Genomic DNA, 56,773 nt, shown 5'->3' with positions numbered 1-56,773 from the left:
CCACGCAAACAACATTAATAGTATTAGCGGTTGTTGTTTTTATGTCTCTCGTGCTATGGGGGGTGGATTCGTTCCTTGGTTGGATCGTTTCCTCGGTAATTAGTTAGGAGTTGCTCGTGACCAAACGATGGTATGTAGTACAGGCGTACTCAGGGTACGAAAAGCACGTAATGCGTTCGCTTCTTGAGCGAGTGCAGGTTATGGGGCAGGAAGAAAATTTTGGTGACATCTTGGTGCCGACTGAAGAAGTAGTCGAAATCCGAGATGGCAAAAAGCGCAAGAGTGAAAGAAAGTTCTATCCAGGTTATGTATTGGTTCAAATGGATATGAATGACGCCTCTTGGCACTTGGTTAAAGGCACCTCTCGTGTATTGGGTTTCATCGGTGGTACGGCTGATAAGCCTTCTCCGATCACGAGTCGTGAAGCAGATGCTATTTTGCAACGCGTTAGTGATGGGGTTGATAAGCCGCGTCCTAAGACTTTGTTTGAAGTGGGTGAGGTGGTTCGTGTTAACGAAGGGCCGTTTGCTGACTTCAATGGTGTTGTGGAAGAAGTGGATTACGATAAAAGTCGAATCAAAGTGGCGGTGCTTATTTTTGGGCGCTCGACACCTGTTGATTTGGAGTTTAGTCAGGTTGAGAAGGCCTGATTTTGTTGAACGGGTAGCCTTCGGGCAGTGACCCATCTGGAGTTGAAAAATGGCTAAGAAAGTCCAAGCTTATATCAAGCTACAAGTTAAAGCGGGTCAAGCGAACCCAAGTCCACCAGTTGGTCCAGCACTTGGTCAACACGGTGTGAATATCATGGAATTCTGTAAAGCGTTTAATGCGAAAACTCAAGGCGTAGAGCCTGGTCTTCCAACGCCAGTAATCATCACTGTATACAGTGATCGTAGCTTTACATTTGAAACTAAATCTACTCCTGCCTCTGTTTTACTTAAAAAAGCAGCTGGTTTGAAGAGTGGTTCTCCACGTCCAAACACTCAGAAAGTTGGTACGGTTACACGTGCACAGCTAGAAGAGATTGTTGTTGCGAAGCAAGCTGATTTGACTGCTTCTGACATGGATGCAGCAGTTCGTACGATTGCTGGTAGCGCACGCGCTATGGGTCTAGAAGTTGAGGGTGTAAACTAATGGCTAAATTAACTAAACGCGCTCGCTTGATCGCTGAAAAAGTAGAAGCAACTAAGTTTTACTCTGTAGAAGAGGCTGTTGCTCTATTGTCTGAGCTTTCTACTGTTAAGTTCAAAGAATCTGTCGATGTATCTGTTAACCTAGGCGTTGATCCACGTAAATCTGATCAGGTTGTTCGTGGCTCTACTGTATTGCCTCATGGTGCTGGTAAAGATGTTCGTGTTGCTGTATTCGCGCAAGGTGCAAATGCTGAAGCTGCGAAAGAAGCTGGTGCAGATGTTGTTGGTTTCGAAGATTTGGCTGAGCAAGTTAAAGCTGGTAACCTAGATTTTGACGTTGTTATCGCATCTCCTGATGCAATGCGTATCGTCGGTCAGCTAGGTCAGGTTCTAGGTCCACGCGGTCTAATGCCTAACCCTAAAGTTGGCACAGTAACACCTGATGTTGCAACTGCAGTTAAAAATGCAAAAGCTGGTCAAGCTCGTTACCGTACAGATAAAAATGGTATCATCCATGCGGCTGTAGGCTCTATTGAGTTCGCTGCTGATGCTATCAGAGGAAACGTGGAAGCACTTTTGGCTGACTTGCGTCGTGCTAAGCCTGCTTCATCTAAAGGCGTTTACCTGAAAAAAGTGACTTTGTCCTCTACAATGGGACCTGGTCTACAAATTGATCTAAGCGCGCTTAACTCTACTAAGTAAGCATGTTTAGATCATGAGCTTTGGGGTCTGCCTTCATTTATTTGTTGAGCAGGCCGTCAAAGACCGCAGGAACCCTAAGGGTTTAATAACAACGTTGTAAAATGTTTGTCCTGCGCAGATGGTGTGGCCCGATTCAGATATACTGGATCTAACTCACCAGCAAGTACTTCGAGTAATCGAAGAGTTGGTAAAAATAAGAGAGTATACGCTCTCTGCTAATCCAGGAGAAAACCAGTGGCATTAGGTCTAGAAGACAAAAAAGCCATTGTCGCCGAAGTTAGCGAAGTTGCTAAAACTGCATTGTCTGCAGTAGTTGCTGATTCTCGCGGTGTTACCGTGAGCAATATGACAGCACTACGTAAAGAAGCGCGTGAAGCAGGTGTTTATGTACGTGTAGTACGTAACACTTTGGCTCGCCGTGCAGTTGAAGGCACTGACTTCGAATGCCTAGCTGAGAGCTTTGTTGGTCCTACGTTAATTGCTTTTTCTAACGAACACCCGGGTGCGGCTGCTCGTTTGTTGAAAGCTTTTGCTAAAACGAACAACAAGTTTGAAGTGAAGGCGTTGGCGTTCAACGGTGAGTTGATCCCAGCTGGCGACATTGATCGTTTGGCAACACTGCCTACATACGACGAAGCAATTGCGAAACTGATGAGTGTTATTCAGGGCGCAACAAGCAAGTTTGTACGTACTCTTGCAGCGGTTCGCGATCAAAAAGAGCAAGAAGCGGCGTAATACGGTTTACCGTATCCCTTCTTGATAAATATTTTGTTTTATTGCCTTCGGGTAATTATAAAGAATGCTAGGAATCTGAGTCATGGCTCTAACTAAAGAAGATATCATCAATGCAGTAGCAGAAATGTCTGTGATGGACGTTGTTGAACTAATTTCAGCAATGGAAGAAAAATTCGGCGTATCTGCAGCTGCTGCTGTAGCTGCAGGTCCTGCTGCTGAAGCTGGCGCTGCTGCTGAAGAACAAACTGAATTTGACGTTGTTCTTACTGCTGCTGGCGACAAGAAAGTAAACGTAATCAAAGCTGTTCGTGCAGCGACTGGTCTAGGCTTGAAAGAAGCTAAAGCTATCGTTGACGGCGCTCCAATGACTGTTAAAGAAGGCGCTTCTAAAGATGACGCTGCCGCTCTTAAAGCAGCTCTTGAAGAAGCTGGTGCATCTGTCGAAATCAAGTAATGATGCTTGCATTTCCAGATTTCGACCAATAGTCGAAATGGCTGGTGACATTATTGTCACCGGCCTTTTTGGGTTTCTAAAACTCAAATAAAACCTTAGAAGAATTTTCAAGTGGGAGATAATGCTCCCATATATGGTAAGGCCTGATTTGGGCCTTTTGCGTCAATGTGCACAAGCTGGGGAATGCTGATGGCTTACTCATATACTGAGAAAAAACGTATCCGTAAGGATTTCGGTAAACTGCCGCCCGTTTTGGATGTGCCATACTTGCTGGCAATTCAGCTTGAATCCTACCGTAATTTTCTGCAAGAAGGTAAAAGCCTTGCAGAGCGTGGGGAATTAGGTCTGCATGGGGCCTTTAAATCTGTCTTTCCAATGGTCAGCTTTTCCGGCAATGCGGCGCTAGAATACGTCGATTACCGTTTAGGCAAACCAGTTTTTGATGTTAAAGAGTGTCAGTTGCGTGGTGTTACTTACGCGGCACCTTTACGTGTTCGTGTGCGACTTATCATTTATGATAAAGAATCGTCGAACAAAGCAATCAAAGACATACGCGAGCAAGAAGTCTACATGGGTGAAATTCCGCTCATGACAGATAATGGTACCTTTGTAATTAACGGGACTGAGCGTGTTATCGTCTCTCAATTACACCGTTCTCCTGGTGTGTTTTTTGATCACGATCGTGGCAAAACTCACTCTTCAGGTAAATTACTGCATTCTGCTCGAATTATTCCTTACCGCGGTTCTTGGTTGGACTTCGAGTTTGATCCAAAGGATTGCGTATTTGTTCGTATCGACCGTCGTCGTAAGTTACCAGCAACGATTTTGCTGCGTGCTTTGGGTTATGGTACGGAACAAATTCTAGATGCTTTCTTTGAATCTACGCGTTTCTATTTGAAGCGTGATGGTTTTGAGATGGATCTAGTTGCTAATCGCCTACGTGGTGATACAGCGCTATTTAATATTGCTGATGCGAATGGCGAACTTATCGTAGAAGAAGGTCGTCGTATTACCGCTAAGCATATTCGTGTAATGGAAAAAGCGGGTCTTGAGCGCTTATCTGTGCCGCTTGAATACATGCTTGGTAAAGTAACTGCTAAAAATTTGGTTCACCCTTCAACGGGCGAATTGATTGCTGAAGCAAACACAGAGCTTTCTGTTGATCTGCTAGAGGCATTAGTGGCTTCAGGTATCACTGAAGTGGATACGCTTTACACGAATGACTTGGATAATGGTCCATTTATTTCTGATACGCTTCGTATTGATCCGACCAGCAACCAGTTGGAAGCTTTGGTTGAGATCTACCGCATGATGCGTCCTGGCGAGCCGCCAACCAAGGAGTCGGCTGAAGGCTTGTTCCAAGGTTTGTTCTTCTCTGAAGATCGTTATGATTTGTCTGGCGTTGGACGAATGAAGTTCAACCGCCGCTTGGGTCGTGAAGAAGATACTGGTGCTGGCGTTCTTGATAACGACGACATTGTTGCTGTTCTTAAAACCTTGCTTGATATCCGTAACGGTAACGGCATGGTTGATGATATCGATCACTTGGGTAACCGTCGAGTTCGTTCTGTTGGCGAAATGGCCGAGAACCAATTCCGTGTTGGTCTTGTTCGTGTTGAGCGTGCAGTGAAAGAGCGTTTGTCAATGGCGGAAGCTGATGGCCTTATGCCACAAGATCTTTTGAATGCGAAGCCAGTTGCTGCTGCTATTAAAGAGTTCTTCGGTTCAAGCCAGTTGTCTCAGTTTATGGACCAAAACAACCCGCTATCTGAAGTAACGCATAAGCGTCGTGTTTCAGCGTTAGGGCCTGGTGGTCTTACGCGTGAACGCGCAGGCTTTGAAGTGCGTGACGTACACGCTACTCACTATGGCCGTGTTTGTCCTATCGAAACACCAGAAGGTCCAAACATTGGTTTGATCAACTCGCTATCTACTTATGCGCGTACTAACAGCTACGGCTTCTTAGAAACGCCATACCGTAAGATTATTGATGGCAAGATGACTGATGAAACAGTGTATATCTCTGCGATCGATGAAGCGAAATACGTAATTGCCCAAGCGTCTGCGAATGTTGATGCGGAAGGCCGTTTGGTTGATGAGTTGGTTCAGGTGCGTCATATGCACGAAACGACTTTGATTCCAAAAGAAAAAGTAAACCTAATGGACGTGTCACCTCGTCAGGTTGTTTCTGTTGCGGCATCTTTGATCCCGTTCCTAGAGCACGATGATGCTAACCGTGCATTGATGGGATCGAACATGCAGCGTCAAGCCGTACCGACACTTAAGGCCGATAAGCCTGTAGTTGGTACTGGTATGGAAAAAAATGTAGCAAAAGACTCTGGTGTTTGTATCGTCGCGAATCGCGGTGGTGTGATTGAGTCTGTTGATGCGAGCCGTATCGTTGTACGTGTGAACTCAGAAGAAACAATTGCTGGTGAAGCGGGTGTAGATATCTACAACCTGACTAAATACGTACGTTCTAACCAGAACACATGTATTAATCAGCGTACTTTGGTAATGAAGGGTGAGAAGGTTGCTTCTGGCGACATTATGGCCGATGGTCCTTCTGTTGATATGGGTGATTTGGCGCTTGGTCAAAACATGCGTATTGCTTTCATGCCTTGGAATGGTTTCAACTTCGAAGACTCGATCCTAGTATCTGAGCGTGTTGTAGAAGAAGATCGATTCACTTCTATCCACATTCAAGAGTTAACGTGTGTTGCACGTGATACTAAGCTTGGGCCTGAAGAAATCACTGCCGATATCCCTAACGTGGGTGAAGGTGCGCTTTCTAAGTTGGATCAATCCGGTATCGTATACATCGGTGCAGAAGTTGAGCCAGGCGATATTCTAGTTGGTAAAGTGACGCCTAAGGGTGAAACACAGCTAACGCCTGAAGAGAAACTTTTGCGTGCTATTTTCGGTGAAAAAGCGTCTGACGTAAAAGATACGTCTCAGCGCGTTAAGACGGGCACACGCGGTACTGTTATCGATGTGCAAGTGTTTACTCGCGATGGTATCGAAAAAGATGACCGAGCTAAGTTTATCGAAAAATCGCAGCTTGATCAGGTTCGTAAAGACTTGAACGAAGAGTTCCGTATTGTCGAGAAAGCAACGTTTGAGCGTCTAGCTGAGGCCCTAATCGGTCAGCAAGCAGAAGGCGGTCCTAGCTTGGCTCGCAATGCGATTATTACGGAAGAGTACTTGGCGAATTTAGATCACCCTGAGTGGTTTAAAATTCGTGTTGCTAATGAAGAAGCGAGTGAGCAGCTTGAAAAAGCGCAAGCCGCTTTGATTGAGCGCCGTAAAGAGCTTGATGCGAAATTTGAAGATAAGAAACGCAAATTACAAACAGGTGATGATCTAGCGCCTGGCGTTCTTAAAATCGTTAAAGTTTATGTTGCCATCAAACGTCGTATCCAGCCAGGTGATAAAATGGCCGGTCGTCATGGTAACAAGGGTGTAATTTCTAAAATTATGCCAGTTGAAGATATGCCGTATGATGAAAACGGTGATCCAGTTGATATCGTATTGAACCCGTTAGGTGTTCCTTCGCGTATGAACGTTGGTCAGGTTTTGGAGACTCACTTAGGTGCGGCATCTAAAGGCTTGGGTCGTAAGATCAACGAAATGCTTGTTGTGGAGCGTGAGAAAGCAGAGGCGGTTGCAGAACTGCGTAGCTTCCTCGATGAAATCTACAATGGCTACGAAGGCGACTTGCGTTGTGCTCGTACGGAAGATCTAGACAGCTTTACAGACGAAGAAATTTTAACCTTGGCCTCTAACCTAACGGGCGGTGTTCCAATGGCGTCTGGCGCCTTTGATGGTGCAAAAGAAGCTGAGATCAAGCGTATGTTGCGCTTAGCTGGAATCAACGAAAGTGGTCAGGTTAAATTATTTAACGGCCGTACTGGTGATGCTTTTGAACGTCCTGTAACGGTTGGTTACATGTATATGCTTAAGTTGAATCACTTGGTTGACGACAAAATGCACGCACGTTCTACCGGTTCTTACAGCTTGGTTACTCAGCAGCCGCTGGGTGGTAAAGCTCAGTTCGGTGGTCAGCGTTTCGGGGAGATGGAAGTATGGGCACTAGAAGCATATGGTGCTGCTTACACGCTTCAAGAGATGTTGACTGTTAAGTCCGATGACGTAAATGGCCGTACTAAGATGTATAAAAACATCGTAGACGGTGACCACCGTATGGAACCTGGCATGCCTGAGTCCTTCAACGTGTTGGTGAAAGAGATTCGTTCTCTTGGTATCGATATCGAGCTAGAAAACGAATAAGCACGAATCACATTTGACCTGCTGGGGAGCAAGACTCCCCGGCCTTACGAGTGGGGCGAATATCCATGAAAGACTTATTAGGTCTTCTAAAATCACAGGGACAATCTGACGAGTTTGATGCGATCCGCATTGGCTTGGCGTCACCAGATATGATTCGTTCATGGTCTTACGGTGAAGTTAAGAAGCCAGAGACCATCAACTACCGTACGTTCAAACCAGAACGTGACGGTTTGTTCTGTGCAAAAATCTTTGGTCCTATTAAGGACTACGAATGCTTGTGTGGTAAATATAAGCGTTTGAAACACCGCGGTGTTATCTGTGAGAAGTGTGGCGTTGAAGTGGCTCTGTCTAAAGTGCGTCGTGAACGCATGGGGCACATTGAGCTTGCATCGCCTGTTGCTCATATTTGGTTCTTGAAATCTCTACCGTCACGTATCGGTCTTATCATGGATATGACGTTGCGTGATATTGAGCGTGTTTTGTATTTTGAATCTTTCATCGTGATTGATCCAGGTATGACGACGCTTGAAAAAGGCCAGTTGCTAAATGACGAACAGTATTTTGAAGCGCTAGAAGAATTCGGTGACGAATTTGATGCCCGTATGGGTGCGGAAGCGGTTCAAATGTTGCTTCGCGATTTGGATATGCCTGTAGAAATTAACAGCATGCGTGAAGAGCTAAACAGCACGAATTCTGAAACTCGCATTAAGAAGCTTTCTAAGCGTCTTAAGCTAGTTGAAGCATTCTATCATTCTGGTAACAACCCAGAGTGGATGGTACTAGATGTATTGCCTGTTCTTCCGCCAGATCTTCGTCCATTGGTACCACTTGAAGGTGGTCGTTTTGCGACGTCTGATTTGAACGACCTTTATCGTCGTGTGATTAACCGTAACAATCGTCTAAAACGATTACTAGAGCTATCTGCTCCAGATATCATCGTGCGTAACGAAAAACGTATGTTGCAAGAATCTGTTGATGCTTTGCTTGATAATGGTCGTCGTGGTCGCGCTATTACTGGTTCTAACAAGCGTCCTCTGAAATCTTTGGCTGATATGATCAAAGGTAAGCAAGGTCGTTTCCGTCAGAACTTGCTAGGTAAGCGTGTTGACTATTCTGGTCGTTCTGTAATTACAGTAGGTCCATCACTGCGTCTACATCAGTGTGGTCTGCCTAAGAAAATGGCACTTGAGCTATTCAAGCCATTCATTTTTTCTAAGCTTGAACTTCGTGGCATGGCGACGACAATTAAAGCGGCGAAGAAAATGGTTGAGCGTGAAACGCCTGAAGTGTGGGATATCCTTGATGAGGTTATCCGTGAACATCCAGTGATGTTGAACCGTGCGCCAACACTTCACCGTTTGGGTATCCAAGCGTTTGAACCAATGTTGATCGAAGGCAAGGCGATTCAGTTGCACCCATTAGTGTGTGCGGCATACAACGCCGATTTCGATGGTGACCAAATGGCGGTTCACGTTCCGTTGACTATAGAAGCGCAGCTAGAAGCTCGTGCTTTGATGATGTCTACGAACAACATCCTATCACCAGCAAACGGCGAGCCGATCATTGTTCCTTCCCAGGACGTTGTATTGGGTCTGTACTACATGACTCGTGAGAAAATCAATGCCAAGGGTGAAGGCATGGCGTTTTCTGACATCAAAGAAGTACACCGTGCATATGGTGCGAAACAGGTTGAATTGCATGCCAAAGTAAAAGTACGTATCAGCCAAGTTGATACGACGCTTGAAGGCGACAAAGTGCCGTCTACTTTTATTGCTGATACAACGGTTGGTCGTGCTTTGTTGTTTGATATCGTTCCTGATGGCCTACCGTTCTCCGTGGTTAACCAAACCATGAAGAAGAAGGCGATCTCTAACTTGATCAACGAATGTTACCGTAAAGTGGGCTTGAAAGAGAGCTGTATCTTTGCAGACCAATTGATGTACACAGGTTTTGCTTACGCAACAGCGTCTGGCTCTTCTGTTGGTGTTGATGACTTTGTTATCCCACCAGAAAAGGCAGAGATCATTGCTAAAGCAGAGGCAGAAGTTAAAGAAATTGAATACCAATATGCAGATGGTCTTGTAACGCAAGGCGAGAAGTACAACAAAGTAATCGATTTATGGTCTCGTACTAACGAAACTGTCACTGAAGCCATGATGAAAAACTTGGCAAAAGAGATGACTGTCAATAAAGCAGGTGAAACGGTTGAACAACAATCTTTCAACTCTGTATATATGATGGCCGACTCTGGTGCCCGTGGTAGTGTTGCACAGATGCGTCAGCTAGGTGGTATGCGTGGTTTGATGGCGAAACCAGATGGTTCCATCATCGAAACTCCAATCACTGCGAACTTCCGTGAAGGTCTATCAGTACTTCAGTACTTTACCTCTACACACGGTGCTCGTAAGGGTCTAGCCGATACAGCATTGAAAACGGCTAACTCTGGTTACTTGACTCGTCGTCTAGTAGACGTAGCGCAGGATTTGGTTATCACTGAAGTAGATTGTGGTTCTACAAACGGTATTTCCGTTGCGGCCATGATTGAAGGTGGTGACGTCGTTGTGCCGCTAGGTCATCGTGTATTGGGCCGTGTTGTTGCCCAAGACGTTATGGATACGAAAGGTGACTTGGTGTTGGCAGCTGGTACGCTGATCGATGAACATGATGTTCGTACAATTGAAGCGGCTGGTGTAGATGAGATGCTCATTCGCTCTGTTATTACCTGTGATACGCGTCATGGCGTATGTGCTAAATGTTACGGGCGCGATTTGGCTCGTGGTCATCAGGTTAATATCGGTGAGGCGATTGGTGTTGTTGCTGCACAGTCTATCGGTGAACCAGGTACACAGTTAACGATGCGTACGTTCCACATTGGTGGTGCAGCATCTCGAGCATCTGCAGTAGATAGTGTTCAGGTGAAGAGTGCCGGTACAGTGCGCTTCAATAAAATGAAGAGTATCGAGCGCCACACAGGTCATCTAGTGGTTGCATCTCGTTCTTCTGAGTTGGCAATTGCCGATGAAGCGGGTCGTGAGAAAGAGCGTTATAAGCTTCCTTACGGTGCGGTATTGAGTGTGCGTGAAGGTGATCAAGTTACTGCGGGTCAAATTGTTGCTAACTGGGATCCACATACACACCCAATTGTATCTGAGATGGAAGGTCGTCTTGAATTCAGTGGTATGGAAGAGAACGTTACTATTCGTCGTCAGTCTGACGAAATGACGGGCTTGACTACGATTGAAGTGATGGAAATGCGCGACCGTCCTGCGGCTGGTAAAGACATACGTCCGATGATTGCCGTTGTTGATGCAGAGGGTAATCCTGTATTGATTCCAGGTACTGAATCACCAGTACAGTACATGCTTCCTGAAAAAGCATTGTTGAGCCTAGATCATGGCGCGACAGTGAAATCAGGTGAGGTTCTTGCGCGTATTCCTCAAGAATCTATTGGTAACAAAGATATTACCGGTGGTTTGCCGCGAGTGGCAGATCTATTTGAGGCGCGTCGCCCGAAAGATCCAGCTGTTATGGCGGAAACGAGCGGTGTGGTTAGCTTCGGTAAAGAAACAAAAGGTAAGATTCGTTTGGTTATCACTCCTCAAAACGGTGATGATCCAGTCGAGACTTTGATTCCTAAATGGCGTCAAATCAACATCTTTGATGGTGAAGAAGTGGCTAAGGGTGAGATTATTGCCGACGGTCCTTTGAGTCCTCATGACATTTTGCGTCTTCAAGGTGTAGAAGCTTTAGCTGATTACATCACGAATGAAGTGCAGGAAGTTTACCGCTTACAAGGCGTAGTAATTAACGATAAGCACATTGAAGTTATTGTTAACCAAATGTTGCGTAAAGTAGAAGTTGGTGAGTCTGGCGATACAGATCTTATCCAAGGTGATCAGGTTGAGTTTACTCAACTTCTAGATGCCAACGAGAAAGCCGAAGCAGAAGGTAAATTCTCTGCTAAGTTTGAGCGTGTGCTACTAGGTATCACGAAAGCTTCTTTGGCTACAGAGTCCTTTATATCAGCAGCATCATTCCAAGAGACAACTCGAGTTCTTACGGAAGGTGCGGTAACTGGTAAAAAAGATCACTTGCGTGGCTTAAAAGAAAACGTTGTTGTAGGTCGCTTGATACCAGCTGGTACAGGTTTGGCATACCACAATGAACGTAAGCGTAAGAAAGAGCTTGCGTTAGCAGCAAAAGAAGGAAGTTCTTCAGTAAGTGCCTCAGATGTTGAAGAAGCATTGAGTGCAGCGCTGAAAGACTAGTTATTTGCTGTAAAATCGCGAGGGAGGTGATTTTTTAGTCGCCTCCCTATTGACTGTTTTATAGGCGCAAATTAAACTTGCGCCTCCTTAATTTTGGCGATTTCCGTCATAAGAATTGGATTTGTGGAGCTTGTCTAATGGCAACCGTTAACCAGTTGGTTCGTAAACCACGTAAACGTAAAGTGGCAAAGAGTGACGTTCCTGCGTTACAAGCTTGTCCGCAACGCCGCGGTGTCTGCACTCGCGTATATACTACTACACCTAAAAAGCCTAACTCGGCTTTGCGTAAAGTATGTCGTGTTCGCTTGACTAACGGCTTCGAAGTTACTTCCTACATCGGTGGTGAAGGTCACAACCTGCAAGAACACAGCGTAGTGCTGATTCGCGGCGGTCGTGTAAAAGACCTTCCAGGTGTTCGTTACCACACAGTACGTGGTAGCTTGGATACTTCAGGCGTACAAAATCGTAAGCAAGGCCGTTCTAAATACGGTACTAAACGTCCTAAGTAAGCTAACGTTACTTAATTCATCGTTTAGACATAATTTTTTAATACAGTAAGGCCGAGCGATAATTGCATTGTCTCGGACGAACCTGAAGAGGATATAGATATGCCTAGAAGACGCGTCGTCGCTAAGCGTGAGATCCTTCCGGATCCTAAACACGGAAGCCAGCTTCTCGCTAAATTCATTAACCATGTAATGGTTAGTGGCAAAAAATCTGTAGCAGAAAGCATCGTATATAATGCGCTAAACACTGTTGCAACGCGTGCTAAAACAGAAGAGCCAATGGCTATCTTTGAAAAAGCACTAGAATCAATCCAGCCAATGGTCGAGGTTAAGTCTCGTCGTGTTGGTGGTGCGACTTACCAAGTACCTGTTGAGGTTCGCCCAGCTCGTCGCGCAGCATTATCTATGCGTTGGTTGGTTGATGCATCTCGCAAACGTGGTGAAAAATCCATGGCTTTGCGTCTTGCTGGTGAAATTCTAGATGCTGCTGAAAATAAAGGTTCTGCTGTTAAGAAACGTGAAGACGTTCATCGCATGGCAGAAGCTAACAAAGCATTCTCTCACTACCGTTTCTAATCATCCGGAGAAGGATACACAGTGGCACGTAAAACCCCTATCAACCGCTACCGAAACATCGGTATTTGTGCGCATGTTGATGCAGGTAAAACGACGACGACTGAGCGCGTTCTTTTCTATACTGGTCTGTCTCATAAAATAGGAGAAGTGCACGATGGTGCTGCTACTATGGATTGGATGGAGCAAGAGCAAGAACGTGGTATTACCATAACTTCAGCGGCAACAACATGCTTCTGGAGTGGGATGAATAAACAGTTTGAAGAGCATCGTGTCAATATTATTGATACGCCTGGGCACGTAGATTTTACTATCGAAGTAGAGCGTTCTTTGCGTGTTCTGGATGGTGCTGTTGTTGTGCTTTGTGGTTCTTCGGGTGTGCAGCCTCAGACTGAGACTGTTTGGCGTCAAGCGAATAAATATGAAGTTCCTCGAATGGTGTTCGTCAATAAGATGGATCGTACGGGAGCTGATTTCTTTTCGGTTGTGCGTCAGTTGAAAACGCGTCTCGGTGCTAATGCTGTCCCGATTCAAATCAATGTCGGCGCTGAAGAAGATTTCAGAGGCGTAGTGGATTTGGTTTTGATGAAGGTCATAATGTGGAATGAAGAGGATCAGGGGATGACTTTCTCTTTGGAGGAAATTCCTGCTGATTTGCTTGATGAAGCGTTAGAATGGCGAGAGCTAATGGTTGAGGCTGCTGCTGAAGCAAATGAGGAGTTGATGGATAAATACCTTGAAGAAGGTGGGTTATCTGTTGAAGACATAAAGATCGGTCTGCGAGCTCGCACTTTGTCAAACGAAATTGTTTTGGTTACGTGTGGCTCTGCCTTTAAAAATAAAGGTGTGCAGGCGGTTCTGGATGCTGTTGTTGAATATTTACCTTCACCGCTTGAAGTTAAAGCGATAGAGGGTACGCTTGAAGATGGTGAGACGGTCGTTACTCGAACTGCAGATGATGAGGCTAAGTTCTCTGCATTAGCGTTTAAGATAGCGACGGATCCATTTGTTGGTACACTGACATTTATTCGTGTGTATTCAGGTATGTTGCGTTCTGGTGATGCGGTTTATAATTCTGTTAAGCAGAAGCGTGAACGTGTTGGTCGAATGGTTCAGATGCACGCTAACAATCGCGAAGAGATTAAAGAAGTGTTGGCGGGAGATATTGCTGCCATCGTGGGTATGAAGTATGTAACCACGGGTGATACGCTTTGTGATATGAATGATGTCGTTGTGCTAGAGCGTATGGAGTTTCCAGAGCCTGTGATATCTGTTGCTGTCGAGCCTCGCTCTCAGGCTGATCAAGATAAAATGGGCGTTGCGCTGGGTAAATTGGCGCAAGAAGATCCTTCTTTTCGTGTGGAGACGCATGAAGAGACTGGTCAAACAATTATTTCCGGTATGGGTGAGCTGCACCTTGATATTCTTGTCGATCGTATGCGTCGCGAGTTTAAGGTGGAGGCGAACATTGGTAAGCCTCAGGTTTCCTATCGGGAGAAAATTCGCAAAGAAGTGGTGGTTAATCACAAATTTGTGCGTCAATCCGGTGGTCGTGGTCAATACGGTCACGTCGTAATGAAGTTAATCCCAACTGATAAAGATGGGCTTGAGTTTGTTAACGAGATTGTTGGTGGTGCTATTCCTAAAGAATACATCCCTGCGGTAGAAAAGGGCATTTCAGAGCAAATGAAGAATGGTGTGATCGGTGGTTTTCCTTTATTGGGGCTAAAGGTTGTGTTGTTCGATGGTTCTTACCATGATGTTGACTCTAATGAAATGGCCTTTAAAATTGCAGCTTCTCAGGGATTAAGAAAAGGAGCAGTTGATGCTGATCCTTGTGTTCTTGAACCTGTAATGAAAGTGGAAGTTGTGACTCCTGAGGAGTACATGGGTGACGTGATGGGAGACCTGAATCGTCGTCGTGGGCTTGTTCAGGGGATGGACGATTCCCCGTCAGGTAAAATTATTCGAGCAGAAGTTCCCCTTGGGGAAATGTTTGGGTATGCGACTGACGTGCGTAGCTTGTCGCAAGGGCGTGCAAGTTATGCGATGGAGTTTGAGAAATACGCTGAAGCACCGGCTAGTGTGGCAGACGCGATCATCAAAAATGAAGATTAATCATCATACTTACTAATTCTTAAGGTGTATGTATCATGGCAAAGAGTAAATTCGAACGTAATAAACCACACGTTAACGTTGGTACTATCGGTCACGTTGACCACGGTAAAACAACTCTAACGGCAGCATTGACTCGTGTATGTGCAGAAGTATTCGGCGGAACAGCTGTTGCTTTTGATGGTATCGATAATGCTCCAGAAGAGCGTGAGCGTGGTATCACTATCTCTACTTCTCACGTAGAGTATGATTCTCCAATTCGTCACTACGCACACGTAGACTGTCCTGGGCACGCCGATTATGTTAAAAACATGATCACTGGTGCTGCTCAAATGGATGGCGCGATTCTAGTATGTGGTGCGACTGACGGCCCTATGCCTCAGACTCGTGAGCACATCCTTCTTTCTCGTCAAGTGGGTGTACCTTACATCGTAGTATTCCTTAACAAAGCAGATCTTCTAGCTGAAGATTGTGGCGGTGCAGATTCTGAAGAATATGCAGAGATGCTAGAGCTTGTTGAAATGGAGCTTCGCGATCTTCTTTCTGAATACGACTTCCCAGGTGATGATACTCCAATCATCCCAGGTTCAGCTCTAATGGCGTTGAACGGTGAAGATGATAACGAAATGGGTACAACAGCTGTTAAAACACTTGTTGAAACTCTAGATTCTTACATTCCTGAGCCAGAGCGTGCAATCGACGGTGCATTCATCATGCCTATCGAGGATGTGTTCTCTATTCAAGGCCGTGGTACAGTTGTTACAGGTCGTGTTGAGCGTGGTATCATCCGCATCCAAGAAGAGGTTGAAATTGTTGGTATCGTTGATACTACTAAGACAACTTGTACTGGTGTAGAAATGTTCCGTAAGCTTCTAGACGAAGGTCGTGCTGGTGAGAACTGTGGTATTCTTCTGCGTGGTACTAAGCGTGAAGATGTTCAGCGTGGTCAAGTGTTGGCTAAGCCTGGTTCAATCACACCTCACACTGAGTTTGAAGCAGAAGTGTATGTGTTGGGTAAAGATGAAGGTGGTCGTCACACTCCATTCTTCAAAGGCTACCGTCCTCAGTTCTACTTCCGTACAACTGACGTAACTGGTGCTTGTTCTCTTCCTGAAGGCGTAGAAATGGTTATGCCTGGTGACAACATTCAAATGACTGTTGAACTAATTCACCCAATCGCGATGGACGAAGGTCTACGTTTCGCGATCCGTGAAGGTGGTCGTACAGTTGGTGCTGGTGTTGTAGCTAAAATCCTTAAGTAATTAGATAGTAATATCTGCTTACTTTGATTTAGAAAAAGGCCACTCGCATATCGGGTGGCCTTTTTATTTTATGGTTTATTTTGTTTGTTCAGAAATTGGTTACTTGACAACCAGTTTTTGAATGGCTAATATTCGCCGTCCTTAAAAAAGGATTGTGGCCTAATAAATGTACAGTTAGGTCATTAAAACATTGTATTTGGAGTTGGAAATGCAAAGCCAAAAAATCCGTATTCGTCTGAAAGCATTTGATCATCGTCTGATCGATGCTTCAACACAAGAAATTGTGGACACAGCGAAACGTACAGGTGCGCAAGTGCGTGGACCGATTCCACTTCCTACTCGCAAAGAGCGTTATACAGTATTGATTTCTCCACACGTAAACAAAGATGCGCGTGATCAGTATGAAATCCGTACACATAAACGTGTTCTAGATATCGTTGAGCCAACTGAAAAAACAGTTGATGCTCTAATGAAGCTAGATCTTGCGGCAGGCGTGGAAGTACAAATTTCTTTGGGTTAATAGCTCAAAGTTTGGGGTGCGACAACCGGCTGGTTATCAGTCGGCTATATGCACATTAGTGGAATGATCTGGAATGATCAGCCGTAGCGGGTGATAGCCCCATACACAACTGGCAAATGAGGTAAAAAATGACTATTCAATTAGTCGGACGCAAAGCCGGAATGACACGTATCTTCACTGAAGATGGTGTATCCGTGCCAGTAACCGTCATCGAGGTTGAACCGAACCGCGTTACTCAGGTGAAAACAGCAGAAACTGACGGCTACCAAGCTGTTCAAGTAACTGTAGGTTCTCGCCGTTCGAGCCGCGTTAACAAAGCTGCTGCGGGTCATTATGCAAAAGCGAATGTTGAAGCAGGTCGTGGTTTGTGGGAGTTCCGCCTGGCAGGTGACGAAAAAGAAATCAATGTTGGTGATGAGCTAACTGTTGCTGATTTCGAATCTATCCAAATGGTTGATGTAACTGGTCAATCAAAGGGTAAAGGGTTTCAAGGTGCCATCAAGCGTCATAATTTTAGTATGCAAGACGCTACGCATGGTAACTCGTTGTCTCACCGTGCACCTGGTTCTATCGGCCAATGTCAAACACCTGGTCGTGTTTGGAAAGGCAAGAAGATGGCTGGCCATATGGGTGCTGCACAAGTAACTACTCAATCACTAGAAGTGGTTCGTGTAGACACAGAACGTAACCTTATCCTTGTGAAAGGTGCCGTACCTGGTGCAGTAAATGGTGATGTTATTCTTCAATCAGCTGTTAAAGCTCGCTAAGAGGGGTAGACAATGAACTTGAATCTAACAGGCGCGGAAGGAACTGTAGAAGTTTCTGATGTAGCCTTTGCTCGTGAATACAACGAAGCGTTGGTTCACCAAGTAGTTACATCTTACTTGGCTGGCGCTCGTCAAGGCTCACGTGCACAGAAGACACGCTCTGAAGTAGCAGGTGGTGGACGCAAACCTTGGAAACAAAAAGGTTCTGGTCGTGCACGCGCAGGTACTATCCGTAGCCCTCTATGGCGCTCTGGTGGTGTTACTTTCGCTGCTAAGCCACAAGATCACTCTCAGAAAGTGAACAAGAAGATGTACCGTGCAGCAATGCGCACCATCTGGTCTGAGCTTGTACGTCAAGACCGTCTTGTTGTTGTAGAAGATCTTAAATTGGAAGCTCCAAAAACTAAGCTCTTCATAGCAAAAATGGCAGAATTGAATATTGAGAACGCTTTGATTGTTTCCGATCAATTGGATGACAATTTATTCTTAGCGGCTCGCAACATTCCTAACGTAGATGTACGTGATGCAGCGTCTATCGACCCTGTTAGCTTGATTGCTTACGACAAAGTGTTGGTGACAGTTGGTGCTCTGAAACAAGTTGAGGAGGCACTAGCATGATCGGCGAACGTATTTATAAAGTTCTGTTGGGTCCACACATTTCCGAAAAAGCAACGATCGTAGCCGAAGGTAATGGTCAGTATGTTTTTCGTGTAACTGGTGATGCAACGAAACCTGAAATCAAACAAGCTATCGAAGCGCTTTTTGAAGTCAAAGTTGAGTCTGTTCGCACGTTGAACCATAAAGGTAAAACTAAGCGTACAGTTCGTGGTCTAGGTAAACGTAAAGACGTGAAAAAAGCGTATGTACGTTTGGCTGAAGGCCAAGACATTGATTTCATGGTCGCTGAATAAGGGGAGATAGGTCAATGGCTGTTGTTAAAAGTAAGCCAACGTCTGCAGGCCGTCGTCACGTTGTTAAAGTTACCAACAACGATTTGCACAAAGGCGCACCATATGCACCTTTGCTAGACACAAAAAGCAAATCTGGTGGACGTAACAATAACGGACGCATCACTACGCGTCACGTAGGTGGTGGTCATAAGCAGCATTACCGTATGGTTGATTTCCGTCGTAATAAAGATGGAATTTCTGCGGTAGTTGAGCGTTTGGAGTATGATCCAAACCGTTCTGCAAATATTGCATTAATTAGATATGCTGATGGTGAGCGTCGTTACATTATCGCTTCTAAAGGTATGGTCGCTGGCAATATCGTTTTTAGTGGTGCAGATGCGCCTATCAAAGCTGGTAATACTTTGCCTCTGCAAAATATCCCAGTTGGTAGTACCGTACACTGTGTCGAGCTTAAGCCAGGTAAAGGTGCACAAGTTGCACGTTCCGCTGGTGCTTCTGCTCAGCTAGTTGCTCGTGAAGGTCGCTACGTTACCCTTCGCCTACGTTCAGGCGAAATGCGTAAAGTACTGACAGAATGTCGCGCTACTTTAGGTGAAGTATCAAACTCTGAGCATAGCTTGCGAGTTCTTGGTAAAGCTGGTGCTACGCGTTGGCGTGGTGTTCGTCCTACCGTTCGCGGTTCGGCGATGAACCCAGTTGATCACCCACATGGTGGTGGTGAAGGTCGTAGCAAAGGTGGTCGTCACCCAGTTACGCCATGGGGTGTGCCTACTAAAGGTTACAAAACGCGCAGCAACAAGCGTACTGACAAACTTATTGTACGTCGCCGTACTAAGTAATAAGAGGAAACGACTGTGCCACGTTCACTAAAAAAAGGTCCTTTTATCGACCTTCATTTGTTGAAAAAGGTAGAGGCTGCGGTAGAGAAAAAAGATCGTCGTCCAATTAAAACTTGGTCACGCCGTTCTACTATCTTCCCTGATTTTGTAGGGTTGACTATCGCTGTCCATAATGGTCGCCAGCATGTTCCAGTTCTAGTAACTGAAGATATGGTCGGTCATAAATTGGGTGAGTTCGCTCCGACCCGTACATATCGTGGTCATGTCGCGGACAAGAAAGCCAAACGGTAATAAGGGGTATTAACATGAGTGAAGTAAAAGCTTCATTGAAGGGTGCTCGCCTCTCAGCGCAGAAGGCCCGTTTGGTTGTAGATCAAATCCGCGGCAAATCTGTTAGCGAAGCACTGAACATTTTAACGTTCAGTCCTAAAAAGGCGGCAGTAATTGTCAAGAAAGTACTAGAGTCTGCTATAGCTAACGCTGAGCATAACGAAGGTGCTGATGTAGATGACTTGCGTGTGTCTACGGCTTACGTTGATGAGGCTATGACTCTGAAACGTATTATGCCACGTGCCAAAGGCCGTGCTGACCGTATTCTAAAACGCGGTTGCCATATTACAGTTAAAGTCGCTGACTAATTAGGAGAAACCCAATGGGTCAGAAGGTTCATCCAACTGGTATACGCCTAGGGATAGTTAAAGATCATACTTCTACTTGGTATGCTAATAATCAAAACTACTCTAAGCTGTTATTAAACGATCTTCAGGTTCGTGCGTTCCTGGAGAAAAAATTGGTCCAGGCTTCTGTTTCTCGTATTGAGATTCAGCGTCCTGCTCAGACAGCTCGCATTACAATTCACACTGCCCGTCCGGGTATCGTGATTGGTAAGAAGGGCGAAGATGTTGAGAAGCTACGTAATGCAGTTTCTGAAATGATGGGCGTACCTGTCCATATCAACATCGAAGAAATTCGTAAGCCTGAAATGGATGCTAAATTGGTTGCGCAAAATATTGCTAGCCAACTTGAGCGTCGTGTTATGTTCCGTCGTGCTATGAAGCGCGCAGTACAGAATGCTATGCGTGCAGGCGCGAAAGGTATCAAGGTTCAGGTAAGTGGTCGTTTGGGCGGTGCAGAAATTGCACGTGCTGAGTGGTACCGTGAAGGTCGTGTACCTCTACACACTCTACGCGCTGACATTGACTACGCTACTTATGAAGCAGCTACAACTTACGGCATCATTGGCGTAAAAGTGTGGATCTTCAAAGGCGAAATCTTGGGCGGTATTGAACAAGTGCGAGCTGATAAAGGCGCACAAAAGAAGAAGTCTAAGTAGGGGGTAAGTCATGTTACAACCGAAACGTACTAAGTTCCGCAAGATGCAAAAAGGCCGTAACCGCGGCTTGGCTCTTCGCGGAAACCAAGTTAGCTTTGGTGAATTCGGATTGAAGTCCACTGAACGTGGTCGTCTTACTGCTCGTCAAATTGAAGCGGCGCGTCGTGCAATGACTCGTCACATCAAGCGTGGTGGTAAAATCTGGATTCGTGTGTTCCCTGATAAGCCGATTACCCAGAAACCTCTTGAGGTTCGTCAGGGTAAAGGTAAGGGTAGCGTAGAATACTGGGTTGCACAGATTCAACCTGGAAAAATGCTTTATGAAGTTGAGGGTGTATCAGAACAGCTAGCTCGCGAAGCATTCGCGTTGGCTGCTGCTAAGCTTCCTCTGTCCACAACTTTCGTAACGCGTACGGTGATGTAGATGAAAGCAAAAGAACTGCAAGAAAAGTCTGTAGCTGAGCTACAAGCGACCTTGATTGAACTACTACGTGAGCAATTTACTCTGCGCATGCAGAAAGCCACTGGTCAGTTAGCGCAAACTCATTTGCTCTCGCAAGTTCGCCGCAATATCGCACGTGTTAAAACCGTGCTAAATGATAAGGCAGGTAACTAAGATGGCAGAAACAAAAGCGCGTACAGCTACTGGTAAAGTAGTTAGCGATAAGATGGATAAAACCATCACGGTACTAGTTGAGCGTACAGAGAAACATCCGCTATACGGTAAGTTCATTCGTCGTTCTACTAAATTACACGCTCACGATGAAAACAATGAGTGTCAGATCGGTGATACCGTTAAGGTCGTAGAAACACGTCCTTACTCTAAGTCTAAGACTTGGAATCTGGTTCAAGTTGTCGAAAAAGCAGCAGCTGTTTAAGCTGCTCTTTCCTTCGTGAGACTTGTTATCTAATTTGATTGGAGAGCAGTAATGATTCAAACAGAATCGATGCTTGATGTTGCAGATAACAGCGGCGCAAAGCGTGTTCAGTGTATTAAAGTACTGGGTGGCTCACATCGTCGTTATGCTGCTATCGGTGACATCATTAAGGTCACAGTGAAAGAAGCGATCCCACGTGGTCGTGTTAAAAAAGGGCAGGTTCTAAACGCAGTTGTTGTTAGAACTAAGAAAGGTGTTCGTCGTTCTGATGGCTCAGTAATCCGTTTTGATGTAAACTCAGCGGTTCTATTGAATGCTTCAGGACAGCCTATTGGTACTCGTATCTTTGGCCCTGTAACACGTGAATTGCGCACAGAGCAGTTCATGAAAATTGTTTCTCTTGCGCCTGAAGTGCTGTAAGAGAGAGAGGGGACATTATGCGCAAAATCAAACGTAACGACGAAATTATCGTGATTGCTGGGAAAGACAAAGGTAAGCGCGGTAAAGTTGTTAAGGTAGTAGACGAAAACCGAGTTCTAGTTTCTGGCATTAACACTGTTAAGAAGCACGAGAAACCAAACCCTATGAAGGGTTCAACTGGTGGTATCGTTGAACAAGAAGCACCTATCCAGGTTTCTAATGTAGCCATTTTTAACAATGCTACGGGTAAAGCGGATCGCGTCGGCTTTAAATTGAATGAAGATGGTACGAAAGTGCGTATCTTTAAATCAAATAGTGAAGCGATCGACGCCTAAGAGCGAGAATTATAGCCATGGCGAGACTTAAGCAAGTTTATAAAGATCAAGTGGTAGCAAAACTTACTGAAGAGTTTAGTTACCAAAACGTGATGGAAGTGCCGAAAATCACTAAAATCACATTAAATATGGGTGTTGGTGAAGCTATCGCAGACAAGAAACTTCTTGAGCATGCGGTAAATGATCTTGAAGCACTTAGCGGCCAAAAAGTTGTAGTGACTAAGGCTCGTAAATCAGTAGCAGGCTTTAAAATCCGTGACGGTTATCCGATCGGTTGTAAAGTAACTCTACGTGGTGAGCGTATGTGGGATTTCTTTGACCGTTTGGTTGATGTTGCTATCCCGCGTATCCGTGACTTCCGTGGGCTTAATCCTAAGTCTTTCGACGGTCGTGGTAACTACAGCATGGGTGTTAAAGAGCAGATTATCTTCCCTGAAATCGACTACGATAAAGTTGATCGTGTACGTGGTATGGATATTACCATCACAACGACAGCTCGTACCGACGAAGAAGGTCGTGCTTTGCTAGCCGCCTTTAGTTTCCCTTTCAAGAAATAAGAGGTAGGAATCATGGCTAAAATATCAATGATTCAGCGCGAAGCAAAACGCACCAAATTAGTAGCTAAGTTCGCTGAAAAGCGTGCGGCTCTAAAGGCGATCATTAGTGACGTTAATGCATCGGACGATGAAAAGTGGGAAGCGACGCTTAAATTGCAAGCGCTTCCACGCGATTCATCTTCTTCACGCCAGCGTAACCGTTGCCAAATTACAGGTCGTCCGCACGGTGTATACCGTCGCTTCGGTCTGTCTCGTATCAAACTGCGTGAAGCAGCGATGCGTGGTGACGTGCCAGGCTTGAAGAAAGCTAGTTGGTAAGCAAGTAGAGCGCGATCATAATACATGGCAGTGAGTGGAGTGTCTAAATACTGGACATTCTGCTCGCTGCTGTGTACTATGCGCGAGCTCTATTTGCTGCACAATGGTTTTTTAAATTAGGAGCTCTTAAATGAGTATGCAAGATACCCTTGCGGATATGTTTACACGTATTCGTAATGCACAGATGGCGTCTAAGACATCTGTGAGTATGCCTTCATCTAAAATGAAGGCGTCGATTGCTGCTGTACTACGCGAAGAAGGTTACGTTGGTGACTTTTCCGTAGATGAAGCAGTAAAACCAACACTTACTATCGAGTTGAAATACTACGAAGGTAAGCCTGTTATCGAACAAATCAAACGCGCATCTCGCCCAAGTTTGCGTCAATACAAAGGCACTAGTGCTCTACCTAAAGTAGAAGCTGGCCTTGGTGTTGCTATCATCTCCACCTCTAAAGGTGTGATGACAGACCGTGCAGCTCGTGCTGCTGGTATCGGTGGCGAAGTAATCTGCACAGTATTCTAGGAGTTAGTATGTCTCGAGTTGCTAATAGTCCCGTGACGCTTCCTAGTGGTGTAGATTTGACCCTAAATGGCCAAAATGTTGTTGTTAAAGGCGGCAAAGGTTCATTAGAGTTTAATGTTCACACAAGCGTTCAAGTGTCTAAAGAAGAAAATGTTATTACCTTCGCTGCGCGCGATGGTGCAAAACAAAGCCGTGCCTTAGCTGGTACAACTCGTGCGTTGATTAACAACATGGTTGTTGGTGTTAGTCAGGGTTTCGAGAAAAGATTGCTTCTTCAAGGTGTTGGTTACCGTGCTGTGCTTAAAGGCAACGTACTTAACCTATCTCTGGGTTTTTCTCATCCAGTAGATTACGAACTACCTGAAGGCATAACAGCTGAATGCGCTTCTCAAACAGAAGTTGTGATCCGTGGCATTGATAAACAAGCCGTGGGACAAGTTGCTGCAGAAGTTCGCGGTTTCCGTCCACCAGAGCCATATAAAGGCAAGGGTGTTCGCTATTCTGACGAAGTGATTCGTCGTAAAGAAGCTAAGAAGAAGTAGGTAGGCATTCATGAACACTAAAAAACAATCTCGGATTCGTCGTGCACGTCGTGCTCGTTTGCATATTCGTGACTTAGGTGCGAATCGTCTAACTGTACATCGCACACCACGCCATATGTATGCTCAAGTGATTTCTCCTTGTGGTAGTAAAGTGCTAGCTAGTGCTTCTACTCTTGAAGAGGCTCTTCGTGGCACAGCGACAGGCAACAAAACGGCGGCTAAAGAAGTCGGCACTTTGATTGCTACACGCGCTAAAGAAGCAGGTGTCACTTCGGTCGCTTTCGACCGTTCTGGCTTCAAATACCATGGCCGCGTTCAGGTTCTTGCTGACGCTGCACGTGAAGCCGGTCTAGAGTTCTAAGGGGTAGCAAATGGCAGTTAATGATCAACAAACTAGCGACCTCCAAGAGAAGCTAGTTCAAGTAAACCGCGTTGCTAAAGTTGTAAAGGGTGGTCGTATCTTCTCTTTCACAGCTTTGACAGTCGTTGGTGATGGTAAAGGTAAAGTTGGCTTTGGTCGCGGTAAAGCGCGCGAAGTTCCACAGGCGATTCAAAAAGCAATGGAACAAGCTCGTCGCAACATGGTTTCTGTTAAGCTTGATGGCGATACTCTTCAGTATCCTGTTAAAGCGAACCACGGCGCGTCTAAAGTTTACATGCAGCCTGCGTCACAAGGTACTGGCATCATCGCCGGTGGTGCAATGCGTGCGGTTCTAGAGATCGCTGGCGTTCACAACGTATTGGCTAAATGTTACGGTTCTACAAACCCAGTAAACGTGGTTCGCGCTACGATCAAAGGTTTGCAGGATATGAAAGCACCTGAACAAATCGCAGCAAAACGCGGTAAGTCAGTCGATCAAATTTTGGGGTAATGTGTCATGGCGAATAATACCATCACAGTTCAACTAACCCGCAGCCCGATCGGTCGTCTTCCAAAGCACCGTGAAACTGTAAAAGGCTTGGGTTTGCGTAAAGTTGGCCAAACTCGTCAGTTGGAAGATACTCCTTCTGTACGTGGTATGGTTAATAAAGTTTATTATATGGTTAAAGTGGTAGGGGAATAACATGTTCTTAAATACACTTCGTCCTGGCGAAGGTAGCAAACATGCTCCTAAACGTGTTGGTCGCGGCATTGGTAGCGGCTTGGGCAAAACCGGCGGACGAGGCCATAAAGGTCTTAAATCTCGTTCTGGTGGCTCAGTAAAACCTGGTTTTGAAGGTGGTCAAATGCCTTTGCAGCGTCGTCTGCCAAAATTCGGTTTCACTTCACGTCAGGCAAAGTATGTTGCTGAGGTTCGTTTAAACGAGCTTGCTGCTGTAAATGCTGAAGTTGTAGATTTGGCTGCTTTGAAAGGCGCCGACATCCTAGGTCATCAAATTAAGACTGCACGTGTAATCTTGTCTGGTTCTATCGACAAAGCTGTTACTGTTCGTGGTCTTAAAGTGACTAAAGGTGCTCGTGCTGCTATCGAAGCTGCCGGCGGAAAAGTCGAGGAATAAATGGCAAAGCGTGGCTCACTACCTGCTGGCATGCAAAATGGATTAAGCGAGCTTTGGTCTCGCATCCGTTTTGTGTTTCTAGCAATTATTGTATATCGAATTGGTGCACACATTCCTGTTCCAGGTATTAATCCTGATAGGTTGTCTGCTTTATTTGATCAAAATGAAGGCACTATTCTGAGTTTATTTAACGTATTCTCAGGGGGCGCGCTTGAGCGCATGAGTATTTTTGCGCTTGGGATTTTGCCCTATATTTCTGCCTCTATTATTATGCAGTTATTGACGGTTGTGAGTCCTCAGCTAGAGCAACTTAAGAAAGAGGGTGAGGCGGGGCGTCGAAAGATAACTCAATACACTCGTTACGGTACTGTTTTGCTTGCTTTAGTTCAGTCTGCCAGTATGGCGGTTGGTCTAGCAAGCCAAGGGATTTCCTTTAGTAGTGGTATAGAGTTTTATGCTGTTGCTGTAGTGACCCTTGTTGCTGGTACTGTTTTCTTGATGTGGTTAGGCGAGCAGGTAACAGAAAAAGGTATTGGTAATGGTATTTCCATTCTTATCTTTGCTGGTATTGTTGCAGGCCTACCATCTGCTCTAGGCCGTTCATTTGAGTCGGCTCGTCAAGGCGATATTAATATTTTGGCTTTGTTGTTGATTGGTATTTTAGCTATTGCGACTATCGCGTTCGTGGTTTTCATTGAACGTGGTCAACGTCGGATTACGGTTAATTATGCCAAGCGTCAGCAAGGCAAAAAAGTGTTTGCCGCACAAAAGAGTCATTTGCCTCTTAAAGTGAATATGGCTGGTGTAATTCCACCTATCTTTGCTTCAAGTATCCTTCTGTTCCCAGCCTCGATCGGCCAATGGTTTGGTCAAGGTGAAGGCATGGAATGGTTGCAAAATATCTCTTTGGCTCTAGCTCCTGGGCAACCGCTCTATGTGTTGTTATTTGCGATAGCAATTGTTTTCTTTTGCTTCTTCTATACGGCACTAGTGTTCAACCCTAAAGATGTGGCAGATAACTTGAAAAAATCCGGTGCTTTTTTGCCGGGTATTCGTCCAGGCGATCATACAGCTCGATATATTGATGGTGTAATGACCCGTTTGACATTGTTTGGTGCTTTATACATCACTCTAGTGTCACTGATGCCTCAATTCTTTGTTGTTGCGTGGAATGTCCCATTCTACTTTGGCGGTACTTCTATGTTGATCGTAGTGGTAGTTGTCATGGACTTTATGTCGCAAGTTCAAAGTCATTTGATGAGTCAGCAATACGAGTCGTTAATGAAGAAATCTAATCTGACTGGTTATGGTCCAAATGGCCTAATGCGTTAAGCGTAGGTTGGAGTTGAACATGAAAGTACGTGCATCTGTAAAGAAAATCTGTCGTAACTGTAAAATCGTTCGTCGTAACGGTTCAGTTCGAGTGATTTGCATTGAGCCTCGTCACAAACAGCGTCAAGGTTAATCGCGAGTTCGCTCGATGATAGGTAAGGGTGGTTGATTTATGTCCTAAAGATAGGCATAATCAGCCGCCCTCATGAAAGTAAAATGATGAATTAACATTTAATCATCAATAACAACGGAGTAAAGTGAATGGCTCGTATAGCCGGTGTCAATATTCCTGACAATAAACATGCGGTCATTTCTCTGACTTACATCTTCGGAATTGGTCGCACTCGTTCGCGCGCTATTTGCGCCGCTACAGGTGTTGCAGAAACTGCGAAAATCGGTTCATTAAGTGATGATATCCTTGATGAACTTCGTGGCGAAGTTGGTAAGTATACTGTAGAGGGTGACTTGCGTCGTGAAGTCAGTATGTCTATCAAACGTTTGATGGACTTGGGTTGCAACCGCGGGATTCGTCATCGCCGCAGCCTACCAGTTCGTGGTCAACGTACCAAAACGAACGCTCGTACACGAAAAGGTCCTCGTAAACCTATTCGTAAGTAATTAGAACGCGTTTCGCTCTAGCCACTAAGTTTGCTAGAGCTGAGCATTAAATAGGAAAGTGCAATATGGCTAAGCCAGCTACGCGCAACACCAAGAAGAAAGTCAAAAAGACGGTCGTCGATGGTGTTGCTCATGTACATGCGTCATTTAATAACACGATCGTGACTATCACTGACCGCCAAGGCAATGCTTTGTCTTGGGCTACTGCCGGTGGTTCTGGTTTTCGTGGTTCTCGTAAAAGTACTCCTTTCGCAGCTCAAGTAGCAGCGGAACGTGCCGGTGCTGTCGCACAAGAGTTCGGCCTTAAAAACGTTGACGTAATGATTAAGGGCCCTGGTCCTGGTCGTGAGTCCGCAGTTCGTGCATTGAATGCATTGGGCTTGCGTATTAATAACATCACAGATGTGACGCCAATCCCGCACAACGGTTGCCGTCCACCTAAGAAACGTCGCGTTTAATTGAGGAGACAGATACATGGCTCGTTATATAGGTCCAACTTGTAAGTTGTCTCGTCGTGAAGGTACCGACTTGCAATTGAAGAGCGGTTCACGCGCTCTTGAGTCGAAATGTAAAGTAGAGACAGTTCCTGGTGTGCATGGCGCACGTCGCGGACGTCTTTCTGATTACGGCTTGCAGTTACGTGAGAAACAAAAAGTACGTCGTATGTATGGCGTTCTTGAAAAGCAATTTCGTAATTACTACAAATCTGCTGCCCGTCTAAAAGGCGCTACAGGTGAAAACCTTCTGCAACTTTTAGAATCACGTTTAGATAACGTTGTATACCGCGCAGGTTTTGGTTCTACACGTGCGGAAGCTCGTCAGTTAGTAGGCCATAAAGGCATTCTAGTAAATGGCGCAACGGTTAACATCCCGTCTTACCAAGTTAAAGCTGGTGACGTTGTGTCTATCCGTGAAAAAGCTAAGAAGCAATTGCGTGTACAAAGCGCACTAGAGCTATCTAAAGGTCGTGCACCGATCCATTGGATCGAAGTTGATTCAACTAAACTGGAAGCAACTTATAAAGCTGTTCCAGAGCGTGCCGATTTATCAGCTGAAATTAATGAGAACCTAATTGTCGAACTTTACTCTAAGTAAGTCGGTAATTAGGATTAAGAAATAGGTGGATCTATGCAGCGTTCAGTGAGCGAATTGTTAACCCCACGCAACATTGAAGTTCAGGAACTAGGCAATACTCGCGCTAAAGTTACACTGCAGCCACTAGAACGTGGTTTTGGTCATACTTTGGGTAACGCGCTACGCCGAATTCTTCTGTCTTCAATGCCAGGTTGTGCGATTGTTGAAGTTGAAATCGACGGTGTATTACATGAATACAGCGCAATCGAAGGGGTTAAAGAAGATGTAATTGAAATTCTTCTTAACCTGAAAGGAGTTGCGATCGCTCTACACGGGCAAGATGAGGCAACTCTTACTTTAAGTAAAAAAGGTCCTGGTATCGTAACAGCTGGTGATATCCAGTTGGTTGCTGATGCAGAGATCGCTAACCCAGATCATGTTATTGCGCACTTGGATGATACTGCAGAGTTAACTATGCAAATCAAAGTCGCTCGTGGTCGTGGTTATGAGCCTGCTGATGCTCGTGTTGCTGGCGACGATGAGACTCGTCCAATTGGTCGCTTGCAGCTGGATGCCTCATTCAGCCCTGTTCGTCGTGTGGCTTACAGTGTCGATAATGCTCGTGTAGAGCAACGTACAGATTTGGATAAGCTTGTTTTAGACATCGAATCCAATGGTACAATCGATCCTGAAGAAGCAATACGTCGCGCAGCGACTATTCTACAACAACAAATCGCTGTATTCGTCGCCCTTGAAAGCGAGAGTGAAGCGCCAGTTGTAGAAGAAGAGGATGAGATTGATCCAATTTTGCTACGCCCGGTTGATGATCTTGAATTGACCGTTCGCAGTGCTAACTGTTTAAAAGCAGAGAACATTTATTACATCGGTGATTTGATTCAACGTACTGAGGTTGAGCTTCTTAAGACGCCTAACCTAGGTAAGAAGTCGTTAACTGAAATCAAAGATGTTTTAGCACAGCGTGGTTTGTCTTTGGGAATGCGTCTAGAAAACTGGCCACCAGCTAGTTTAAAAGACGATAGCAAAGTTCTAGCTCGCTAGGTCATTGTTCCCTGACCACCGTAGTTTGGTAAGGAATGTAAAATGCGTCATCGTAAGAGTGGACGTCACTTAAACCGTACTAGCTCACATCGTAAAGCGATGTTTAAAAACATGGCTGCTTCTTTGTTCGAACACGAAGTTATTAAAACTACGTTGCCGAAAGCTAAAGAATTGCGTCGTGTTGCTGAGCCGTTAATCACATTGGCGAAAGTTGATTCTGTTGCGAATCGTCGCCTTGCCTTTGCTCGTACTCGTAGCAAAGATGCAGTAGGTAAATTGTTCTCTGAACTTGGTCCTCGTTACCAAGCTCGCCCTGGCGGTTATGTTCGCATTCTTAAATGTGGCTTCCGTACAGGTGACAACGCACCTATGGCTTATGTTGAATTGGTCGATCGTCCAGTGACAGAAGCTGCTGAGTAATATCAGTTTGTAATATAAAAGCCGAGCTATTAGCTCGGCTTTTTTTTGCTCAAAATAAACCGAAATTCAGAAACAAAAAAAACACCCTATGGAATGCAGTTCCATAGGGTGTTTTTTTTATAATTAGCTTAACTAGTTGAGCATTGCCTTAAGAAAGCGCCCAGTATGTGATTTGTCTGCCATGCCAATTTCTTCTGGAGTGCCTTCTGCAATAACATATCCTCCGCCACTGCCGCCTTCTGGGCCTAAGTCGATAATCCAATCTGCTGTTTTAATCACGTCAAGGTTATGTTCGATAACAACGACTGTGTTGCCATGGTCTCTGAGGCGATGGAGAACTTTAAGCAATTGTTCAATATCTGCAAAGTGAAGGCCAGTAGTCGGTTCATCCAAAATGTATAGTGTTGTACCTGTGTCACGTTTGGAAAGCTCTTTTGCCAATTTAACGCGCTGAGCTTCACCGCCTGAAAGCGTTGTGGCTGCTTGACCAAGGCGTATATAGCCTAAACCTACATCCATTAAGGTTTGAAGTTTTCTAGCAATAGAAGGCACTGGATCAAAGAATTCGCGAGCATCTTCAATGGTCATTTCTAAGCATTCATGAATGTTCTTACCCTTGTAGTGGATTTCTAGGGTTTCACGATTGTAACGTTTGCCTTTACAAGTATCGCATGGGACATAAATATCAGGGAGGAAGTGCATTTCAACCTTTATGACACCATCACCCTGACAGGCTTCACATCGGCCGCCCTTGACGTTAAAACTAAACCGTCCTGGTTTATAGCCACGTGAGCGTGATTCTTGTGTGGCTGAGAATAACTCCCTCATCGGAGTGAAGATGCCTGTGTATGTCGCAGGGTTTGATCTTGGGGTACGACCGATAGGACTTTGATCGATATCCACACACTTGTCGAATAAATCTAAACCTTCTATACGATCGTGCGGTGCCGGCTTTAATGTCGTTGCGCCATTAAGTGCCGTCGCTGCAAGTGGGTATAACGTACCGTTAATAAGTGTTGATTTGCCTGAGCCTGAAACACCGGTAATGCATGTCATTACACCGACAGGAATAGTTAGGTCAACGTTGTTCAGATTGTTCCCTGTTGCACCAATAAGCTTGAGGTACTGCTTATCTTTAGCTTGATGACGTATAGCCGGAATTTCAATTTTGCGTTGACCGGTTAAAAACTGTCCTGTTACTGATTCAGGGCAATCCATGATGTCTTGTGGCGTTCCGCTGGCAATAATTTGTCCACCGTGAACGCCAGCGCCTGGGCCTATATCGACAACAAAATCCGCTACGCGAATCGCATCTTCATCATGTTCAACCACAATGACTGTGTTGCCTAGGTCTCGTAAGCGAGTTAGGGTGGCAATTAAACGTTCATTGTCACGCTGATGTAAGCCAATTGACGGTTCATCAAGAATGTACATGACTCCCACTAGCCCTGCGCCTATCTGACTGGCTAATCGTATTCGCTGTGCTTCGCCTCCTGAAAGAGAATCTGCTTTTCTGTCTAGTGTTAGATAGTCTAGACCGACATTGACTAAAAAGGTCAAGCGGTCGCGAATTTCTTTTAGTATCTTTGAAGCGATTTCCCCGCGTGCGCCAGGAAGCTCAAGGGTTTCAAAATACTTTAAGCATTCAGCGATCGGATAGGTCACTACTTCCGGTAAAGTTTGTTCTGCAATATAGACGTTACGGGCGGATCTGTTTAGTCGTGAGCCATGGCACTCAGGACAAGGCTGAACACTGATGTATTGTGAGAGGTCATCACGCACACTATCGGATTCTGTTTCATGGTAGCGACGCTGTAGGTTAGGAATAACACCTTCAAACGCATGTGATCGTGTCATCTTGTCGCCACGTTCGTTTATATAGATGAAATCTATTTTATCTTTGCCTGAGCCTTGCAGAATTCGCTTTTTGAAATCACTAGGAATGTCTTTGTATTTTGCTTCAATGTCAAAGTCATAGTGTTTTGCTAGGGCGCTAAGTTGTTGATAGTAAAAAATACTACGTCTACCCCAGCCGCGTATTGCACCTTCGGCAAGAGTGAGTGTTTCATCTTGAATAATTCTATCTGGATCAAACATTTGATGAGTGCCTAAGCCATCGCAGGTTTGGCAGGCACCATTTGGATTGTTAAAAGAAAATAGACGAGGCTCTAGCTCGGTTAAGCTGTATCCACAAACAGGGCAGGCGAATTTACTAGAAAAAATATACTCTTCTTTTTCGTCATCCATGTTGATGACTTTGGCGATGCCATCGGACAAGCCGAGACAAGTTTCAAATGACTCAGCCAAGCGAAGCTGAAGGTCAGAGCGTACCTTGAAGCGGTCAATGACAACTTCAATAGTGTGTTTCTTATTTTTTTCTAATACTGGTGCATCGTCCAAATCTACAACAATGCCATCGATGCGTGCACGAATGAAGCCTTTAGACAGTAGGTCGCTAATGGTATGTAAGTGCTCACCTTTTCGATCCTTGATAATGGGCGCAAGCAACATCATCTTGGATTCTTCAGGCAGCGATATAACTTTATCAACCATTTGTGATATGGTTTGCGCCTCTAGTGGTTCGCCATGATCGGGGCAGCGAGGCTGACCTGCTCGGGCAAATAACAATCGTAGATAATCGTAGATTTCTGTTATGGTACCCACTGTTGATCGTGGGTTGTGAGATGTGGATTTTTGCTCGATGGAGATGGCAGGTGAAAGACCTTCTATGTGGTCTATATCTGGTTTTTCCATCATGGACAAAAACTGTCTAGCGTATGTTGAGAGTGATTCTACATAGCGACGTTGTCCTTCAGCGTATAGAGTATCGAACGCGAGAGAGGATTTACCTGAGCCGGATAGGCCAGTAATCACCACAAGTTTGTCTCTTGGGATGTCTAGGTCCACATTTTTTAAATTGTGAGTGCGGGCCCCGCGTATGGTAATGGTATCCATGTGTCTCCAATGTGAAGTCGATCAACAGAAGAAATCTGCCAGTAAATTAAATAACTGTCTATTTTTACAGTAGTTGAAATGGAGCTTCAACGGTATTTTTTGTAAAATTGACATCTTTTTTCCTAACCTTCAAAGTTAAACGGTTAAAACCTCTTTATGGATCTACTCGAACGCCGCTCAGTTTCCGCTTTAGCGCTGATCTATTTATTCAGAATGTTAGGCTTATTCCTCATTATGCCCGTCATCAGTGTAGCGGCTGATGGGCTATCGGGAGCGGATGCAGCTTTAATAGGCACCGCGATCGGTATCTATGGCCTTACACAGGCTAGTTTACAGATTCCAATGGGCATGTGGTCCGACAAAATTGGCCGTAAACGGGTTATCGTTATTGGTCTTTTGTTGTTTGCCGTGGGGAGTTTGATTTGTGCTAATGCTAATGACATTACGACGTTAATAGTAGGGCGAGCGGTTCAGGGTGCTGGAGCTATTGCCAGTACCTTAATGGCCTTATTAAGCGATGTAACCAGAGAGCAAAATCGTACCAAGGCTATGGCGTTAGTTGGTGTCAGCATTGGCGCATCTTTTATGTTGTCCTTGGTTTTGGGACCATGGCTATTTGCTCTAATTGGTCTTTCTGGTCTGTTTTATTTGTCTTTTGCATTATCTTTACTGGGTATACTCTTGATCATTTTTGCTGTGCCGAATATCGTCCAGCATACCTTTCGACGTGATACAACACCAAGTCTTACCGCTTTAAGTTTGGTTTTGAAAGACTCAAAGCTGCGCTTTCTTAATGTGAGTGTCTTGTTGCTGCACGCAAGCTTGACAGCTATGTTTGTGACGGTGCCAAGCTTATTAATTCAGCAGTTTGATTTACCCTTATCCGAACACAGTTTGTTATACTTGGCGATCATGGGTTTTGCCTTTGTTGGTATGTTACCATTAGTGATTATTGCTGAATCAAAAGGCAAAATGAAAGGCGTTTTAATTGCCGTATTAATTTTGTTAGGGTTAAGTGCAATCGCATTGCAGTGGGCGCCTTATCTGTGGATTTTTGCTGCCTTACTGTGTGTGTATTTTGTTGGTTTTAATTCATTAGAAGCGGTTTTGCCATCTCTAGTGAGTAAGTTGGCCCCTGTAGGGTATCGCGGAACGGCCATGGGGGTGTTTTCTACCCACCAATTTATGGGGTCGTTTTTAGGTGGTATTGGCGGAGGCTGGTTGTTACAGCATCATTCTAATGGTGGTATTTTTTGGGTAGTCGGTGTTGTATTTTTGGCTTGGTCTCTCGTTTGTTTGACTCAGCCAGCACCTCGTCAATTGAGTGGTTTGGCGTTTAGTTTACCTAATATGAATAATGAAGAAATAGCAAAGTTAGCGGATCAACTTGCTGAAATCCAAGGAGTGGAGGGCATGCAAATTTTTAAAGATGAGCAAACTGCTTATCTGAAAGTCGATAAAAAAATATTAGACAAAGATGCGTTGATGCGATTAGCCCCGCAAGTGCGTCTTTAAAACACCTTATTTATTTTTTAGTTGGAGAAAAGCCTCATGGCACGTGGAATAAACAAAGTCATCTTAATCGGTAACGCAGGCAATGATGCTGAAGTGCGTTTTATGCCGTCAGGCGCTGCGGTTGCGAACGTTAACCTAGCGACAACAGAAAGCTGGCGTGACAAGCAAACAGGACAAATGCAAGAACGTACAGAATGGCACCGTGTGTCTTTTATGGATCGTGGTAATTTCCGTCTTGGGCAAATTGCGGGCGACTTTATTAAAAAAGGCTCTAAAGTATACGTAGAAGGGTCGTTGCGAACTCGTGAGTGGGAAAAAGATGGTGTTAAACGTTATACGACTGAAATTATAGCGAATGAAATGCAATTGTTAGACGGTCGTGGTGACAACGCAGGTCAGCAAGGTGGCGGTTACGATTCTATGCAGGGCGGTGGCGGTTATGGCCAAGCGCCACAACAGTCTGCGCCTCAGCAAGGTGGTTACAATCAAGCTCCTGCTCAACAACCAGCTGCACCAGGTGGATTTAATCAGCCTCAAGGTGGCGGCTATGGTCAAGCACCGCAACAGGCTGCTCCTCAGCAGGCAGCTCCTCAGCAGGCAGCTCCACAGTCTTTTGGTAGCTGGGGTAATGCACCACAACAGGCACCAGCGCAAGCGGCACCACAGCAACGCGCACCGCAGCCAGCACCTCAACAGCGTGCACCGGCTCCTGAGCCAAAGCCTCAGCAAGCGCCAAACTTTGACGACTTTGATGATGATATCCCGTTCTAAAGCTGACATGTTTTACGACCATTAAAGTAATAAAGGCTCCTTTTAGGGGCCTTTATTGTTCTATAGTGGTGTGCTAAATATGACGAGTAAATCAAAGAGGGTTTAGGTTGTGAACGACGAAGATGAAACGTCTTTGTTCGCGCAAGAAGTGGCGGGTATTAAGCCACTTAAAAAAAGCGAAGTGTATCTGGGTAAGAAAGGTCCTCAGGTCGATTTCTCCGCTCGCCAAAAGGCGGCGTTGATCGCTAAAGAGGCGGACAGAAATCATTTGTCGCAAGACTATGTTGAAAAAGTTGAACCAAATGATGTGCTTGAATATAAGCGATCAGGCGTGCAAGACGGTGTCTTCAAGCGTCTCAGGCAAGGGAAGTATGGAATAGAGGCGCGCTTGGATCTGCACCGACATACTGTCGCTCAGGCACGAGAGCAGGTATTTCAGTTTGTTGATGATTGTATGCGCAATGACATTCGTGTTGCGATTATTGTGCATGGTAAAGGTGATCGTACGCCAGATCCTGATTTTCGAGCCATGATTAAAAGTCATATTAATAAGTGGTTACAAGAACTTGAAACGGTTATGGCGTTTCATAGTGCACAGCGTCATCATGGCGGTTTGGGGGCTGTGTATGTGCTGTTTAAAAAGACGGAAAAAGCACGTTTAGATGATTGGGAAAAACATCAAAAACGTTAGCGTACGGCGTCGTCTTGTACGTGGAATTACGTTAGTTCGTGCAGTAAAAGCCATGTTTTTGTTATAATCACGCCACTTTGCTGTCTTGGACTTATGTTGTCTTGAATGTATCCAAACTGCCCCAAAATAATGTAATTATCGTATTCTGATTCTATCGAGGTAGAGAATGGCAAATAGCACCGCGCACCATCCTGCATTTACGTTTCTTCGCAGTGAGTTTATCGATGCTCTGAATGTGACAGTTCAAGAGTTTGAGCACACAGTTACGGGCGCTAAGCATTTTCACATCGCGTCTGAGAATGACGAAAATGTCTTTTTAGTTGGCTTAAAAACCGTGCCAACTGATTCGTGCGGCGTCGCGCATATTCTCGAGCACACTGTATTGTGTGGTTCTGAGCGTTTTCCTGTACGCGACCCATTCTTTATGATGATTCGACGTTCGTTGAATACCTTCATGAATGCCTTTACCTCTTCCGATTGGACGGCTTATCCGTTCGCCAGCAAGAATAAGAAAGACTTCCATAATTTGTTGGGCGTGTATCTGGATGCGGTGTTCTTTTCCCGTCTAGATGAACTGGACTTTTCTCAGGAAGGTCACCGCCTAGAGTTTGCAGAGCCAGATAATGCAGAATCTGAATTGACCTTCAAAGGTGTAGTATTTAATGAAATGAAAGGCGCGATGAGCTCAACGACATCTGTCTTGTGGCAAACGCTGACCAAATACTTGTTTCCGAATAATACTTACCATTTCAATTCGGGTGGTGAGCCATCTGATATCCCTGATTTATCTTATCAAGATCTATTGGCCTTTTACCGCACCCATTATCATCCTTCGAATGCGGTCTTCATGACCTTTGGTGATATTCCTGCTGAAACACTACAAGCCGAGTTTGAAGAAAAAGTACTAAGCCGCTTTGAGCGTTTAGACGAGCAAGTTAGTGTGCCGAATGTGAAGCGTTACTTTTCTCCTATACGAGTGGAGGAAGGTTACGCAGCAGATGAAGTGAAAGAAGATGGTAGTCATGTGGTTGTTGGTTGGTTATTGGGTGAAAGTACCGACTTAAATCAGCAGTTCGAAGCACAATTGCTGTCTAGCGTTTTGCTAGATAACAGTGCTTCGCCTTTGATGCGTGTATTAGAAAATAGCGAACTTGGCCGTGCGCCATCTCCTCTGTGTGGCCTTGAAGACAGCAACAAAGAAATGAGCTTCATGTGCGGATTGGAAGGTGTGAAGCGTGAAGACGCAACGAAAGTAGAAGCCTTAGTTTTATCTACACTGGAAAGCATTGCAGAGAATGGTATCCCACAGGATATGGTTGATGCCATGTTACACCAATTGGAACTAAGCCAGCGTGAAGTCGGTGGTGGTAGCTATCCATATGGTTTGCAATTGATTCTGGCTGGTTTGTCGACGGCCGTACATGCCGGAGATGTGATTGCCCAGCTTGATCTTGATCCTGTTATCACTGTGATGCGAGAGAAAGTACAAGACCCGCAATATATTCCGAGTTTGATTAAAAATTTGTTGTTGAGCAATGCGCATCGAGTCACGATCACATTGAGCCCTGATGATGCACTAGAAACGCGCCGAAATCAGGCTGAGAAAGATCGTCTTAGTCAGATTAAAGCGGCCTTGTCTGATTCGGATAAGCAACAAATTATTGATCGTAGTGCTGCATTGAAAGCCCGTCAGTCGCAAATTGATGACATGAGTATTCTACCAAAAGTAGGCCTAGAAGATGTGCCTGCGCGTTTGCCTGAATATGAAAATGAGAAGGTGATGGGGGATTTGCCTATTACTTTCTATCCGCAAGGTACAAACGGTCTGGTTTACCAGCAGTTAGTGATTGATCTGCCTGAGCTGGATGCAGAAGAAACGGAATATTTGCCTTTATTCTCTTCAATGATGACGGAGTTGGGCATTGGCGAAGCGGATTATCTTGCTGTTCAAGAGCGTCAAGCTCAAGTCTGTGGCGGCTTAGGTGCCTCTAATTCGATTCGTGCCACCATTAAGGACCGTCAGGACTTGAATGGTTATTTCATCTTGTCATCGAAAGCCTTGGTGCCAAACGTTAAAGCCATGAGTGAATTGTTGAAAGACACTATGCTTAATGTACGCTTTGATGAAGCAAGTCGAGTTAAAGAGCTGGTGGCTCAGCGTCGTGCTCGTCGCGAACAATCTATTACCGGTCAAGGTCACTCGTTGGCTATGACGGCGGCTTCTAGTGCGATTTCTGGTTTGGCTGCGCAACAAGAAAAATGGAGTGGCATGTCTGGCATTCGTTCTGCGATTGCGCTGGATGATGCGATGAAAGCAGACAGTAACACTGTTGAAAACGTGTTGGCGCTTTTCAAGCGTTTGCATACTAAGTTGTTGCAAGCGAAGAAACAGATTTTATTGGTTGCAGAACCACAGCATGAAGCGAATGTCTTGAGCGAAGTTCAGACCGTTTTTGCGGATCTACCAGTGGGTATTGCGCAGACTCCATTCTCAATGGCTCCAGTAGACTCTAAAGTGAATGTCGCTTGGTTGACATCGACTCAAGTGAACTTCTGCAGTAAAGCATTTCGCACTGTCTTTGGTGAGCACCCTGATGTTGCTGCATTGACTGTGCTGGGAGGCTTCTTGCGTAATGGTTTCTTGCATCGAGTGATTCGCGAGCAGGGTGGTGCTTACGGTGGCGGTGCAACGTTTGATGGCAGCACTGGCTCGTTCCGCTTCTACTCATACCGTGATCCGCGCTTGACTGAGACCTTGTCAGACTTCGATGCTTCTATTGAATGGATGCTAAATGAAGAGCACACAGAAGGTGCGCTTGAAGAGGCTGTTTTAGGTGTTATTGGTTCAATGGACAAACCAGGCTCGCCTGCGGGAGAAGCGCAAAGCGACTTCTATGTGCAGTTGCATGGCCGTAGTTTGGCCTACAGAGAAGCGTTCCGTGCTAAGGTTTTGGCGGTAACGGTTGAGCAACTACAGCAAGTGGCTAAGACATATTTAACAAAAGAAAATGAAAACGTCGCGGTAGTAACGTCTACATCAAAACGTACGGAACTCGAAGCGTTAGGGTTTGATATCCAAACCCTTTAAAAATAACTTGATAACAAAAATATAAAGCAGTTTTTACTGACGGAAAATTAAATGGATCAGTTTCACGATATACGCCCATACAACGACGATGAGGTCGCCGAGGTGTTGAACAATTTGGTTAACACGCCAGATTTTATTAATACAATTATTGGTTTTCGCTTTGCTCAATGGCCTAAGTTTTTAAAAGTGCCTTTGGCCTTTGCGGTTAAGTTGGCTTTAAAGCGTCAAATTGCCAATATCTCGAATGTTCATGAATTTCAGATGCGCGTTGCAAGCTATATGGAACGCATGATCAAAACGACAACAACGAATGTTGAATACCGAGGCATTGAAAAACTAGAGAAAGGCGTAGGTTATTTGTTCTTGTCGAACCACAGGGACATCGCTATGGATCCGGCTTTTGTCAACTATGGTCTGTATCTAGCAGGGCTGGATACGGTACGCATCGCCATAGGTGACAACCTGTTGCGTCGTCCTTTTGTGTCTGACCTTATGCGACTTAATAAAAGCTTCATTGTGAAGCGCTCGGCGAATGGCATTCGCGAAATGATGGCTGCGTTTGGTCAATTGTCTTCTTATATCACCGAATCGTTAACGAAAGATCAGGCTAATATTTGGATTGCTCAGAAAGAAGGTCGTGCCAAAGATGGCTTGGACCAAACGGATCCTGCGATCATAAAAATGTTTTTCATGGGGCAGAAGAAAGAGAAAGTGCCTTTTCCTGAGGCGATGGCAAACTTGAAAGTTGTCCCGGTTTCGATTGCTTATGAATATGATCCATGTGCGTTTGATAAGGCGCGTGAGTTGCATCAGAAATCAACCACCGGGAATTATGAAAAAGCCGAATTTGAAGATATCGATAGTATTAAAAACGGTATAGTCGGCCAAAAAGGCAAGGTGGTAGTGACTTTTGGTGATGTCATAAAAGATGGCTTTGAAACTCCCGAAGAGTTTGTTGCAGAGGTGGATCGCCAAATTATTACTCATTACGCGATTCAGTCCTCGAATGAGGCTGCATTGGCATTACAGCAAGGCTTACCTAGTTCAGACAGTGCATTCAAGAGTTATCTTGAGCGTTGCCCTGAGAACCTAAGGGAAACAGTGTTGGCAATGTATGCAAATCCATTGAAGCAACAGCAAAAATATCTGAACAAATAAACATAGGGAGTAAGCTGTCAATGAATGCATGTGTGTCGGTAAGGTCTTGGATCGGCTCAATAATTTTCGCCTTTTATTATATGGTGTCCACTATTCTATTTGGTGTGCTTGCACCTTTCGCAACGGTTTTATTGCCAAAGAATTATCGCCAGCCAGTGCTGAACCTTCATAACAAAGGTCTGTTGTTTGTTTTTCGAGTGTTTTGCGGTGTGAAAGTTGAGATTATTGGTTTAGAGCATATTAATAAAGATCGTCCTGTTGTGTTGGTGGCAAACCATCAAAGTGAATGGGAAACCTATGTGCTGCAAGTGTTAATGGCACCTGTATCGACGGTTCTGAAAAAAGAGCTTTTATCTGTTCCTTTTTTTGGCTGGGGCTTACGTATGGTTCAGCCTATTGCCATTGATCGTTCCCAGCGTACGAATGCGTTGAAGCAAATTATCAGTCAGGGTAAAGAGCGTTTAGATGATGGTCGTTCTGTGCTGATTTTTCCAGAAGGAACGCGTATTGCTCCAAATAAAGAGCAAGCATTCAATAAAGGGGCGGCTATGCTTGCAACGTCTGCTGGAGTACCTATTCTACCTGTTGTGCATAACGCTGGTTATACTTGGCCTGGAAAGAAGTGGCGTAAGTATCCAGGCTCAATTCGCGTAGTTATTGGCCCTATTATTGAATCCGAAGGTAAGAAAACGTCTGCATTACATGATGAAATGGATGTGTGGATGAGGGCAGAAATGGCGAAGCTGCCTAAAGGAAATGACTTTTTGTTTTAGTTAAACTTATGTGCTGAATTGAAGTCATAAAAAAAGCCGCATCAATGATGCGGCTTTTTTAGTTGCATAGGTTTTATTTACGCAGAGTATTTTTTGAATACTAGGCTGGCGTTAGTGCCGCCAAAACCAAAGCTGTTAGACATAATCAAGTTCAAGTCTGCATTATCTTTGCGAGTTGTGACAACAGGGATATTGCCTGCTGCTTCATCAAGCTCGTCAACGTTTGCTGATGCGGTGATGAAATTATTTTCCATCATTAGCAAGCAGTAGATTGCTTCATGAACGCCTGCTGCACCTAGAGAGTGACCAGACAAAGATTTAGTCGAACTAATCAGCGGAATTTTATCGCCGAAAGTTTCGTTGACTGCTTGTAGCTCTTTCATGTCGCCAGCAGGAGTACTTGTGCCATGAGTGTTAATGTAATCAATGTCGCCATCAATTGTGCTCATTGCCATTTGCATACAACGTACTGCGCCTTCACCAGAAGGAGCAACCATGTCATAGCCATCAGACGTTGCACCGTAACCCACTAATTCAGCGTAGATTTTAGCACCGCGAGCTTTAGCGTGTTCTAGTTCTTCAATAACTAGCATACCGCCACCGCCAGCAATAACGAAACCGTCACGGTTTGCATCGTAAGCGCGTGATGCCTTTTCAGGTGTGTCGTTGTACTTTGAAGATAGGGCGCCCATGGCATCAAACATACAAGTTTGAGTCCAGCTTTCTTCTTCGCCGCCGCCAGCAAAAACGATGTCTTGCTTGCCTAGTTGAATCAACTCCATTGCGTTACCAATACAGTGGGCACTAGTCGAGCAAGCGGAAGTTATTGAGTAGTTAACACCCTTGATCTTGAATGGTGTAGCCAAACAAGCAGAAACAGTGCTGCCCATAGTTTGAGTAACACGATATGGACCAACGCGCTTAACGCCTTTCTCGCGAAGAGTGTCAGCCGAGTCAACAAGGTTTTTAGCGGAAGCGCCACCAGACCCTGCAACCAGACCAGTGCGAACATTGGATACTTGGTCTTCAGTCAAACCAGAATCTAAAATAGCTTGCTGCATAGAAACGTAAGCGTAAGTTGCTGCGTCGCCCATGAAACGGCGTACTTTGCGGTCAATGCTTTCGGCATCTAAGTCAATGCGGCCACAAACGTGGCTACGAAAGCCATGCTCTTTGTAATCCTCAGCGAAACGAATGCCAGATTGGCCTTCGCGTAAGGAGTTTAGAACGCTATCTTTGTCATTGCCTAGGCAGCTGACAATGCCAAGACCTGTTACTACTACACGACGCATAAATGTGCCTCTTTCATTCTTAATCTTTAGAAGTTATCAGTTGACGTAAATAAGCCTACACGCAAGTCTTTTGCTGTGTAAATTTCACGACCATCAACCTTAACGCTTCCGTCTGCAATTCCCATTACTAATTTGCGTTCAATAACACGCTTTAAGTGAATGTGGAAGGTAACCTTTTTTGCTGTTGGAAGAATCTGTCCTGTGAATTTTACTTCACCAGAGCCTAGTGCGCGTCCGCGCCCTTTATTTCCTTTCCAGCCAAGAAAGAATCCTACTAGCTGCCACATCGCATCTAAGCCAAGGCAACCAGGCATAACTGGGTCGCCAGGAAAGTGGCATGCAAAAAACCATAAGTCAGGGTTTATGTCTAGCTCAGCAATAATCTCGCCTTTGCCATGTTCCCCGCCTTCAGTTGAGATGTGAGTAATGCGATCCATCATTAGCATATTGCCGACAGGAAGCTGGGCATTGCCTGCACCAAACATTTCACCGTGGCCGCATTTTAATAGTTCGTCTTTTTCAAAAGATGAAGCTGTAGTCATTATAGTCCTATATCCACATCCAGCCGATGACTCAAAATGGTCTGGCGGATTGTCGTGGTCCAGTTTGCAGTAGAAAATCCAGCTGATTATATCGGTTTGGAACCCTAATATGAATGTTTGAACGGAAAAAAACCAAATTACCTGCATGAAAAATGATCATATTTACGATCTTTAGAGGGTTTGGCTAGGGTGAAAGTTATAAAAAGCCGTTTTTATAACTCGTTTGTTGTTGTCTTTTGGCATTATGTTTTCTGCTAGTATGTTTCTAATTACACTATTTTTGGTTGTTTGAGTACCTTTATGAGTTCGGAAAAAAATATAGATTTGGCTACTTGGCGCTATGAATTTGATGGTGGTCATATTCAGGGGTATTTGGGTAAAGTGGATATTACTAGATCAACGGTACACTTTCTCCATGGTAATGGCTTCTCGGTAAGAACTTACCAATCCTTTTTGAGTAAGCTTGAAGGTTACAATCTTATTATGCAGGATGCTGCTGGTCATGGTGGGTCGACAGCAGGGCAAAAATTTATTGGTTGGAATAGGACTGCCGCGCGCTTTGTTGACTCATTAAACGCACAGCGACAACAGTTACCGAAAAATGAGTTGATTGGGATTGGACATAGCTTCGGTGGTTGTATGACTGCATTAATGAGTCATCAGGAATCTTCGCTTTTTGATAGGCTGATTTTGTTGGATCCAGCATTATTTCCTCCGCGGTTAATTTGGATGATGCGCGGAGTGAAGCTTTCAGGGTTGAAAAGCCAAATACCATTGGCGCGACAGGCACGTCGCCGACGCACTCAATGGGAGAGTCTTGCTCAGGTAAAAAGTAGTTTTTTTGAAAGAGGCACCTTTAAAGGCTGGGAGCCTGATTGTTTAGAAGATTATATTACGTCATCTATCAAATGTGATGACAAAGGACATTATCAGTTGGGTTGTCCTTCTTGGATGGAGGCCGAGATTTTTTCCAGCTATCCAAGAAGGCTGTGGAGTGCGATTTCTGAAATTTCTGTGCCTACCTACATTATACAAGGTAAGGATACCTTTGATTATTTCAAAGAGGCTTATCAGTTAGCGGCTAAGTTAAATCCAAACATTCAGGTGATTGAAGTAGTGGGCGGTCATTGCTTTATGCAGCAGTATTCTGGGAAGGCGGCACAGGCTGTGTTGGATGTGTTGAAGCAAAAATAGGAAAAAGAACAAGCTCGAGGTTAGCGAGCTTGGTCTTTTAGGTGGGAGCAGGCTAGTTACGACGCTTAACTGAAGCGTTTGCCAGCGCTATAAGTGCTGCTTTGTAGTCCGATTTTGGCAATGGCTCTATTGCTGAGATTGCTAAATCGGCTTGTTCCTGAGCTTGTTGTTGTGTGTATTCGATGGCGCCGCAGTTCTGTACGTCACTGATGATGGCTTCTAACTGCTCAAGCCCACCAGTTAAAATGGCTTTTCTTACTCGCTCTATGGCCTCTGGAGAGCCATACTTCATCGTAAATATAAGAGGCAAGGTCGGTTTGCCTTCAGCAAGATCATCGCCAACACTTTTGCCCATTTCTTCAGCTGTGCTAGTGTAATCCATCACATCATCTATTAGCTGAAAAGCCGTACCTACATGCATACCAAACTGTCTTAACGCTTCTTGATATTCTGTCTTTGCACCAGCAATAACTGCACCGCAAAGGGCAGCACCTTCGAACAATTTTGCTGTTTTATATTGAATAACTTTTAAATAGCTTTCTTCTGTAGTGTCGGGGTCGCCGCAGTTGATTAGCTGCTGAACTTCGCCTTCAGCGATGATGTTGGTAGTCTTAGCCAAAATACTCATACATTGCATGCTGCCAACATCTACCATTATTTGGAAGGCACGAGAATAAAGGAAGTCGCCAACTAAAACGCTTGGTGCATTGCCCCATTCTTCATTGGCGGTTTTTTTGCCTCGGCGCATGTCGGATTCATCCACTACATCATCATGCAAAAGTGTTGATGTATGGATGAATTCGATGATGGTTGCCATTTGAATGGCTTGATCTAGCTGTGCTTTGTCTAGTTCCGTGCTGGCTCGTGCCGCTAATAAAACCAATAGAGGTCTTAAGCGTTTCCCGCCATTGCTAATAATGTAGTAGCCGATTTGCTCGATTAGGGGGATGTCACTACTAAGTTGTGACACAATATAATCATTCACTTGGCCAAATTCGTTGGCCACAACATCGTGTATTTGTATAGGTTGCATGCAATTTCCGAAGCTAAATAGTCTCAAGCTGATCAGCAAGTGTGCCTCATGCTAGGTAAGGCTTGTGTCAGGGTCAACCCAAATTACGAAAAATGTATAAAGACGTTGCTTTTAGCTTGTATTGATTGGTGTGATTTTGTACAATCTCGCGTCCGATTTACCCACATTTTGCTCCCTATCATATGGTTAGCGATTTTTATCCGATTCGGGTAAAAGTTACTGCCACTAGAAGTAGGTCAAATTCAAATTCAGTAGCCGGGTAAATCTCATTGGAGAAGAACATGTTTGCAGTGATCAAAACTGGCGGTAAGCAATACCGTGTAGAAGAAGGCCAAACCCTTAAGGTTGAGAAATTAGCTGTTGAAGAAGGCGGCGCGATTCAGTTCGATGACGTTCTTCTTGTTTGCAACGGCGACGACGTTAAAGTTGGTGCACCAGTTGTAGAAGGCGCTAAAGTAACAGCTGAAGTTGTTGCTCATGGTCGCGGAGACAAAGTGAAAATTTTGAAATTCCGTCGTCGTAAGCATTCTATGAAGCGTATGGGTCATCGTCAGTGGTTCACGGAAGTGAAAATAACTGGTATTAACTAAGCGCTAACTATTCAAATTTAAGGAGTAAGTCATGGCTCATAAAAAGGCGGGTGGTAGTACTCGTAACGGTCGCGATTCCGAGTCGAAACGATTAGGTGTCAAACGTTTTGGTGGTCAAGTTGTGATCCCAGGTAACATCCTTGTTCGTCAGCGTGGTACGCAGTTCCACCCTGGTGCTGGTGTTCAAATTGGTAAAGATCACACTTTGTTCGCTGTTGTTGAAGGCCAAGTGAAGTTTGAAGTGAAAGGTAAGTTTAAGCGTCGTACAGTTTCTGTCGTAGCTGCTTAATCGCTTACTAAAAACTTAAAAAAAGCTCCGCGACGCGGGGCTTTTTTTTTGGAAGAATTCTATAATCAGTGTTATTGAAACTGATTAAACCACCGAAGAGGTGTTACTGTGAAATTTGTTGATGAAGCCAGTATCTATGTAAGAGCAGGTAAAGGCGGAAATGGAGCGTTGAGCTTTTGGCGTGAAAAGTTTGTTGCTAAAGGCGGCCCTGATGGCGGTGATGGCGGCAATGGCGGCAGCGTAGTGTTGGTTGCTGATGAAGCGCTAAACACCTTGATCGATTTTCGTTTTACGAAAAAGTACATCGCGGAAAGTGGTGAAGGCGGTCAGGGGCGAGACATGACTGGCTCCAAAGGGCCAGATTTAGAAATTAAAGTGCCTGTCGGTACGACTGTCATTGATGATGATACTGGTGAAACGCTTGGTGATCTTGTTCGTGATGGCCAAAAGCTAAAAGTGGCTCAAGGTGGTCATCACGGTCTAGGAAATACTCGATTCAAGTCTAGTACTAACCGTGCGCCGCGTCAGACAACGAAAGGAACTGTTGGTGAAGAGCGAACGCTGAAGCTAGAAATGAAAGTATTGGCGGATGTTGGCTTGCTGGGTCTTCCTAATGCGGGTAAATCGACGTTTATTCGTGCGGTTTCTTCTGCTAAGCCAAAAGTAGCGGATTACCCTTTTACGACCTTGGTGCCAAACCTCGGTGTGGTAAAAGTTAAAAAGCATCAGAGTTTTGTTATTGCCGATATTCCAGGGATTATTGAAGGGGCTTCTGAGGGCGCGGGTCTTGGTATTCGTTTCTTGAAGCACTTGGTGCGTAACCGTATCTTGTTGCACATCGTTGATTTGGCGCCTTGGGATGAAATTACTCCTGCAGAGGCGGCCGTGATTGCAGTGAATGAATTGCATCAGTTCAGCCCAGCCTTGGCAGAGCGTGACCGTTGGTTGGTCTTGAATAAAACAGACATGGTTCCAGAAGGCGAGTTAGAAGAGCGTTGTCAGAGTGTTATTGATGCGCTTGGCTGGGAAGGTAAAGCGTACCGCATTTCAGCAATATCTGGCGAAGGCACAGAAGTGTTGTGTTTGGATTTAATGACGGCGCTTGATGAGCAACGTGAGTTGCTAATGGAGAGCCCAGAAGCGCGTGAAAAAGAGAAAGCGGTTCGAGCGTTGATTGATGAAGAAGGTCGAAACCGTATTATGTCATTACGTGAAAAACGTCGTTTGGAAGGTAAGGTGCTTGACGATGACGACTTTGATGATGACGATTACGATGTGGATGTAGAGTACGTTAGCTAATCTGATGAGTAGGAAAAAGTAGTATCATGGATATGCGAGAGAAAATAGCGAAGGCGCAGCGTATTGTCGTTAAAATCGGTAGTGCGTTATTGACAAATGATGGGCAGGGGTTGGATGTTGCTCGAATTGGTCTTTGGGTTGCTCAGATAGCCGAGCTGCGAGCGCAGGGGAAGGAAGTTGTTCTAGTTTCTTCTGGCTCTATTGCTGCTGGCATGAAGCGTCTTGGTTTTTCTTCTCGCCCCACTCAAGTGAATGAGCTTCAAGCCGCTGCTGCGGTAGGGCAAATGGAGTTGGTGGGGGTGTATGAATCTCATTTCGAGAAACATGGTCTGTGTACGGCTCAAATACTGCTAACTCACGATGACTTATCTAATCGCCGACGTTATTTAAACGCTCGATCTTCGTTGCGAACTTTGCTTGGTTTTGGTGTTGTACCCATAGTTAATGAAAATGACACTGTTGTAACTGATGAGATTCGTTTTGGCGATAATGACACGCTGGGTGCCTTGGTTGCTAACTTGGTAGAGGCTGATGTGTTAGTTATTTTGACGGATCAGCATGGTTTATTTGATAAAAATCCTCGTGATCATAAAGATGCAACATTAATAGCTCATATTTCAGCATCGGATGATCGGCTTGAATCAATGGCAAGCGGTGGCGCTGGTTTGCTAGGTAGCGGTGGTATGCTTACGAAAGTTCGAGCGGCGCGTTTGGCTGCTCGTTCTGGAGCGGATACCTTGATTGCTTCTGGTCGCGAAGAAAATGTGATTGTTCGCGTAGCTTCCGGTGAGGTGCTGGGAACCTGGCTGCAGCCGGAGCACGGAAGAGTGGCTGCCCGTAAACAGTGGTTGGCTGGGCATCTTAAGAGTCGCGGTGCTTTGATCCTAGATGATGGTGCGGTGAAAGCACTGCGTAAAGAGGGTACTAGTCTTTTGTCTGTGGGTGTAAGAGATGCTCAAGGTACTTTTTCTCGTGGTGATATGGTGATTTGCGTCGATTTGCAAGGTGGTCTAGTGGCCCGGGGTTTGGTGAACTACAGTGTTGCTGAGACATTGAAGTTATTGGGTCAGCCTTCTTCTAGTATTGGTGAAATTTTAGGCTACAAAGGTGAGCCCGAATTAATTCATCGCGACGATTTGGTTATTATTTAAAAAGAGGTTGTCATGGCAAAGCCTGGTAAAGTGGGTTTGGATCGCGTCTTAAGTGCGTCAAAATATTCCTATCAAGGTTTGCGTGCCCAGTGGAAGCATGAGGCGGCCTTTCGCCAAGAGGCTTTTTTGTTTTTGATTTCTTTGCCTTTTGCTATTTGGCTTGGTGATACTGGTCTTGAGCGCGCTGTGCTGATTTTTTCGGTGGGTATGGTGTTGATTGTTGAGACGTTTAATTCCAGCGTTGAGGCGGTGGTTGATCGTATTAGTCCTGAGCACCATGAGCTGTCTGGTCGGGCAAAAGACTTAGGGTCGGCTGCGGTTATGCTGGCTTTGGTTTTAGCCGCTATTGTTTGGTTGGTTATTCTGTTTGGGTGATGTTGTTCGAGCGGAGTATTTAGATAGAATTTAGATATAAAAAAACCGGCAAATGCCGGTTTTTTTATAGGTGTTAGGCCAGTGCTTTGATTTTAGCACTCAAGCGGCTCTTATGACGAGCTGCTTTGTTTTTGTGATATAGGCCTTTGTCTGCGGCTTTGTCTAGCTTAGAAGTTGCTAGAACGTAAGCTGCTTGTGCGTCAGCTTGATTGCCTGCTTCGATAGCCGCATCTACTTTTTTCAAGTACGTGCGAACCATTGAACGAAGGCTACCATTGTGAGCGCGGCTTTTTACTGCTTGGCGCGCGCGTTTTTTTGAACCGGCGGAATTTGCCACGGTCTGGCTCCTTTAATTTGGAATAAGTTATGACCCAGCACTGTGCTGTGTCATGAAATTAATGTCAAGTTTTAACTTTGAAATCTCGCGGCGGATTTTACCAGTTTTTAGCGCAGTCACAACCCTATTATACAAATTTTAATCAAATGAGCTTATATATTTGGCTGCGCTCTAGCTGTTGCAGGTGTTATTCTTGATGCATCTGTCTATTGTCTAAGTCGTAATTTCTTATGTCTGAAAAAAAGATTGCCACCAATAAAAAGCCTAAGTCTTTGTCTTTATTACGTTCTGGTGTCCTGGTTTCTATTTGTACTTTTCTTTCTCGTATTCTTGGGTTGGTGAGGGATGCCGCTTTGGCTTATGTTTTGGGGGCAAGCGGAAGTGCAGATGCTTTTTATGTGGCTTTTAAAATCCCTAACTTTTTTCGTCGTTTATTTGCGGAAGGGGCGTTTGCTCAAGCATTTGTTCCAGTATTGAGTGATTACCGCGTTAAAGAAGGTAAAGATGAGGTGCGAGCTCTGATTTCTGCGGTATCTGGATCGCTTGCTTTGGTGTTGCTGTGTATCACTGTGATTTTTATGGTGTGCGCACCTTGGGTTGTTTACGTATTTGCACCTGGTTTTGCAGGTGATGATGGTCAAGCTGCATTAGCATCTGATTTGCTGGTCATTACTTTCCCTTACTTGCTGTTCATTTCCTTAACAGCTTTGGCGGGTGGGATTTTGAATGCTCATGGTGAATACGCAGTGCCGGCAATCACACCGATCTTTTTAAATATCTCTCTTATTGTTGCGACGGTGTTTTTTGCTCGTACTGTTGCGCAAGCTGAAACGGCGGTTGCTTGGGGGGTGTTTTTTGCGGGACTGATTCAGTTGATATTTCAAGTGCCGTTTTTGGCGAGGTTGCGACTGCTGCCAATGCCGACATTGGGGTTTCGTCATCCAGGTGTGAAACGAATTTTGCTTTTGATGGGGCCGGCGCTGTTTGGGGTTTCCGTAAGTCAGATTAATTTGTTGTTAGACACAGTGCTGGCGTCTTTTTTACAGACGGGTAGTATTACTTGGCTGTATTTGTCTGATCGATTGTATGAATTGCCGCTGGGTATTTTTGCTATTGCCATCAGTACGGTTATTTTACCTTCGCTATCTCGTAGTTTTTCTGGTGGTGAAGCGTCGAAGTTCTCGGAAACACTGGATTGGGCGTTGCGAATATTGTTGCTGATTGCTATTCCGTCGTCGTTGGCGTTGTTTATGTTGGCTGAGCCTTTGATTGCGACGATTTTTTATCGTGGTGAGTTAACGGTAAACGATGTTCAGATGGCAGCGCAAAGTTTGCAGGCATATTCGTTGGGTTTGGTGTTCATGATGCTGATCAAAGTATTGGCGCCAGGGTATTACGCGAGACAAGATACCAAAACGCCTGTGCGTATAGGTATTATTGCTATGGTATCAAATATGGTGCTGAACTTGATACTGGTCTGGCCGCTTGGGCATGTTGGACTGGCGTTGGCGACAAGTTTGTCGGCTGGCTTGAATGCTTTCTTACTATGGCGCGGTTTGTATAAGAAGCAATATCATGTTTTTTCAGCTCAGTGGGGGCGTTTGCTACGTATATTGTTGACTGCTACGTTGGCGCTTGGTGGATGTTTGTACTTGTTTCTTCTGCAAGGCTGGCAGTGGACGCAAATGGATGACTTGTATCGAGTAGGTTGTACTTTGTCGGTGGTGGTTAGTGGTGTGCTAGTGTATGTGCTTGTCGCTGTGATTGCTGGGTTGCGCCCTTCAATTTTAAAGCATTAGATGTCTATGATGTGTTTTTGTCTTTGATTGTTAGTTTGCACAGCTTGTTCAAGTTCTGGCCTACCTTCATCTGGTTAACTGCTATATAATCCGTGGTATTTTTTTCGACGCTGGATTTAATTGTTTTGTACGGGGTTCTATGGAGTTAATTCGCGGTATTCATAATATCCGTTCAAAGCATAAAGAATGCGTGCTGACGATAGGGAATTTTGACGGTGTTCATTTAGGGCATGGTGCAATATTGGCACGTGCTAAAGCTTTGGCTAAGCAATACGATGCGCCAGCCGCTATTATGATTTTTGAGCCTCAACCGAGAGAGTTCTTTGCTCCAGATACGGCGCCAGGTCGCATTGGTCGTATGCGAGATAAGGTTAGGTTATTGGAAGGGCAGGGTATTGATTATGTACTTTGCATGCCATTCAATCCCAAACTCCAGCAATTAGATGCACAGGCATTTTGTCAGCAAATTTTATTAGATGGCTTGTCAGTAAAGCATTTAGTTGTGGGTGACGATTTTCGTTTTGGTTGTGATCGACAGGGGGATTTTTACTATCTGCAAGAATTTGGTAGTCAGCATGGCTTCGATGTCGAAAATACACCCTCGGTGTTAAATGCTCTGAATGAACGAGTGAGTAGTACTTTAGTTAGAAAAGCGCTAGAGCGTGGTGATATTTCAGCAGCACAAATGAACATGGGGCATGCGGTTTCTTTAAGTGGTCGTGTGATACATGGACAGCAGTTAGGGCGAAAATTAGGCTTTCCAACAGCGAATGTACATCTTAAAGGGATTAAGGCTGCGTTGTCAGGGGTGTATGCCGTGACTTTTATGGTTGATGGCATTTCTCATAATGGTGTAGCGAATATCGGTGTGCGTCCTACTGTTCAAGGTAAAACGCCGATATTAGAGGTGCATTTATTAGATTTTACCGGTGATCTGTACGACAAATACGTTCAGGTTACTTTCTGTCATTTCATTAGGGCAGAGCGAAAAATGGCCAGCTTAGATGCGCTGGAAAAACAAATTCAATGTGATAAAGAAGAAGCGTTACGCTTTTTTGCTAATCAGTGAAAAGATGATCTTTGAGGATGAACCGATAAACCATGAGTGATTATAAACCGACACTGAATTTGCCAGATACTAACTTCCCAATGCGTGGAGATTTGGCAAAACGTGAACCTGCAATGCTTAAGCGTTGGCAGGATATGGACCTATACCAGAAAGTACGTGATGTAAGTAAAGGCCGTAAATCTTTTATTCTTCATGATGGCCCTCCGTACGCAAATGGCAGTATTCACATTGGTCACGCAGTTAACAAAATCCTCAAAGATATTATTGTTAAGTCAAAAACTGTTAGTGGCTTTGATGCGCCATATATTCCTGGTTGGGACTGTCATGGTCTACCAATCGAGCATAAAGTTGAGCAGCTTATAGGTAAGGCCGGAACGAAAGTATCTTATAAAGAGTTTCGTGCAAAATGCCGCGAATACGCTTATACGCAAATTGAAGAACAGAAAAAAGACTTTATTCGTTTGGGTGTGATGGGTGATTGGGAAAATCCTTATCTGACAATGAATTTTGTCACCGAAGCAAATATCGTTCGTGCTCTGGGAAAAATCGCTGAAAACGGTCATTTGGTAAAGGGCTTTAAGCCGGTTTACTGGAGTGTAGTCGGTGGTTCTGCCTTGGCGGAAGCGGAAGTGGAATACCAAGATAAAACGTCTTTGTCCTTGGATGTACGTTATGCTCCACAAAACGAAGTGGCTTTGCTTGCCAAATTCGCAGATGTTGAGGGTGAAGGCAAAGTGTCTGTTGTTATCTGGACAACGACGCCTTGGACGCTTCCAGCAAGCCAAGCAGTCTCTGTTCACCCTGAATTTAACTATGCGTTAGTTGAAGTTGACATGGGCTTGGGCAAAGAGCGCTTGATTGTTGCTGAAGACATGGTTGAAGGTGTTATGTCTCGCTATGGCGTAGCAGAATTTCGCATTGTTGGTCGTGCTGTTGGGGCTGACCTAGCAGGCACTGTGTTAAACCACCCTTTCTTAGAGCGTGATATTCCTGTCATCTTAGGTGAGCACGTAACGACTGAAGCGGGTACCGGTTGCGTACATACGGCACCAGATCACGGCGTAGACGACTTTAATGTTGGCCGTGAAAATGGCATTGGTACAATCAATCTTGTTCAAGATAACGGTGTTTATTCTGATGCGGCTGGCGAATTTGCTGGTTTGCATGTCTATAAAGTAGATGGTGCCGTACTTGAAGCATTAAATCGTAACAGCGCTTTAGTGTTTGAGTCTAAGATCTTTCATAGCTATCCGCATTGCTGGCGTACCAAAACACCACTTATTTTCCGTGCAACGCCTCAGTGGTTTATCAGTATGACCAAAGAAGGTTTACTAGATGCCGCAAAACATGCTGTTGAAGGTGTGAAGTGGGTACCAAGCTGGGGACAAAACCGCATGGAAGGGATGTTGAATAACAGCCCTGATTGGTGTGTGTCTCGTCAGCGTACTTGGGGTGTTCCGATTGCGTTGTTTATCAATAAAGAGACTCAAGAGCTTCACCCTGAAACACCTCGTTTGATCGAAGAAGTCGCTAAACGAATCGAAGTGGAAGGCATCGACGCTTGGTTTGAAATGGCAGCAGAAGAGTTGTTGGGTGCGGATGCTGAAAAGTACAGCAAGGTTACTGATACCTTGGATGTGTGGTTTGACTCTGGTGTGACTCATTACTCTGTTATCGATCAGCGTGACGAGCTGAGCTTCCCTGCTGATTTGTATCTTGAGGGTTCAGATCAGCATCGCGGTTGGTTCCAATCATCTTTGAAAACGTCCATTGCAGTGCGTGGTGTGCCACCATACAAGCAAGTGCTGACTCACGGTTTTACCGTAGATGGCGACGGCCGCAAAATGTCGAAGTCTCTGGGTAACGTCTTGTCGCCTCAGAAAGTGATGGATACGCTAGGTGCGGATATTATCCGTTTGTGGGTTGCGGCAACGGATTACACCACTGAAATGACAGTGTCTGATGAAATCCTTAAACGTGTAGCGGATTCTTATCGTCGTATTCGTAATACGGCGCGCTTTATGATGGCGAACCTAAATGGTTTTGAGCCAGCGGAACATATGGTGCCTGCGAGCGAAATGATTGCTTTGGATCGTTGGATTGTAGATCGTGCTGCCTTGTTGCAAAAAGAGTTGAATACCGCTTACAACGAATATCAATTCCACACTGTTAACCAAAAAATCCAGAACTTTTGTTCTGTGGATTTGGGTGGTTTCTATCTGGATGTCATTAAAGATCGCCAATACACAACGCAAGAAGATAGCTTAGCGCGTCGTTCTGCTCAAACAGCGCTTTATCATGTGATGGAGGCCTTCTCTCGTTGGATTGCGCCTATCTTGAGCTTTACGGCCGATGAAATCTGGCAAACTCTGCCAGGTGAGCGCGGTGAGTCTGTTTTCTTAGAAACATGGTACGAAGGCCTAGAAGAGCTATCTGGTGATGAGCCAATGGGTCGTGAATTTTGGAAGCAAGTTCTTGAAGCTAAAGTGGCAACGAATAAGGTGTTAGAAGCGGCTCGTAGCGAAGGTAAGATGAAAGCGAGCTTAAGTGCTGATATCACGCTTTATTGTAATGAAGCCTTGCAAGCGACCTTGACCCGACTAGGCGAAGAACTTCGTTTCGTTTTGATTGCTTCTGACGTTAAGGTTCTGCCTTTGTCTCAAGCGAGTGATGAGGCTGTTGCTACAGACCTTGATGGCTTGAAAGTTCAGGTTGAACTGAGCAAGTATACTAAATGTGTACGTTGTTGGCACCACCGTGAAGAAGTGGGTAAACGAGAAACGCATCCTGAGTTGTGTGATCGCTGTATCTCAAACTTGCCTGACGGGGAAGGCGAAGAGCGCCTTTACGCCTAATGACTGCTTTAATTGTGTGGAAACGAGTACAGCGCTGGTGGGCGCTGGCTCTCATTCTTTTTGCTTTGGATTGGGTGACAAAGCAAGTGATATCGTCCAATTTGTTTTATGGGCAAGAAATCGCTGTTTTGCCATTTTTTGATCTAACTCTGAGATATAACACGGGTGCGGCTTTTAGTTTTCTCGCGCAAGCGGGGGGCTGGCAGCGTTGGTTCTTCTCTTTAATCGCATTTGCGGTAGCTGTTGGTATCAGTTGGCGGCTAGTTAAAATCGCAGAGACAAATCGATTGGAATCATTGGCTCTGACATTTGTATTGGGTGGTGCTATCGGTAATCTTTATGACCGATTGGTTTATGGCCATGTTGTAGATTTTCTCCAATTTCATTGGCAGCAATCATGGTATTTTCCTGCGTTTAATCTAGCGGATACTGCTATTACTATCGGTGTTATTTTAATGTTGCTTGAAGGCTTCGTGACGAAAAAGCAGGAAGGTACAAAAGAATGAATGTAATTACGGCAACAAGTCGAGTCACTCTGCATTTTGAATTGTCACTTGAAGACGGTCAAATCGTTGATTCTAATTTTTCTCAGGCTCCAGCAAGTTTTGTATTTGGTGATGGTAGTTTATTACCAGATTTTGAAACGGCTTTGTTGGGTATGTCTGCAGGGCAAGAGGCTTCTTTTGTTATGTCACCTGAAAAAGCGTTTGGTGCACACAATGAAAGTAACATCCAGCGTATGCCTCGATCTCAGTTTTCTATGGATCTAGAAGAGGGGATGGTAGTGTCTTTTGCCGATATGAGTAAAAACGAATTGCCAGGCGTTATTGCTGAAATTGGCGATAAAGAAGTAGTGGTGGACTTTAATCACCCTTTGGCTGGACGCTCTCTGACATTTAGAACTCAGATTGTTGCAGTAGAGGAGGTTGCATGAGTTTTGCTATTCAACTAGCGAATCCTCGTGGCTTTTGCGCAGGAGTTGATAGAGCGATAGACATCGTTAATCGCTGCTTGGATCTTTTTGAAGCACCCATCTATGTTCGTCATGAAGTAGTACATAATAAATTTGTCGTTGAGTCTTTAAAGTCTCGTGGTGCTGTTTTTGTTGATGAACTGGACCAAGTGCCTGATGACAATATAGTTATCTTTAGTGCTCACGGTGTTTCAAAAGCGGTTCGTGATGAAGCAACGAATAGAGGCTTAAAGGTCTTTGATGCGACTTGCCCTCTTGTTACTAAAGTGCACTTAGAAGTATTGCGTTATTCTCGCGATGGTATGGAGTGTGTTCTGATTGGCCATGATGGTCATCCAGAAGTAGAAGGGACAATGGGACAGTATGATGACCGTCAAGGGGGGGCTATTTATCTAGTAGAAAGCCCTGCTGATGTTGAGAAGCTTAAAGTTAAAAATTCTGAGCGCCTCGCCTTTGTTACTCAAACAACATTGTCTATGGATGATACTTCTGTTGTTATCGATGCGCTTCGCAAACATTTTCCGATGATTCGTGGACCGAAGAAAGATGATATTTGTTATGCAACGCAAAATCGTCAAGATGCGGTGAAGACGTTAGCGCAAGAATCTGAATTGGTCCTTGTGGTGGGTTCTGTGAATAGCTCTAACTCAAACCGTCTACGCGAACTAGCTGAAAGAATGGGAGCAAAAGCTTTTTTGATTGATAATGCTAGTGAGATTCAGTGTGACTGGTTGAAGGGTATTCGTAGTATTGGTGTGACTGCTGGTGCTTCAGCGCCTGAAGTGTTGGTTAATGAGGTAATTGATCGTCTTGTTACAGAAGGCGGTAGCGCTCCTCAAGAGATCAAAGGTAGAGAAGAGAACGTGTCTTTTTCTATGCCAAAAGAACTTCGTATTGTTGAGGTGTAGCGCCTTTTTAATTTAATTCAAAATTTATTGAAAAAAAGGTTGCACAAAATCTGTAGATCCTTAATATACGCCCTCGCTGACACGGACAAGGCTTCAGAGCAACGAAGACCAAGTTCAACTAACTAAATATGA

63 protein-coding genes (1 of these 63 cut by a window edge) are annotated in these 56,773 nt (G+C 44.9%); 58 read left to right on the top strand and 5 right to left on the bottom strand.

Annotation, left to right across the window (positions count from 1 at the left end):
- From secE to rplQ, 40 genes are all read left to right on the top strand, one after another.
- Positions 1-107, top strand: partial view of a preprotein translocase subunit SecE gene (gene secE / locus DFP77_RS13150; RefSeq protein ID WP_114412711.1) — the final stretch only. 262 nt of this gene lie to the left of the window's left edge; 107 of the gene's 369 nt are visible here — the last part of the coding sequence; its start codon lies beyond the left edge, outside the window; it ends in the stop codon at positions 105-107.
- Between the two features lie 9 nt (positions 108-116).
- Entirely contained in the window at positions 117-650 is a 534-nt protein-coding gene (nusG, locus tag DFP77_RS13145) for a transcription termination/antitermination protein NusG (RefSeq protein WP_114412710.1), read from the top strand.
- Positions 651-699: 49 nt separating this feature from the next.
- A complete protein-coding gene (rplK, locus tag DFP77_RS13140) occupies positions 700-1,134 on the top strand; it encodes a 50S ribosomal protein L11 (RefSeq protein ID WP_110577354.1) in 435 nt (144 codons plus the stop codon).
- A complete protein-coding gene (gene rplA / locus DFP77_RS13135) occupies positions 1,134-1,835 on the top strand; it encodes a 50S ribosomal protein L1 (RefSeq protein WP_114412709.1) in 702 nt (233 codons plus the stop codon). The genes rplK and rplA overlap by 1 nt, the downstream gene beginning before the upstream one ends.
- 234 nt (positions 1,836-2,069) lie before the next feature.
- Complete coding sequence (gene rplJ / locus DFP77_RS13130) at positions 2,070-2,570, top strand: 50S ribosomal protein L10 (protein ID WP_114412708.1); 501 nt, start codon at positions 2,070-2,072, stop codon at positions 2,568-2,570.
- An 82-nt stretch (positions 2,571-2,652) separates the two neighbouring features.
- Positions 2,653-3,024 (top strand): 50S ribosomal protein L7/L12, encoded by a 372-nt coding sequence (rplL, locus tag DFP77_RS13125; RefSeq protein WP_110577358.1) that lies wholly within the window; start codon positions 2,653-2,655, stop codon positions 3,022-3,024.
- 189 nt (positions 3,025-3,213) lie between these two features.
- A complete protein-coding gene (rpoB, locus tag DFP77_RS13120) occupies positions 3,214-7,314 on the top strand; it encodes a DNA-directed RNA polymerase subunit beta (RefSeq protein WP_114412707.1) in 4,101 nt (1,366 codons plus the stop codon).
- A gap of 65 nt (positions 7,315-7,379) precedes the next feature.
- Positions 7,380-11,582, top strand: coding sequence for a DNA-directed RNA polymerase subunit beta' (gene rpoC / locus DFP77_RS13115; protein ID WP_114412706.1), 4,203 nt, complete (start codon positions 7,380-7,382; stop codon positions 11,580-11,582).
- A gap of 137 nt (positions 11,583-11,719) precedes the next feature.
- Positions 11,720-12,091, top strand: coding sequence for a 30S ribosomal protein S12 (gene rpsL / locus DFP77_RS13110; protein WP_013659444.1), 372 nt, complete (start codon positions 11,720-11,722; stop codon positions 12,089-12,091).
- Positions 12,092-12,190: 99 nt separating this feature from the next.
- Positions 12,191-12,664, top strand: a complete 474-nt coding sequence (rpsG, locus tag DFP77_RS13105) for a 30S ribosomal protein S7 (RefSeq protein ID WP_111608625.1) — start codon at positions 12,191-12,193, stop codon at positions 12,662-12,664.
- Between the two features lie 21 nt (positions 12,665-12,685).
- The gene (fusA, locus tag DFP77_RS13100; RefSeq protein WP_114412705.1) at positions 12,686-14,779 is read left to right on the top strand and encodes an elongation factor G; all 2,094 of its coding nucleotides are present in this window, start codon (positions 12,686-12,688) and stop codon (positions 14,777-14,779) included.
- Between the two features lie 35 nt (positions 14,780-14,814).
- Positions 14,815-16,038: an elongation factor Tu gene (gene tuf, locus DFP77_RS13095; RefSeq protein ID WP_114412704.1), complete on the top strand. Its 1,224-nt coding sequence runs from the start codon at positions 14,815-14,817 to the stop codon at positions 16,036-16,038.
- 208 nt (positions 16,039-16,246) lie between these two features.
- The gene (rpsJ, locus tag DFP77_RS13090) at positions 16,247-16,558 is read left to right on the top strand and encodes a 30S ribosomal protein S10 (protein ID WP_012071937.1); all 312 of its coding nucleotides are present in this window, start codon (positions 16,247-16,249) and stop codon (positions 16,556-16,558) included.
- Positions 16,559-16,686: 128 nt separating this feature from the next.
- Positions 16,687-17,325: a 50S ribosomal protein L3 gene (gene rplC / locus DFP77_RS13085; RefSeq protein ID WP_114412703.1), complete on the top strand. Its 639-nt coding sequence runs from the start codon at positions 16,687-16,689 to the stop codon at positions 17,323-17,325.
- 12 nt (positions 17,326-17,337) lie between these two features.
- Positions 17,338-17,943, top strand: a complete 606-nt coding sequence (rplD, locus tag DFP77_RS13080; RefSeq protein WP_113918284.1) for a 50S ribosomal protein L4 — start codon at positions 17,338-17,340, stop codon at positions 17,941-17,943.
- The gene (gene rplW / locus DFP77_RS13075) at positions 17,940-18,236 is read left to right on the top strand and encodes a 50S ribosomal protein L23 (RefSeq protein WP_012071934.1); all 297 of its coding nucleotides are present in this window, start codon (positions 17,940-17,942) and stop codon (positions 18,234-18,236) included. Before rplD ends, rplW begins: the two co-directional genes overlap by 4 nt.
- Positions 18,237-18,250: 14 nt before the next feature.
- Positions 18,251-19,075 (top strand): 50S ribosomal protein L2, encoded by an 825-nt coding sequence (gene rplB, locus DFP77_RS13070; RefSeq protein WP_114412702.1) that lies wholly within the window; start codon positions 18,251-18,253, stop codon positions 19,073-19,075.
- A gap of 15 nt (positions 19,076-19,090) precedes the next feature.
- Positions 19,091-19,366 (top strand): 30S ribosomal protein S19, encoded by a 276-nt coding sequence (gene rpsS / locus DFP77_RS13065; protein WP_114412701.1) that lies wholly within the window; start codon positions 19,091-19,093, stop codon positions 19,364-19,366.
- Positions 19,367-19,380: 14 nt separating this feature from the next.
- Complete coding sequence (gene rplV / locus DFP77_RS13060; protein WP_012071931.1) at positions 19,381-19,713, top strand: 50S ribosomal protein L22; 333 nt, start codon at positions 19,381-19,383, stop codon at positions 19,711-19,713.
- Between the two features lie 14 nt (positions 19,714-19,727).
- Positions 19,728-20,408, top strand: coding sequence for a 30S ribosomal protein S3 (gene rpsC, locus DFP77_RS13055; protein WP_012071930.1), 681 nt, complete (start codon positions 19,728-19,730; stop codon positions 20,406-20,408).
- 10 nt (positions 20,409-20,418) lie between these two features.
- On the top strand, positions 20,419-20,832 hold the full coding sequence (gene rplP, locus DFP77_RS13050) for a 50S ribosomal protein L16 (RefSeq protein WP_110577369.1): 414 nt from the start codon (positions 20,419-20,421) through the stop codon (positions 20,830-20,832).
- Entirely contained in the window at positions 20,833-21,024 is a 192-nt protein-coding gene (gene rpmC, locus DFP77_RS13045; RefSeq protein WP_110577370.1) for a 50S ribosomal protein L29, read from the top strand.
- A gap of 1 nt (position 21,025) precedes the next feature.
- On the top strand, positions 21,026-21,286 hold the full coding sequence (gene rpsQ / locus DFP77_RS13040; RefSeq protein ID WP_110577371.1) for a 30S ribosomal protein S17: 261 nt from the start codon (positions 21,026-21,028) through the stop codon (positions 21,284-21,286).
- 51 nt (positions 21,287-21,337) lie between these two features.
- Positions 21,338-21,706, top strand: a complete 369-nt coding sequence (rplN, locus tag DFP77_RS13035) for a 50S ribosomal protein L14 (RefSeq protein WP_067020125.1) — start codon at positions 21,338-21,340, stop codon at positions 21,704-21,706.
- A 17-nt stretch (positions 21,707-21,723) separates the two neighbouring features.
- A complete protein-coding gene (rplX, locus tag DFP77_RS13030) occupies positions 21,724-22,041 on the top strand; it encodes a 50S ribosomal protein L24 (RefSeq protein WP_036163130.1) in 318 nt (105 codons plus the stop codon).
- A gap of 17 nt (positions 22,042-22,058) precedes the next feature.
- Positions 22,059-22,598, top strand: a complete 540-nt coding sequence (gene rplE, locus DFP77_RS13025) for a 50S ribosomal protein L5 (RefSeq protein WP_114412700.1) — start codon at positions 22,059-22,061, stop codon at positions 22,596-22,598.
- 12 nt (positions 22,599-22,610) lie between these two features.
- Positions 22,611-22,916, top strand: a complete 306-nt coding sequence (rpsN, locus tag DFP77_RS13020; RefSeq protein ID WP_110577373.1) for a 30S ribosomal protein S14 — start codon at positions 22,611-22,613, stop codon at positions 22,914-22,916.
- Positions 22,917-23,046: 130 nt separating this feature from the next.
- On the top strand, positions 23,047-23,439 hold the full coding sequence (gene rpsH, locus DFP77_RS13015; protein ID WP_110577374.1) for a 30S ribosomal protein S8: 393 nt from the start codon (positions 23,047-23,049) through the stop codon (positions 23,437-23,439).
- Positions 23,440-23,447: 8 nt separating this feature from the next.
- Positions 23,448-23,981, top strand: coding sequence for a 50S ribosomal protein L6 (gene rplF / locus DFP77_RS13010; protein WP_114412699.1), 534 nt, complete (start codon positions 23,448-23,450; stop codon positions 23,979-23,981).
- Between the two features lie 10 nt (positions 23,982-23,991).
- Positions 23,992-24,342, top strand: a complete 351-nt coding sequence (rplR, locus tag DFP77_RS13005; RefSeq protein WP_114412698.1) for a 50S ribosomal protein L18 — start codon at positions 23,992-23,994, stop codon at positions 24,340-24,342.
- 10 nt (positions 24,343-24,352) lie between these two features.
- Entirely contained in the window at positions 24,353-24,853 is a 501-nt protein-coding gene (gene rpsE / locus DFP77_RS13000) for a 30S ribosomal protein S5 (RefSeq protein WP_113918292.1), read from the top strand.
- A gap of 6 nt (positions 24,854-24,859) precedes the next feature.
- A complete protein-coding gene (gene rpmD / locus DFP77_RS12995; RefSeq protein ID WP_111608639.1) occupies positions 24,860-25,045 on the top strand; it encodes a 50S ribosomal protein L30 in 186 nt (61 codons plus the stop codon).
- 1 nt (position 25,046) lies between these two features.
- A complete protein-coding gene (gene rplO, locus DFP77_RS12990) occupies positions 25,047-25,481 on the top strand; it encodes a 50S ribosomal protein L15 (RefSeq protein ID WP_111608640.1) in 435 nt (144 codons plus the stop codon).
- Positions 25,482-26,813: a preprotein translocase subunit SecY gene (gene secY / locus DFP77_RS12985; protein WP_114412697.1), complete on the top strand. Its 1,332-nt coding sequence runs from the start codon at positions 25,482-25,484 to the stop codon at positions 26,811-26,813. It begins immediately after the preceding gene.
- A gap of 19 nt (positions 26,814-26,832) precedes the next feature.
- Positions 26,833-26,946 (top strand): 50S ribosomal protein L36, encoded by a 114-nt coding sequence (rpmJ, locus tag DFP77_RS12980; protein WP_110577380.1) that lies wholly within the window; start codon positions 26,833-26,835, stop codon positions 26,944-26,946.
- 128 nt (positions 26,947-27,074) lie between these two features.
- On the top strand, positions 27,075-27,431 hold the full coding sequence (gene rpsM / locus DFP77_RS12975) for a 30S ribosomal protein S13 (RefSeq protein ID WP_114412696.1): 357 nt from the start codon (positions 27,075-27,077) through the stop codon (positions 27,429-27,431).
- Positions 27,432-27,496: 65 nt separating this feature from the next.
- Positions 27,497-27,889, top strand: a complete 393-nt coding sequence (rpsK, locus tag DFP77_RS12970) for a 30S ribosomal protein S11 (protein ID WP_009836290.1) — start codon at positions 27,497-27,499, stop codon at positions 27,887-27,889.
- A gap of 16 nt (positions 27,890-27,905) precedes the next feature.
- Complete coding sequence (gene rpsD, locus DFP77_RS12965; protein ID WP_114412695.1) at positions 27,906-28,526, top strand: 30S ribosomal protein S4; 621 nt, start codon at positions 27,906-27,908, stop codon at positions 28,524-28,526.
- Between the two features lie 33 nt (positions 28,527-28,559).
- Entirely contained in the window at positions 28,560-29,564 is a 1,005-nt protein-coding gene (locus tag DFP77_RS12960; RefSeq protein ID WP_114412694.1) for a DNA-directed RNA polymerase subunit alpha, read from the top strand.
- A gap of 42 nt (positions 29,565-29,606) precedes the next feature.
- Positions 29,607-29,984 carry a 50S ribosomal protein L17 gene (gene rplQ, locus DFP77_RS12955; protein ID WP_113918294.1) on the top strand — a complete coding sequence of 126 codons (378 nt, stop codon included), beginning with the start codon at positions 29,607-29,609 and terminating at the stop codon, positions 29,982-29,984.
- 132 nt (positions 29,985-30,116) lie between these two features.
- Here the strand turns inward: rplQ and uvrA are convergent, their stop codons facing one another.
- Positions 30,117-32,939 (bottom strand): excinuclease ABC subunit UvrA, encoded by a 2,823-nt coding sequence (uvrA, locus tag DFP77_RS12950; protein ID WP_114412693.1) that lies wholly within the window; start codon positions 32,937-32,939, stop codon positions 30,117-30,119.
- 156 nt (positions 32,940-33,095) lie between these two features.
- Here uvrA and DFP77_RS12945 point away from each other — a divergent pair, with 156 nt between their 5' ends.
- The 6 genes from DFP77_RS12945 (at position 33,096) to DFP77_RS12920 (ending at position 40,935) form a co-directional block, all read left to right on the top strand.
- Positions 33,096-34,454: an MFS transporter gene (locus tag DFP77_RS12945; protein WP_114412692.1), complete on the top strand. Its 1,359-nt coding sequence runs from the start codon at positions 33,096-33,098 to the stop codon at positions 34,452-34,454.
- A 36-nt stretch (positions 34,455-34,490) separates the two neighbouring features.
- Positions 34,491-35,225: a single-stranded DNA-binding protein gene (gene ssb / locus DFP77_RS12940; RefSeq protein WP_114412691.1), complete on the top strand. Its 735-nt coding sequence runs from the start codon at positions 34,491-34,493 to the stop codon at positions 35,223-35,225.
- 109 nt (positions 35,226-35,334) lie between these two features.
- On the top strand, positions 35,335-35,916 hold the full coding sequence (gene smrA, locus DFP77_RS12935) for a DNA endonuclease SmrA (protein WP_114412690.1): 582 nt from the start codon (positions 35,335-35,337) through the stop codon (positions 35,914-35,916).
- A 166-nt stretch (positions 35,917-36,082) separates the two neighbouring features.
- Positions 36,083-39,004 carry an insulinase family protein gene (locus DFP77_RS12930; protein ID WP_114412689.1) on the top strand — a complete coding sequence of 974 codons (2,922 nt, stop codon included), beginning with the start codon at positions 36,083-36,085 and terminating at the stop codon, positions 39,002-39,004.
- A 51-nt stretch (positions 39,005-39,055) separates the two neighbouring features.
- The gene (locus tag DFP77_RS12925) at positions 39,056-40,162 is read left to right on the top strand and encodes a 1-acyl-sn-glycerol-3-phosphate acyltransferase (protein WP_114412688.1); all 1,107 of its coding nucleotides are present in this window, start codon (positions 39,056-39,058) and stop codon (positions 40,160-40,162) included.
- Between the two features lie 32 nt (positions 40,163-40,194).
- Entirely contained in the window at positions 40,195-40,935 is a 741-nt protein-coding gene (locus tag DFP77_RS12920) for a lysophospholipid acyltransferase family protein (RefSeq protein WP_258861161.1), read from the top strand.
- Between the two features lie 77 nt (positions 40,936-41,012).
- Here DFP77_RS12920 and fabB read toward each other — a convergent pair whose 3' ends face one another.
- Together fabB and fabA are read right to left on the bottom strand one after the other, a co-directional pair.
- Positions 41,013-42,227, bottom strand: coding sequence for a beta-ketoacyl-ACP synthase I (gene fabB / locus DFP77_RS12915; RefSeq protein WP_114412686.1), 1,215 nt, complete (start codon positions 42,225-42,227; stop codon positions 41,013-41,015).
- Between the two features lie 26 nt (positions 42,228-42,253).
- The gene (gene fabA / locus DFP77_RS12910) at positions 42,254-42,769 is read right to left on the bottom strand and encodes a 3-hydroxyacyl-[acyl-carrier-protein] dehydratase FabA (protein ID WP_114412685.1); all 516 of its coding nucleotides are present in this window, start codon (positions 42,767-42,769) and stop codon (positions 42,254-42,256) included.
- Positions 42,770-43,069: 300 nt separating this feature from the next.
- On the opposite strand from fabA, the gene DFP77_RS12905 reads away from it, so the two are divergent.
- Positions 43,070-43,963 carry an alpha/beta fold hydrolase gene (locus tag DFP77_RS12905; RefSeq protein WP_114412684.1) on the top strand — a complete coding sequence of 298 codons (894 nt, stop codon included), beginning with the start codon at positions 43,070-43,072 and terminating at the stop codon, positions 43,961-43,963.
- A 52-nt stretch (positions 43,964-44,015) separates the two neighbouring features.
- On the opposite strand, the gene DFP77_RS12900 is transcribed toward DFP77_RS12905, so the two are convergent.
- Positions 44,016-44,996 (bottom strand): polyprenyl synthetase family protein, encoded by a 981-nt coding sequence (locus DFP77_RS12900; RefSeq protein WP_114412683.1) that lies wholly within the window; start codon positions 44,994-44,996, stop codon positions 44,016-44,018.
- A gap of 281 nt (positions 44,997-45,277) precedes the next feature.
- Between DFP77_RS12900 and rplU the strand changes: the two genes are divergently transcribed.
- The 5 genes from rplU (at position 45,278) to DFP77_RS12875 (ending at position 48,700) form a co-directional block, all read left to right on the top strand.
- Positions 45,278-45,586, top strand: coding sequence for a 50S ribosomal protein L21 (gene rplU, locus DFP77_RS12895; protein WP_012071898.1), 309 nt, complete (start codon positions 45,278-45,280; stop codon positions 45,584-45,586).
- Positions 45,587-45,617: 31 nt separating this feature from the next.
- Positions 45,618-45,875: a 50S ribosomal protein L27 gene (gene rpmA / locus DFP77_RS12890; protein WP_110577397.1), complete on the top strand. Its 258-nt coding sequence runs from the start codon at positions 45,618-45,620 to the stop codon at positions 45,873-45,875.
- 108 nt (positions 45,876-45,983) lie between these two features.
- Positions 45,984-47,174: an Obg family GTPase CgtA gene (gene cgtA / locus DFP77_RS12885; RefSeq protein ID WP_114412682.1), complete on the top strand. Its 1,191-nt coding sequence runs from the start codon at positions 45,984-45,986 to the stop codon at positions 47,172-47,174.
- A gap of 26 nt (positions 47,175-47,200) precedes the next feature.
- Complete coding sequence (proB, locus tag DFP77_RS12880) at positions 47,201-48,325, top strand: glutamate 5-kinase (protein WP_114412681.1); 1,125 nt, start codon at positions 47,201-47,203, stop codon at positions 48,323-48,325.
- Between the two features lie 12 nt (positions 48,326-48,337).
- Positions 48,338-48,700, top strand: coding sequence for a diacylglycerol kinase (locus DFP77_RS12875; protein ID WP_114412680.1), 363 nt, complete (start codon positions 48,338-48,340; stop codon positions 48,698-48,700).
- 73 nt (positions 48,701-48,773) lie between these two features.
- Here DFP77_RS12875 and rpsT read toward each other — a convergent pair whose 3' ends face one another.
- Complete coding sequence (gene rpsT, locus DFP77_RS12870) at positions 48,774-49,037, bottom strand: 30S ribosomal protein S20 (RefSeq protein WP_012071893.1); 264 nt, start codon at positions 49,035-49,037, stop codon at positions 48,774-48,776.
- 230 nt (positions 49,038-49,267) lie between these two features.
- Between rpsT and murJ the strand changes: the two genes are divergently transcribed.
- From murJ to ispH, 6 genes are all read left to right on the top strand, one after another.
- Positions 49,268-50,836, top strand: coding sequence for a murein biosynthesis integral membrane protein MurJ (murJ, locus tag DFP77_RS12865; RefSeq protein WP_114412679.1), 1,569 nt, complete (start codon positions 49,268-49,270; stop codon positions 50,834-50,836).
- Between the two features lie 139 nt (positions 50,837-50,975).
- Positions 50,976-51,905 carry a bifunctional riboflavin kinase/FAD synthetase gene (ribF, locus tag DFP77_RS12860; protein ID WP_114412678.1) on the top strand — a complete coding sequence of 310 codons (930 nt, stop codon included), beginning with the start codon at positions 50,976-50,978 and terminating at the stop codon, positions 51,903-51,905.
- A gap of 32 nt (positions 51,906-51,937) precedes the next feature.
- A complete protein-coding gene (gene ileS, locus DFP77_RS12855) occupies positions 51,938-54,760 on the top strand; it encodes an isoleucine--tRNA ligase (RefSeq protein WP_114412677.1) in 2,823 nt (940 codons plus the stop codon).
- Positions 54,760-55,266, top strand: coding sequence for a signal peptidase II (gene lspA / locus DFP77_RS12850; RefSeq protein ID WP_114412676.1), 507 nt, complete (start codon positions 54,760-54,762; stop codon positions 55,264-55,266). Before ileS ends, lspA begins: the two co-directional genes overlap by 1 nt.
- Complete coding sequence (locus DFP77_RS12845; protein WP_114412675.1) at positions 55,263-55,694, top strand: FKBP-type peptidyl-prolyl cis-trans isomerase; 432 nt, start codon at positions 55,263-55,265, stop codon at positions 55,692-55,694. Before lspA ends, DFP77_RS12845 begins: the two co-directional genes overlap by 4 nt.
- Positions 55,691-56,641: a 4-hydroxy-3-methylbut-2-enyl diphosphate reductase gene (gene ispH / locus DFP77_RS12840; RefSeq protein WP_114412674.1), complete on the top strand. Its 951-nt coding sequence runs from the start codon at positions 55,691-55,693 to the stop codon at positions 56,639-56,641. Before DFP77_RS12845 ends, ispH begins: the two co-directional genes overlap by 4 nt.
- Positions 56,642-56,773: the final 132 nt, after the last annotated feature.

The organism is Marinomonas foliarum (assembly GCF_003337275.1).
GTDB lineage: Bacteria > Pseudomonadota > Gammaproteobacteria > Pseudomonadales > Marinomonadaceae > Marinomonas > Marinomonas foliarum.
The sequence above is the reverse complement of the archived record's forward strand: the minus strand, read 5'-3'. Positions and strand labels throughout refer to the sequence as shown.

Coding starts and splice junctions, on each gene's coding strand:
- rpsL (WP_013659444.1), top strand. CDS start 11,720: ATGGCAACCGTTAACCAGTTGGTTCGTAAACCACGTAAACGTAAAGTG.
- rpsE (WP_113918292.1), top strand. CDS start 24,353: ATGGCAGTTAATGATCAACAAACTAGCGACCTCCAAGAGAAGCTAGTT.
- rplX (WP_036163130.1), top strand. CDS start 21,724: ATGCGCAAAATCAAACGTAACGACGAAATTATCGTGATTGCTGGGAAA.
- proB (WP_114412681.1), top strand. CDS start 47,201: ATGGATATGCGAGAGAAAATAGCGAAGGCGCAGCGTATTGTCGTTAAA.
- tuf (WP_114412704.1), top strand. CDS start 14,815: ATGGCAAAGAGTAAATTCGAACGTAATAAACCACACGTTAACGTTGGT.
- rpsJ (WP_012071937.1), top strand. CDS start 16,247: ATGCAAAGCCAAAAAATCCGTATTCGTCTGAAAGCATTTGATCATCGT.
- rplW (WP_012071934.1), top strand. CDS start 17,940: ATGATCGGCGAACGTATTTATAAAGTTCTGTTGGGTCCACACATTTCC.
- rplL (WP_110577358.1), top strand. CDS start 2,653: ATGGCTCTAACTAAAGAAGATATCATCAATGCAGTAGCAGAAATGTCT.
- rpmD (WP_111608639.1), top strand. CDS start 24,860: ATGGCGAATAATACCATCACAGTTCAACTAACCCGCAGCCCGATCGGT.
- uvrA (WP_114412693.1), bottom strand. CDS start 32,939: ATGGATACCATTACCATACGCGGGGCCCGCACTCACAATTTAAAAAAT.
- ssb (WP_114412691.1), top strand. CDS start 34,491: ATGGCACGTGGAATAAACAAAGTCATCTTAATCGGTAACGCAGGCAAT.
- rpsM (WP_114412696.1), top strand. CDS start 27,075: ATGGCTCGTATAGCCGGTGTCAATATTCCTGACAATAAACATGCGGTC.
- rpsQ (WP_110577371.1), top strand. CDS start 21,026: ATGGCAGAAACAAAAGCGCGTACAGCTACTGGTAAAGTAGTTAGCGAT.
- fabA (WP_114412685.1), bottom strand. CDS start 42,769: ATGACTACAGCTTCATCTTTTGAAAAAGACGAACTATTAAAATGCGGC.
- rplU (WP_012071898.1), top strand. CDS start 45,278: ATGTTTGCAGTGATCAAAACTGGCGGTAAGCAATACCGTGTAGAAGAA.
- DFP77_RS12945 (WP_114412692.1), top strand. CDS start 33,096: ATGGATCTACTCGAACGCCGCTCAGTTTCCGCTTTAGCGCTGATCTAT.
- secY (WP_114412697.1), top strand. CDS start 25,482: ATGGCAAAGCGTGGCTCACTACCTGCTGGCATGCAAAATGGATTAAGC.
- DFP77_RS12925 (WP_114412688.1), top strand. CDS start 39,056: ATGGATCAGTTTCACGATATACGCCCATACAACGACGATGAGGTCGCC.
- DFP77_RS12875 (WP_114412680.1), top strand. CDS start 48,338: ATGGCAAAGCCTGGTAAAGTGGGTTTGGATCGCGTCTTAAGTGCGTCA.
- rpmC (WP_110577370.1), top strand. CDS start 20,833: ATGAAAGCAAAAGAACTGCAAGAAAAGTCTGTAGCTGAGCTACAAGCG.
- ispH (WP_114412674.1), top strand. CDS start 55,691: ATGAGTTTTGCTATTCAACTAGCGAATCCTCGTGGCTTTTGCGCAGGA.
- fabB (WP_114412686.1), bottom strand. CDS start 42,227: ATGCGTCGTGTAGTAGTAACAGGTCTTGGCATTGTCAGCTGCCTAGGC.
- rpsC (WP_012071930.1), top strand. CDS start 19,728: ATGGGTCAGAAGGTTCATCCAACTGGTATACGCCTAGGGATAGTTAAA.
- DFP77_RS12900 (WP_114412683.1), bottom strand. CDS start 44,996: ATGCAACCTATACAAATACACGATGTTGTGGCCAACGAATTTGGCCAA.
- ileS (WP_114412677.1), top strand. CDS start 51,938: ATGAGTGATTATAAACCGACACTGAATTTGCCAGATACTAACTTCCCA.
- rplB (WP_114412702.1), top strand. CDS start 18,251: ATGGCTGTTGTTAAAAGTAAGCCAACGTCTGCAGGCCGTCGTCACGTT.
- rpsG (WP_111608625.1), top strand. CDS start 12,191: ATGCCTAGAAGACGCGTCGTCGCTAAGCGTGAGATCCTTCCGGATCCT.
- lspA (WP_114412676.1), top strand. CDS start 54,760: ATGACTGCTTTAATTGTGTGGAAACGAGTACAGCGCTGGTGGGCGCTG.
- rplR (WP_114412698.1), top strand. CDS start 23,992: ATGAACACTAAAAAACAATCTCGGATTCGTCGTGCACGTCGTGCTCGT.
- DFP77_RS12960 (WP_114412694.1), top strand. CDS start 28,560: ATGCAGCGTTCAGTGAGCGAATTGTTAACCCCACGCAACATTGAAGTT.
- murJ (WP_114412679.1), top strand. CDS start 49,268: ATGTCTGAAAAAAAGATTGCCACCAATAAAAAGCCTAAGTCTTTGTCT.
- rpoC (WP_114412706.1), top strand. CDS start 7,380: ATGAAAGACTTATTAGGTCTTCTAAAATCACAGGGACAATCTGACGAG.
- ribF (WP_114412678.1), top strand. CDS start 50,976: ATGGAGTTAATTCGCGGTATTCATAATATCCGTTCAAAGCATAAAGAA.
- rplE (WP_114412700.1), top strand. CDS start 22,059: ATGGCGAGACTTAAGCAAGTTTATAAAGATCAAGTGGTAGCAAAACTT.
- rpsH (WP_110577374.1), top strand. CDS start 23,047: ATGAGTATGCAAGATACCCTTGCGGATATGTTTACACGTATTCGTAAT.
- rplV (WP_012071931.1), top strand. CDS start 19,381: ATGAGTGAAGTAAAAGCTTCATTGAAGGGTGCTCGCCTCTCAGCGCAG.
- rpmJ (WP_110577380.1), top strand. CDS start 26,833: ATGAAAGTACGTGCATCTGTAAAGAAAATCTGTCGTAACTGTAAAATC.
- rplQ (WP_113918294.1), top strand. CDS start 29,607: ATGCGTCATCGTAAGAGTGGACGTCACTTAAACCGTACTAGCTCACAT.
- rpoB (WP_114412707.1), top strand. CDS start 3,214: ATGGCTTACTCATATACTGAGAAAAAACGTATCCGTAAGGATTTCGGT.
- DFP77_RS12845 (WP_114412675.1), top strand. CDS start 55,263: ATGAATGTAATTACGGCAACAAGTCGAGTCACTCTGCATTTTGAATTG.
- DFP77_RS12905 (WP_114412684.1), top strand. CDS start 43,070: ATGAGTTCGGAAAAAAATATAGATTTGGCTACTTGGCGCTATGAATTT.
- rplK (WP_110577354.1), top strand. CDS start 700: ATGGCTAAGAAAGTCCAAGCTTATATCAAGCTACAAGTTAAAGCGGGT.
- rpsD (WP_114412695.1), top strand. CDS start 27,906: ATGGCTCGTTATATAGGTCCAACTTGTAAGTTGTCTCGTCGTGAAGGT.
- rpsK (WP_009836290.1), top strand. CDS start 27,497: ATGGCTAAGCCAGCTACGCGCAACACCAAGAAGAAAGTCAAAAAGACG.
- rplC (WP_114412703.1), top strand. CDS start 16,687: ATGACTATTCAATTAGTCGGACGCAAAGCCGGAATGACACGTATCTTC.
- rplD (WP_113918284.1), top strand. CDS start 17,338: ATGAACTTGAATCTAACAGGCGCGGAAGGAACTGTAGAAGTTTCTGAT.
- rplO (WP_111608640.1), top strand. CDS start 25,047: ATGTTCTTAAATACACTTCGTCCTGGCGAAGGTAGCAAACATGCTCCT.
- rpsN (WP_110577373.1), top strand. CDS start 22,611: ATGGCTAAAATATCAATGATTCAGCGCGAAGCAAAACGCACCAAATTA.
- rplP (WP_110577369.1), top strand. CDS start 20,419: ATGTTACAACCGAAACGTACTAAGTTCCGCAAGATGCAAAAAGGCCGT.
- rplA (WP_114412709.1), top strand. CDS start 1,134: ATGGCTAAATTAACTAAACGCGCTCGCTTGATCGCTGAAAAAGTAGAA.
- DFP77_RS12930 (WP_114412689.1), top strand. CDS start 36,083: ATGGCAAATAGCACCGCGCACCATCCTGCATTTACGTTTCTTCGCAGT.
- rplN (WP_067020125.1), top strand. CDS start 21,338: ATGATTCAAACAGAATCGATGCTTGATGTTGCAGATAACAGCGGCGCA.
- rpmA (WP_110577397.1), top strand. CDS start 45,618: ATGGCTCATAAAAAGGCGGGTGGTAGTACTCGTAACGGTCGCGATTCC.
- rplF (WP_114412699.1), top strand. CDS start 23,448: ATGTCTCGAGTTGCTAATAGTCCCGTGACGCTTCCTAGTGGTGTAGAT.